Annotated in this window: 55 protein-coding genes, 1 tRNA gene and 1 pseudogene (2 of these 57 running past the window's edge); 28 read left to right on the plus strand and 29 right to left on the minus strand. The window is 63.4% G+C overall.

Annotation, left to right across the window (positions count from 1 at the left end; genetic code table 11):
• From thiL to ASD76_RS17880, 6 genes and pseudogenes are all read left to right on the plus strand, one after another.
• Positions 1-415: the 3' portion of a thiamine-phosphate kinase gene (gene thiL, locus ASD76_RS07600; RefSeq protein ID WP_055920682.1), read on the plus strand. 458 nt of this gene lie to the left of the window's left edge; the window shows 415 of its 873 coding nt (coding positions 459-873); the start codon falls outside the window, past its left edge; its stop codon occupies positions 413-415.
• A 113-nt stretch (positions 416-528) separates the two neighbouring features.
• Complete coding sequence (locus ASD76_RS07605) at positions 529-927, plus strand: hypothetical protein (RefSeq protein ID WP_055920683.1); 399 nt, start codon at positions 529-531, stop codon at positions 925-927.
• A gap of 145 nt (positions 928-1,072) precedes the next feature.
• Positions 1,073-1,516 (plus strand): hypothetical protein, encoded by a 444-nt coding sequence (locus ASD76_RS07610; protein ID WP_156457581.1) that lies wholly within the window; start codon positions 1,073-1,075, stop codon positions 1,514-1,516.
• A gap of 616 nt (positions 1,517-2,132) precedes the next feature.
• A complete protein-coding gene (locus ASD76_RS07615; protein WP_200943053.1) occupies positions 2,133-2,639 on the plus strand; it encodes a DoxX family protein in 507 nt (168 codons plus the stop codon).
• Complete coding sequence (locus tag ASD76_RS18185; RefSeq protein ID WP_156457582.1) at positions 2,636-2,791, plus strand: hypothetical protein; 156 nt, start codon at positions 2,636-2,638, stop codon at positions 2,789-2,791. Before ASD76_RS07615 ends, ASD76_RS18185 begins: the two co-directional genes overlap by 4 nt.
• A pseudogene (locus tag ASD76_RS17880) lies at positions 2,767-3,211 on the plus strand (DUF1080 domain-containing protein). Before ASD76_RS18185 ends, ASD76_RS17880 begins: the two are co-directional and overlap by 25 nt.
• Before the next feature lie 18 nt (positions 3,212-3,229).
• On the opposite strand, the gene ASD76_RS07625 reads toward ASD76_RS17880, so the two are convergent.
• Together ASD76_RS07625 and ASD76_RS07630 are read right to left on the minus strand one after the other, a co-directional pair.
• Entirely contained in the window at positions 3,230-3,424 is a 195-nt protein-coding gene (locus tag ASD76_RS07625) for a hypothetical protein (protein ID WP_235506559.1), read from the minus strand.
• 2 nt (positions 3,425-3,426) lie between these two features.
• Complete coding sequence (locus tag ASD76_RS07630; protein ID WP_235506561.1) at positions 3,427-4,410, minus strand: fatty acid desaturase; 984 nt, start codon at positions 4,408-4,410, stop codon at positions 3,427-3,429.
• A gap of 282 nt (positions 4,411-4,692) precedes the next feature.
• On the opposite strand from ASD76_RS07630, the gene ASD76_RS07635 reads away from it, so the two are divergent.
• The 4 genes from ASD76_RS07635 to ASD76_RS07650 all read left to right on the plus strand — a co-directional run bounded on the left by ASD76_RS07635 (position 4,693) and on the right by ASD76_RS07650 (position 9,963).
• Positions 4,693-6,813 (plus strand): sodium-translocating pyrophosphatase, encoded by a 2,121-nt coding sequence (locus ASD76_RS07635; RefSeq protein WP_055920698.1) that lies wholly within the window; start codon positions 4,693-4,695, stop codon positions 6,811-6,813.
• Between the two features lie 149 nt (positions 6,814-6,962).
• A complete protein-coding gene (locus tag ASD76_RS07640; protein ID WP_235506563.1) occupies positions 6,963-8,150 on the plus strand; it encodes a GNAT family N-acetyltransferase in 1,188 nt (395 codons plus the stop codon).
• On the plus strand, positions 8,147-9,031 hold the full coding sequence (locus ASD76_RS07645) for a cupin-like domain-containing protein (protein WP_055920701.1): 885 nt from the start codon (positions 8,147-8,149) through the stop codon (positions 9,029-9,031). Before ASD76_RS07640 ends, ASD76_RS07645 begins: the two co-directional genes overlap by 4 nt.
• A gap of 32 nt (positions 9,032-9,063) precedes the next feature.
• Positions 9,064-9,963: an acyl-CoA thioesterase gene (locus ASD76_RS07650; protein WP_055923062.1), complete on the plus strand. Its 900-nt coding sequence runs from the start codon at positions 9,064-9,066 to the stop codon at positions 9,961-9,963.
• Between the two features lies 1 nt (position 9,964).
• Here ASD76_RS07650 and ASD76_RS07655 read toward each other — a convergent pair whose 3' ends face one another.
• From ASD76_RS07655 to ASD76_RS18190, 5 genes are all read right to left on the minus strand, one after another.
• Positions 9,965-10,780, minus strand: a complete 816-nt coding sequence (locus ASD76_RS07655; protein WP_055920704.1) for a universal stress protein — start codon at positions 10,778-10,780, stop codon at positions 9,965-9,967.
• 113 nt (positions 10,781-10,893) lie between these two features.
• Positions 10,894-11,964: an AI-2E family transporter gene (locus tag ASD76_RS07660; protein ID WP_055920707.1), complete on the minus strand. Its 1,071-nt coding sequence runs from the start codon at positions 11,962-11,964 to the stop codon at positions 10,894-10,896.
• Positions 11,965-12,013: 49 nt separating this feature from the next.
• Positions 12,014-13,615: a DUF6351 family protein gene (locus tag ASD76_RS07665; protein WP_055920710.1), complete on the minus strand. Its 1,602-nt coding sequence runs from the start codon at positions 13,613-13,615 to the stop codon at positions 12,014-12,016.
• Positions 13,616-13,652: 37 nt separating this feature from the next.
• Positions 13,653-15,593 (minus strand): excinuclease ABC subunit UvrC, encoded by a 1,941-nt coding sequence (gene uvrC, locus ASD76_RS07670; protein WP_055920713.1) that lies wholly within the window; start codon positions 15,591-15,593, stop codon positions 13,653-13,655.
• Positions 15,594-15,692: 99 nt separating this feature from the next.
• Entirely contained in the window at positions 15,693-18,824 is a 3,132-nt protein-coding gene (locus tag ASD76_RS18190) for a hypothetical protein (RefSeq protein ID WP_055920716.1), read from the minus strand.
• Positions 18,825-19,049: 225 nt separating this feature from the next.
• On the opposite strand from ASD76_RS18190, the gene infA reads away from it, so the two are divergent.
• The 7 genes from infA (at position 19,050) to ASD76_RS07710 (ending at position 23,191) form a co-directional block, all read left to right on the plus strand.
• Complete coding sequence (gene infA, locus ASD76_RS07680) at positions 19,050-19,295, plus strand: translation initiation factor IF-1 (protein ID WP_055920719.1); 246 nt, start codon at positions 19,050-19,052, stop codon at positions 19,293-19,295.
• A 12-nt stretch (positions 19,296-19,307) separates the two neighbouring features.
• A complete protein-coding gene (locus ASD76_RS07685) occupies positions 19,308-19,886 on the plus strand; it encodes a Maf family protein (RefSeq protein ID WP_055920722.1) in 579 nt (192 codons plus the stop codon).
• Positions 19,879-20,853 (plus strand): ribonuclease, encoded by a 975-nt coding sequence (locus ASD76_RS07690; RefSeq protein WP_055920725.1) that lies wholly within the window; start codon positions 19,879-19,881, stop codon positions 20,851-20,853. Before ASD76_RS07685 ends, ASD76_RS07690 begins: the two co-directional genes overlap by 8 nt.
• The gene (locus tag ASD76_RS07695) at positions 20,850-21,014 is read left to right on the plus strand and encodes a DNA gyrase inhibitor YacG (RefSeq protein ID WP_055920728.1); all 165 of its coding nucleotides are present in this window, start codon (positions 20,850-20,852) and stop codon (positions 21,012-21,014) included. The genes ASD76_RS07690 and ASD76_RS07695 overlap by 4 nt, the downstream gene beginning before the upstream one ends.
• A gap of 85 nt (positions 21,015-21,099) precedes the next feature.
• Positions 21,100-21,175 (plus strand) — tRNA-Phe (locus ASD76_RS07700).
• A gap of 198 nt (positions 21,176-21,373) precedes the next feature.
• A complete protein-coding gene (locus ASD76_RS07705) occupies positions 21,374-22,354 on the plus strand; it encodes a transporter (RefSeq protein WP_235506566.1) in 981 nt (326 codons plus the stop codon).
• Between the two features lie 3 nt (positions 22,355-22,357).
• Positions 22,358-23,191: an acid phosphatase gene (locus tag ASD76_RS07710; RefSeq protein WP_055920734.1), complete on the plus strand. Its 834-nt coding sequence runs from the start codon at positions 22,358-22,360 to the stop codon at positions 23,189-23,191.
• Here the strand turns inward: ASD76_RS07710 and ASD76_RS07715 are convergent.
• From ASD76_RS07715 to ASD76_RS07730, 4 genes are read right to left on the minus strand one after another with little or no spacing between them, the layout of a single operon-like run.
• Positions 23,177-24,163 carry a formylglycine-generating enzyme family protein gene (locus ASD76_RS07715; RefSeq protein ID WP_055920737.1) on the minus strand — a complete coding sequence of 329 codons (987 nt, stop codon included), beginning with the start codon at positions 24,161-24,163 and terminating at the stop codon, positions 23,177-23,179. The two genes, ASD76_RS07710 and ASD76_RS07715, sit on opposite strands and share 15 nt — an antisense overlap.
• Before the next feature lie 12 nt (positions 24,164-24,175).
• On the minus strand, positions 24,176-24,985 hold the full coding sequence (locus ASD76_RS07720; RefSeq protein ID WP_055920740.1) for a hypothetical protein: 810 nt from the start codon (positions 24,983-24,985) through the stop codon (positions 24,176-24,178).
• Positions 24,986-24,987: 2 nt separating this feature from the next.
• On the minus strand, positions 24,988-25,344 hold the full coding sequence (locus ASD76_RS07725) for a DUF1622 domain-containing protein (RefSeq protein ID WP_055920743.1): 357 nt from the start codon (positions 25,342-25,344) through the stop codon (positions 24,988-24,990).
• Between the two features lie 12 nt (positions 25,345-25,356).
• Positions 25,357-26,229, minus strand: coding sequence for a bile acid:sodium symporter family protein (locus tag ASD76_RS07730; protein WP_055920746.1), 873 nt, complete (start codon positions 26,227-26,229; stop codon positions 25,357-25,359).
• Between the two features lie 325 nt (positions 26,230-26,554).
• Between ASD76_RS07730 and ASD76_RS07735 the strand changes: the two genes are divergently transcribed.
• The 4 genes from ASD76_RS07735 to ASD76_RS07750 all read left to right on the plus strand — a co-directional run bounded on the left by ASD76_RS07735 (position 26,555) and on the right by ASD76_RS07750 (position 29,857).
• The gene (locus ASD76_RS07735; protein ID WP_055920749.1) at positions 26,555-27,172 is read left to right on the plus strand and encodes a YidH family protein; all 618 of its coding nucleotides are present in this window, start codon (positions 26,555-26,557) and stop codon (positions 27,170-27,172) included.
• A 16-nt stretch (positions 27,173-27,188) separates the two neighbouring features.
• Entirely contained in the window at positions 27,189-27,611 is a 423-nt protein-coding gene (locus tag ASD76_RS07740) for a YidH family protein (RefSeq protein ID WP_055920752.1), read from the plus strand.
• Positions 27,612-27,734: 123 nt separating this feature from the next.
• Complete coding sequence (locus ASD76_RS07745; protein WP_055920755.1) at positions 27,735-28,565, plus strand: hypothetical protein; 831 nt, start codon at positions 27,735-27,737, stop codon at positions 28,563-28,565.
• Between the two features lie 206 nt (positions 28,566-28,771).
• Positions 28,772-29,857 carry a sensor histidine kinase gene (locus ASD76_RS07750; RefSeq protein WP_055920758.1) on the plus strand — a complete coding sequence of 362 codons (1,086 nt, stop codon included), beginning with the start codon at positions 28,772-28,774 and terminating at the stop codon, positions 29,855-29,857.
• 70 nt (positions 29,858-29,927) lie between these two features.
• Here the strand turns inward: ASD76_RS07750 and ASD76_RS07755 are convergent, their stop codons facing one another.
• From ASD76_RS07755 to ASD76_RS07765, 3 genes are all read right to left on the minus strand, one after another.
• The gene (locus tag ASD76_RS07755; protein WP_055920761.1) at positions 29,928-30,833 is read right to left on the minus strand and encodes a hypothetical protein; all 906 of its coding nucleotides are present in this window, start codon (positions 30,831-30,833) and stop codon (positions 29,928-29,930) included.
• Entirely contained in the window at positions 30,830-31,612 is a 783-nt protein-coding gene (locus ASD76_RS07760; RefSeq protein ID WP_162249647.1) for a DUF2092 domain-containing protein, read from the minus strand. The genes ASD76_RS07755 and ASD76_RS07760 overlap by 4 nt, the downstream gene beginning before the upstream one ends.
• Positions 31,613-31,789: 177 nt before the next feature.
• Positions 31,790-32,437: a response regulator gene (locus tag ASD76_RS07765; protein ID WP_055923064.1), complete on the minus strand. Its 648-nt coding sequence runs from the start codon at positions 32,435-32,437 to the stop codon at positions 31,790-31,792.
• A gap of 349 nt (positions 32,438-32,786) precedes the next feature.
• Here ASD76_RS07765 and wrbA point away from each other — a divergent pair, with 349 nt between their 5' ends.
• Positions 32,787-33,389 (plus strand): NAD(P)H:quinone oxidoreductase, encoded by a 603-nt coding sequence (wrbA, locus tag ASD76_RS07770; protein WP_055923066.1) that lies wholly within the window; start codon positions 32,787-32,789, stop codon positions 33,387-33,389.
• A gap of 143 nt (positions 33,390-33,532) precedes the next feature.
• Here the strand turns inward: wrbA and ASD76_RS07775 are convergent, their stop codons facing one another.
• The 4 genes from ASD76_RS07775 to ASD76_RS07785 all read right to left on the minus strand — a co-directional run bounded on the left by ASD76_RS07775 (position 33,533) and on the right by ASD76_RS07785 (position 39,986).
• Complete coding sequence (locus tag ASD76_RS07775) at positions 33,533-36,019, minus strand: TonB-dependent receptor (RefSeq protein WP_055920767.1); 2,487 nt, start codon at positions 36,017-36,019, stop codon at positions 33,533-33,535.
• 140 nt (positions 36,020-36,159) lie between these two features.
• Positions 36,160-36,330, minus strand: coding sequence for a YezD family protein (locus tag ASD76_RS17890; RefSeq protein WP_082553664.1), 171 nt, complete (start codon positions 36,328-36,330; stop codon positions 36,160-36,162).
• A gap of 122 nt (positions 36,331-36,452) precedes the next feature.
• Entirely contained in the window at positions 36,453-36,896 is a 444-nt protein-coding gene (locus ASD76_RS07780) for an RrF2 family transcriptional regulator (protein WP_055920769.1), read from the minus strand.
• A 72-nt stretch (positions 36,897-36,968) separates the two neighbouring features.
• The gene (locus tag ASD76_RS07785) at positions 36,969-39,986 is read right to left on the minus strand and encodes a TonB-dependent receptor domain-containing protein (protein WP_162249648.1); all 3,018 of its coding nucleotides are present in this window, start codon (positions 39,984-39,986) and stop codon (positions 36,969-36,971) included.
• A 266-nt stretch (positions 39,987-40,252) separates the two neighbouring features.
• On the opposite strand from ASD76_RS07785, the gene purC reads away from it, so the two are divergent.
• Entirely contained in the window at positions 40,253-41,056 is an 804-nt protein-coding gene (purC, locus tag ASD76_RS07790) for a phosphoribosylaminoimidazolesuccinocarboxamide synthase (protein WP_055920775.1), read from the plus strand.
• 99 nt (positions 41,057-41,155) lie between these two features.
• On the opposite strand, the gene ASD76_RS07795 is transcribed toward purC, so the two are convergent.
• Complete coding sequence (locus tag ASD76_RS07795; protein WP_055920778.1) at positions 41,156-41,443, minus strand: GIY-YIG nuclease family protein; 288 nt, start codon at positions 41,441-41,443, stop codon at positions 41,156-41,158.
• Positions 41,444-41,672: 229 nt separating this feature from the next.
• Between ASD76_RS07795 and ASD76_RS07800 the strand changes: the two genes are divergently transcribed.
• From ASD76_RS07800 to purQ, 4 genes are all read left to right on the plus strand, one after another.
• Complete coding sequence (locus ASD76_RS07800; RefSeq protein WP_055920781.1) at positions 41,673-44,501, plus strand: M16 family metallopeptidase; 2,829 nt, start codon at positions 41,673-41,675, stop codon at positions 44,499-44,501.
• 83 nt (positions 44,502-44,584) lie between these two features.
• Positions 44,585-45,301 (plus strand): hypothetical protein, encoded by a 717-nt coding sequence (locus tag ASD76_RS07805; protein WP_156457584.1) that lies wholly within the window; start codon positions 44,585-44,587, stop codon positions 45,299-45,301.
• 126 nt (positions 45,302-45,427) lie between these two features.
• On the plus strand, positions 45,428-45,670 hold the full coding sequence (purS, locus tag ASD76_RS07810) for a phosphoribosylformylglycinamidine synthase subunit PurS (RefSeq protein ID WP_055920787.1): 243 nt from the start codon (positions 45,428-45,430) through the stop codon (positions 45,668-45,670).
• On the plus strand, positions 45,667-46,344 hold the full coding sequence (gene purQ, locus ASD76_RS07815) for a phosphoribosylformylglycinamidine synthase subunit PurQ (RefSeq protein ID WP_055920790.1): 678 nt from the start codon (positions 45,667-45,669) through the stop codon (positions 46,342-46,344). Before purS ends, purQ begins: the two co-directional genes overlap by 4 nt.
• Here purQ and ASD76_RS07820 read toward each other — a convergent pair.
• The 5 genes from ASD76_RS07820 to glmU all read right to left on the minus strand — a co-directional run bounded on the left by ASD76_RS07820 (position 46,341) and on the right by glmU (position 52,610).
• A complete protein-coding gene (locus ASD76_RS07820) occupies positions 46,341-48,689 on the minus strand; it encodes a putative bifunctional diguanylate cyclase/phosphodiesterase (RefSeq protein ID WP_055920793.1) in 2,349 nt (782 codons plus the stop codon). The genes purQ and ASD76_RS07820 overlap by 4 nt on opposite strands.
• 71 nt (positions 48,690-48,760) lie before the next feature.
• Entirely contained in the window at positions 48,761-50,584 is a 1,824-nt protein-coding gene (gene glmS, locus ASD76_RS07825; protein ID WP_055920796.1) for a glutamine--fructose-6-phosphate transaminase (isomerizing), read from the minus strand.
• Positions 50,585-50,601: 17 nt separating this feature from the next.
• Positions 50,602-50,967, minus strand: coding sequence for a type II toxin-antitoxin system VapC family toxin (locus ASD76_RS07830; protein ID WP_055920798.1), 366 nt, complete (start codon positions 50,965-50,967; stop codon positions 50,602-50,604).
• A gap of 6 nt (positions 50,968-50,973) precedes the next feature.
• Positions 50,974-51,207, minus strand: coding sequence for a ribbon-helix-helix domain-containing protein (locus ASD76_RS07835; protein ID WP_055920801.1), 234 nt, complete (start codon positions 51,205-51,207; stop codon positions 50,974-50,976).
• Between the two features lie 38 nt (positions 51,208-51,245).
• Complete coding sequence (gene glmU / locus ASD76_RS07840) at positions 51,246-52,610, minus strand: bifunctional UDP-N-acetylglucosamine diphosphorylase/glucosamine-1-phosphate N-acetyltransferase GlmU (RefSeq protein WP_055920804.1); 1,365 nt, start codon at positions 52,608-52,610, stop codon at positions 51,246-51,248.
• Positions 52,611-52,669: 59 nt separating this feature from the next.
• Here glmU and ASD76_RS07845 point away from each other — a divergent pair, with 59 nt between their 5' ends.
• Positions 52,670-53,341, plus strand: a complete 672-nt coding sequence (locus ASD76_RS07845; protein WP_055920806.1) for an HAD-IA family hydrolase — start codon at positions 52,670-52,672, stop codon at positions 53,339-53,341.
• Positions 53,342-53,370: 29 nt separating this feature from the next.
• On the opposite strand, the gene ASD76_RS07850 is transcribed toward ASD76_RS07845, so the two are convergent.
• The 5 genes from ASD76_RS07850 to ASD76_RS07870 all read right to left on the minus strand — a co-directional run.
• A complete protein-coding gene (locus tag ASD76_RS07850; protein ID WP_055920809.1) occupies positions 53,371-54,042 on the minus strand; it encodes a hypothetical protein in 672 nt (223 codons plus the stop codon).
• 101 nt (positions 54,043-54,143) lie between these two features.
• Positions 54,144-54,503 carry a DUF2794 domain-containing protein gene (locus ASD76_RS07855; protein ID WP_200943054.1) on the minus strand — a complete coding sequence of 120 codons (360 nt, stop codon included), beginning with the start codon at positions 54,501-54,503 and terminating at the stop codon, positions 54,144-54,146.
• Positions 54,503-55,210: a serine O-acetyltransferase EpsC gene (epsC, locus tag ASD76_RS07860; protein WP_055920812.1), complete on the minus strand. Its 708-nt coding sequence runs from the start codon at positions 55,208-55,210 to the stop codon at positions 54,503-54,505. Before epsC ends, ASD76_RS07855 begins: the two co-directional genes overlap by 1 nt.
• A 28-nt stretch (positions 55,211-55,238) precedes the next feature.
• Positions 55,239-55,847 (minus strand): HdaA/DnaA family protein, encoded by a 609-nt coding sequence (locus ASD76_RS07865; protein ID WP_055920815.1) that lies wholly within the window; start codon positions 55,845-55,847, stop codon positions 55,239-55,241.
• A gap of 33 nt (positions 55,848-55,880) precedes the next feature.
• Positions 55,881-56,150, minus strand: the 3' end of a protein-coding gene (locus tag ASD76_RS07870) for a heavy-metal-associated domain-containing protein (protein ID WP_235506567.1). Its footprint extends 924 nt past the window's final position; the window shows 270 of its 1,194 coding nt (coding positions 925-1,194); its start codon lies off the right edge, out of view — the gene reads right to left on this strand; its stop codon occupies positions 55,881-55,883.

Here is a 56,150-nt window from a genome sequence, read left to right on the forward strand (position 1 = left end):
CGTCGGCGCCGCCATGCTCGGTTTCGAGGCGCTGCGGGATGCGACGGGAGAGGACAGCACCGCCTACCGCCGCCCCCTGGCCCGGCTCGCAGAGGGTGAAGCCCTCGCACCACTGGTAACGGCGATGATGGACGTATCCGACGGCCTACTGCTCGACGCCTGGCGCCTGGCCGAGGCGAGCCAGGTCTCGCTTGCCATCGACAGCCGAGCGGTTCCGATTGCCGCCCCCGAAGCCCGCCGTTTGGATGCGCTGCGCTGGGGCGACGATTACGAGCTGTTGTTCACGCTTCCTGACGGCGTCGAGCCGCCTGTGCCGGCGTCGCGTATCGGCGCCATCGAGCCACGAGGGTTCGTGCCGCTGTTCCTCGACGGAGAACCGATCGCCAACCGCGAGGGGCTGGGCTGGGAGCACTGAGCAGCCGAATTGACCGGAACGTCCGCATTGGACGGAAGGCGGACGTAGGGATGAGCTTGCCAATCGACTGACGGCGGAGCAGTTATCCAGGACAGTTCAGCCGGAGGTTCGGCATGAAAATAGCGCAGGCCATGGCCGCCCTTCTATTCACGAGCAGCCTCGCAGTTCACGCCCAGGCGCCAAATGCTCCGGTGCAGACCAATGAGATAGTCGTCCAGATACAGCGCTTGAGCGCGACAGGCCTGCGCGACACTACCTTGGTCATGGAACGTCGCGACTATCGGATCGAGATCGAAATGCGTGCGGACGGCACGTTCCGCAGCTCCTTGAACGGCCTATTCTCGGACCGAGGCAAGTGGCGCGTCGATGGCGAGCGGGTGTGCTTCGATGGAATTTACCGAGAGAGCTATTGCTCCTCAAACCTCGTTGGTAAGCGACCAGGCGATGCTTGGGACGGCGTATCGGGCCTGGATGGACTGCGATACAAAGTGCGTCTGGTTGCCGGGACTTAGTTCCGGGGCGGACGCATGGCGCTTCTGGGAGCGCAGTTGTTGAGGCTGTCGATCTGCTCGGGTCTTCCGAGCGCAGGCCTTGCGGGTTTGCCCCGATGATTTGAACTGAGGGGCGACCGTAGTGTCGGGTGCAAGGAGTTGCGCCATGCCCGATAGACACGCGCCTAAGACCTGCCCTAACGGGCCTAAGTTCGGCAAAGCTGCCGCTTTAGGCGCTGTCCTTGGCCTCACGATGTTGTTGGGCGGTTGCGGGGAAACCGAGCCTGACACCGTGAAGGCCGCGCTAGTCATCTCGGGTGGGCCGATCCTCACCATGGAAGGCGACACTCCCAGCTATGCCGAGGCCGTGCTCGTTCGCGATGGCAAGATTGCCTTCGTGGGCAGTGAGGCTGAGGCGAAGCGCCAAGCCGGCTCCGGAGCTGAGCTAAAGGATCTGGCCGGCAAGGTCATGCTGCCCGGCTTCATCGATCCGCACAGCCACTTCATGGATTCGTTGACGATGTCGGACCGGGTCAATGTTTCGGCCCCGCCGGTTGGTCCGGCCTCGACCCCGGATGAGATTGTCGCGGTGCTCAGGAACCCGCTTTGAGCCAGGGAAAATCAACCCGAACTTCCCAAAGTTGGCGTTGGAGACCTTAAGACCGTAGTGCTCGGTGTGCCATGCAATCGTTGTTAGAAAGTGCCAGGTTAAGTGGCGCGCCTCTACCGGTTGAAGCGTTACGCAATTGGCTTCGAACTCCACCCGACTTATTGGTTCGTCTCGCAGACGATCTGCCTCCTTATCGCGTATCGAGAAGAATAACGGCAGGTCGAACAAAAAAAGAGCGAAACGCCGTTGCGGCGAAAGTTCCTGCCAACGTGGGGCGTCTTTAAAGCGAAGGTACTTTTCGTGCAGCGGCAGGCGATTAATGATAATTGATGCACCGATGGCCAAAAAACTCATCAAACTCATTAGGGCCCACGCGCCGCCGCCGGAACCCAGGAGAATTGTTCGACCAAGCGCGAACAATCCGGTTGCGATTGCTAACATACGCAGGGTAGAAAAAATGATCTGATAAAGCGACATAGGAAGTGGCCTAGCAAACGCTCCGCCATCGGACGATCCCTGTCGAGCGACGACGAGACGCGACGCGGCGTCCGCAATGGCTCGTTTGCCGACAGTCCGCTTTCGCCCCGCCGCAGCTACTCGCTGATTAGGCATCTCGATGAATGTCGGTTACGCTCGGCACGGCTCGACCGGAAGGGCGGCCGGGGGAGATGACGAGATGGGGCGGACTGTGACCTCGGGAGGCCTGGCGGCCTTGCTCCTGCGGCTCCTGTTGGGGTCGCTGTTCATCTCCCACCTCTATTGGAAGCTGATCATTCTACCTAACGGCGTGGCCGGTTGGTGGAGCACGCTTAGCGCCAATGGCTATCCCGATTTCGTGATGGCCTACGTCCTTTCGGCGGAGGTCTTCGGCGCGCTGTTGCTTATACCGGGCGTACTCACCCGCTACGTCGCGCTTTACGCCATGCCGATGATGCTCGGGGCTGCGCACTTCTGGCTGGAGAGGAAGGGCTTCTATTTCACCCAGGCCGGCGCCGAGCTACCGCTTGTGTGGCTGGCGTTGCTTGGCCTGCAAGTCGTCGCAGGTGACGGCAGCCATGCCTTGGTCGCTTCACCGCCTCTGCGCCGCCTGCTCGGGCGCCACGAGGCGGGGCAGGCTGCATGACTGGGCGCCTCGCGCTCTCGGCCTTCGTAGCCGCCTTCGCTGCCGTGTCCGTGTCCGCCCAAGCGGGCTTCACGGCCTTGTTCGATGGCTCGACGCTGGACGGCTGGGCTCCGGTGGGCGGCGCTGAATGGTCTTGCAAGAAGACCTGGTGACCGCCGAGAGGGGAACGATCGGCTTCCTGGTTTCGGACAAAGCCTACCGCGACTTCGAGCTGCGCATCGAATTTTGGGTCAGCCCCGATGCCAATTCGGGCGTGTTCATCCGATGCGCGAGCCGCACCGAGATTTCGGCAGCGACCTGTTACGAGGTCAACATCTTCGATACTCGGGCCCGATCCGACCTACGGCACTGGCGCGATCGTAAACCTCGCCGCGGTCTCGCCGATGCCCAAGGCTGGGGGGCGCTGGAACACCATGGTGATCGTGGCACGAGGCGACACGTTCAGCGTCACCTTGAATGGCGTGAAGACGGTCGATGCCGTGCGGGGCAGCGCGCATGCTGAAGGCCCGTTCGCGCTGCAATATGGCGCCGGGAAGGTCAAATTCAGAACGGTCGAGATCCAGCCCCTGTAAGTGGGCAAAGTGTGGACGCTAGATCCACCGCCCTCGCAGCACCGCGTAAAGTCCCCACGGCGCGCCAATGAGCAGCCCGAAGAAGATCCTGCTTAGCCCGAACGGCGCCTCGACATCCCAGTAGGCCATCGACTGCGCAATCAGCGGAGCGATGAAGCCGATGCCGAAGATGAACGGCATCCAGCGGAACAGCTGCTTTACGGCGTTTTCCATCGTCATAGCTTGGTGATGTCCACACCGCGCTGATCGAGGATCGGCTTGAGCGCGAAATAGGCAGCGCGGGTGCGGTGATTGGGGATGTTGGGGTAGAGGTGGTGTACGATGTGCGTTTCCATGCACATCGACATCACGTGGCCGAGGCGGCTCTTGAACACGTGGGTGTTCTCGTAGCGCCCGGTCTTGCCGGCGCGCGGGTGGTGCGGCGCCCAGCTCAGGTAGAAGCGGATGTAGCTGAGGCCGATATGCCGCGGCAGCCACCAGACCAGCGCGGCCTCCATCGCATAGCCGCTCCAGGCCATGGTGAAGAGCACGGCCATGAACACCAGCTGGAGGACCATGGTCTCCTTGAGCGAGCGCGCGGCCTCAGGCGTGCCCATCTCGTTGAGGATGCGCTTATAGGCGTGGATCGAGCCGTCGACGCCGGGCTGCCGATTATACCAGGTCTTGTACCAGGCCATCAGCGCATTGGGCGCCTCGTCGGTATAGTCCGGGTCCTTGAGCGGGTCGTTGCAGTGGTAGTGATGTTCCAGGTGCATCAACCGCGCCATCGAGAACGGGAACACGATCGGGATCGTCGAGACTTGTCCGACCCACTCGTTGACCCAGCGGTTCTTGCTACCCTTCTGGGCGATGTTCGAATGCATCGCCTCGTGACTGGTGACGTAGCCACCGGTGGCCAGCACGCACGAGATCACGAAGGCGATCGGCAGCGGCACGATGTCGAACATGGTCAGCGGGAACAGACTGACCCACAGCGCGAACCCGCCCCAGGCGGCTACCGCGTACGGCCACATCGCCCCGCCCATGAACTCACGAGCAATCTCGATTTCCTGCTTGCGCAGGTCGCGCCGGGTATGGCGGTCGAGCCCGTCGGGGCCAGTCAGCGGAATCGCGGAACGGTCGGTGTCCGGTGCGAGTGCCTCTACACCCGTACCGTCGCGCGCAAGAAGATACTCGTCCCCGATCGGCCCGTCCGTCACCTGTCGCAACCCCATTGCCAGCGGCCGGACGCCGCCTCTGAAATCGCAGTTAACTTCGCATAAACCAAGCAAACCCGCAAGAAACAGGGAAATGGCGTCGCATTTCCGGACAGTTGGATTCTTTGGCAGTTCGGCCGATCACCCTGCCGAATTGGTCCACGGGATGCTGCTGTTTAGGGGTTGCGCGCCCTTCCGGGCCGCTTTAGCCATCAAGCTTCGCGCGGACCCGGCGCATGATCGGGCCGCGCTTCCTTTTTGGAAGAGGGGAGGGATGGTCTCGTCATGGACCTGACACTGATTGCCATTGGCTTAGGACTGCTCGCAGTCATCTACGGTTTCATCACCAGTCGCCAAGTGCTCGGATCTGATCCGGGCTCTGCCAAGATGCAGGAGATCGCCGCAGCGATCCAGGAAGGCGCACAAGCCTACCTCAAGCGCCAGTACACCACGATCGGTGTGGTCGGCGTCGTGGTTGCTGCTGTCGTACTCTACTTCCTCGGCCCGATCAGCGCCGCGGGCTTCGTGCTCGGTGCGATCTTGTCGGGCGCCGCTGGGTTCATCGGGATGAACATCTCGGTCCGCTCGAACGTGCGCACGGCCGCCGCGGCGCAGAAGGGACTGCAGGAAGGCCTCACCCTCGCGTTCCGCGCGGGTGCCATCACCGGCATGCTGGTGGCCGGCCTCGCCCTGCTCGCGATCGCAGTGTTCTACTGGTACCTGACCGGTCCGGGCGGCTACACAGTCGGCGGTGAGGATCGCACGGTAGTTGACGGCCTCGTCGCCCTCGCCTTCGGCGCCTCGCTGATCTCGATCTTCGCGCGTCTCGGCGGCGGCATCTTCACCAAGGCCGCCGACGTTGGCGCCGACCTCGTCGGCAAAGTCGAAGCCGGTATTCCGGAAGACGACCCACGCAACCCGGCGGTGATCGCCGACAACGTAGGCGACAACGTCGGCGACTGCGCCGGCATGGCCGCCGACTTGTTCGAGACTTATGTCGTCACCGTTGGTGCGACGATGGTGCTGACGGCGCTGCTCCTGACCGGAGCGGGCGACCTGCTGCGCAACCTGATGGCGCTCCCGCTGCTGATTGGCGGCGTGTGCATCGTCACCTCGATCATCGGCACGTATTTCGTCCGCCTCGGCAAGTCGAACAACGTCATGGGCGCGATGTACAAGGGCTTCCTGGTCTCGGCCGTGCTGTCGATCCCGGCCATCTGGTTCGCCACCTCCTATGCCCTGGGCGGCATGGAAGCGGTCATTCCAGGCACCGAGTTCAACGGCCGGGCGCTGTTCTACTGCGCTCTCGTCGGCTTGGTCATCACCGGCCTGATCATCTGGATCACCGAGTACTACACCGGCACCAATTTCCGCCCGGTCCGCTCGATCGCCAAGGCTTCGGAAACGGGCCACGGCACCAACGTGATCCAGGGCCTCGCGATCAGCCTCGAAGCGACTGCCCTGCCGACGCTCGTCATCGTCACCGGCATCATCGTCGCCTACCAGATCGCCGGCCTGATTGGCATCGCCTATGGCGCGACCGCGATGCTGGCGCTCGCCGGCATGGTCGTGGCGCTCGACGCCTATGGTCCCGTCACCGACAACGCCGGCGGCATTGCCGAAATGGCCGGCCTCGACGACGCGGTGCGTGAGAAGACCGATTTGCTCGACGCCGTTGGCAACACCACCAAGGCGGTCACCAAGGGTTACGCGATCGGTTCTGCCGGTCTCGCCGCGCTGGTGCTGTTCGCCTGTTACACTACCGACTTGCGCCACTTCTTCCCGGCCCTGTCGGACGGCGTACTGGCGAACGGTGAAGTGAGCTTCAGCCTGGAGAACCCCTACGTCATCGTCGGGCTCCTGCTGGGCGCGCTGCTGCCGTTCCTGTTCGGCTCGATGGGCATGACCGCCGTCGGCCGAGCGGCGGGTGACGTGGTCAAGGACGTGCGCGACCAGTTCGCCAACGATCCGGGCATCATGGCCGGCACTTCGAAGCCGAACTACGCGCGGACGGTGGATCTCGTGACCAAGGCAGCGATCAAGGAAATGATCATTCCGTCGCTGCTGCCGGTGCTTGCTCCGATCGTAGTCTACTTCGCAATCACGGCGATTGCGGGTGAGGCCAACGGTTTCGCTGCCCTTGGCGCCTTGCTCCTGGGCGTGATCGTAGGCGGCCTGTTCGTCGCGATCTCGATGACCGCCGGTGGCGGCGCCTGGGACAACGCCAAGAAGTACATCGAAGACGGCCATCACGGCGGCAAGGGCTCCGAAGCCCACAAGGCCGCGGTGACGGGCGACACGGTCGGCGATCCCTACAAGGACACCGCCGGACCGGCGGTGAACCCGATGATCAAGATCACAAACATCGTGGCGCTCCTGCTGCTTGCGGCGCTCGCAGCCGGCTGATCTTTCGGTCAATTGGTAAACGAAATACCCCACCAGGCCCGGCCTGGTGGGGTTTTCTTTACCCTCTCGCTTAGCCGTTCCTTTGGCCCGCAAGGGTAATCGGATCGAGACGGTAACCGGGCCGTCGGCGATGAAGGTTAACCTCGCGCGTGGGCAGCAATGCAGTCCTCTATCTCGAACCGACCCGGGAGGTTCGGCCGATTGAACCGGAGTCTTCCACTCCCGCGGCCCCGCGTCTGCGCATCGTGGAGCGCGACTGGCGAAGCTTCGAGTGCCCCGCCGAACTGGCAAGCTGGAACGCCCTTTCGCTGAGGGCGAGCGAACCCAACCCTTTCCTCGAAAGCTGGTGCCTTCTCCCGGCTCTCCGGGCGCTGGACAGCTGCGGCGACGTGGAATTGCTGTGCCTGGAAGCCGACGGTCAACTGGCAGGGCTGCTCCCTGTCCGTCGCGAAGCGAGCTACTACGGGCACCCGGTTCCCCACTGGCGCAACTGGCTTCATCCCAATGCCTTCCTCGGCACGCCGTTAATCGCACGCGGGCTGGAGAAGGCGTTCTGGCTCGAATTGCTCGCCTGGATGGACAAGAACGCCGGCGGCGCCCTGTTCCTTCATCTCGAGCGCCAAGCGGGGGAAGGCCCGGTTGGTGGAGCCCTGCTCCAAGTCCTCGAGCACATGTCCCGCCACGCCGCGACAGTCATGCAGGAAGAGCGGGCGATGCTCCGCTCGGAACTGGAGCCCGACGCCTATCTGGAGCGGGCCCTTTCAGGAAAGAAGCGCAAGGAATTGCGCCGCCAGCACCGCCGCCTTGGCGAAGAAGGCGATCTATCTTCCGAATGCCTGCGCGATACCGCGGGCCTCGATGATTGGATCGAGGCGTTCCTCCAGCTGGAACGCGCGGGCTGGAAAGGCGAGGCTGGATCAGCCCTCGCCTGCGATAATGCTACCGAGGCGTTTTTCCGCGACACTCTGATTGGCGCGGCGCGGCATGGGCGGCTTGAACGCCGCGCTCTTCTTCTCGACGGTCAGCCGCTCGCCATGCTTGCCAGCTTCATGTGTCCGCCTGCGGCGTTCGCCTTCAAGACGGCCTTTGACGAACGTTATGCGCGGTTCTCTCCGGGGGCGCTTCTGCAACTCGACAATATCGAGGTTCTCAAGCGTCCCGAGATCGAGTGGTCTGACAGTTGCGCCGCCATGAACCACCCGATGATCGACCAGTTCTGGCGAGAACGGCGTTCCATCGTGAGCCGCAATATCGCCATCGGTGGCGCCGCCCGCCAGTTGTTGTTCCGTCTGATCGCTGCCGTGGAGACCGCATCCGGCAGCAAGGGGTCCAAATGAACGAGTTGCATGATCTGTATCGGGCCGAAGCGAGGCGTTCGGCGGCCGTCTTCCCGCCGCTCTCGCGCGCCAATTTCTCGGCGTCCTATCCAGAGGGGCCGCACAAGCTGCGGCACAGCCTCGAAGGGCATCCGTTGCTCGAACTCGAAGCCCTGGCGCAACTTGGCGAAGCGCTGCCGGCGAGTTCGGTCGAGTACAATCGCGGGGACCTTTCAATCGGTGTCGAAGGCAAGCCGCAAGGCAATGGCCTGACCATCGGCCAGACGATCCGCGGGATCGAACAGACCAACAGCTGGGCGGTGCTCAAGAATATCGAGCAGCACCCCACTTACGCCGCGCTGCTCGCTGAATTGCTTGGCGAACTTGAGACGGAGATCCTCCGCAAGACCGGGCGAATGCTGAAGACACAAGGCTACGTCTTCGTGTCCAGCCCGAACGCCATCACCCCGTATCATTTCGATCCGGAGCACAACATCCTGCTGCAGTTGGTCGGAGAGAAATCGATGACCGTGTTTCGCGCGGGCGACGTGCTGTTCGCTCCAGACGCGGTACATGAGCAATATCACACCGGCGGTGCACGAGAGCTCTCCTGGAATGAGGAATTCGCCTGCCACGGCCTCACCTTCCGCCTTGCTCCAGGCGAAGCGCTGTACGTGCCGGTCATGGCCCCGCATTATGTTCGCAACGGGGGCGTCCCCTCGATCTCACTGTCGATCACCTGGCGTAGCGAATGGAGCTTCGCCGAAGCCGACGCCCGCGCTTTCAACGGGTTGTTGCGTAGCTGGGGGCTGAATCCCGACCCACCGGTACGGTGGCCCGGGCGCAACACGGGGAAAGCAATCGCGTGGCGCATTCTGCGCCGGACCCCCGGCATCCGTTGACTGACGCCACGCCGCCGCGCAAGCGTGGCGGCATGGCGACTGAAAAGATACACGTACCAACGCCCGAACAGTTGGTTGCCGATCTCGTACTGCTACTCAACCTGGAGCCTCGCGGCGCGGACACCTTCGTGGGCCGTAGGCAAGACGGTGGGACCGGGCGCGTGTTCGGCGGCCAGGCGATCGCCCAGGCGCTCGGCGCTGCCCGGCGAACCGTGCCCGAAGATCGTCACACCCATTCGCTTCACGCTTACTTCCTGCGCGGCGGCAGCGACGCCTTGCCGATCGAGTTCCGCGTCAAGCGAGACCTCGATGGGCGGAGCTTCTCCAATCGCCGTGTCGTAGCCAGCCAGCAAGGCGCGCCGATCCTCAACCTGGTCGCCTCGTTCCAGAAACCTCAGCAAGGCCTGACGCACCAGTATGCGGTGATGCCGCAGGTACCTCCGCCCGAAGAGCTCGAGCCCGACGCCGCGATCCGCCAACGGGCCGGAGCCGAAATGCCCGAAGGTCCTCTACGCGACCTCATGCTTCGCGCCCGGCCGATCGACATTCGCTCGGTGGAACCGCGCAACTGGCAATCTCCGGGCAAGCGTGAACCGCGTGCCCACGCTTGGTTCCGGACCATCGCTCCCCTTCCCGACGACCAGCCGATCCACCGCGCGGTACTGGCCTACGCCAGCGACTTCCAGTTGCTCTCCACCGCGATCCAGCCGCATGGGCTCAGCTTCCACAAAGGCGAGATCAAGGCGGCGAGCCTCGACCATGCGATCTGGTTCCACGATGCCTTCCGCGCCGACGAATGGCTGCTCTACGTTACCGAGAGCCCGTGGTCGGGCCTCGCCCGAGGATTTGGCCGAGGACAGATCTTTACCCGCGACGGTCGCCTGGTCGCCAGCGTCGCGCAAGAAGGGATGATCCGGCCCGTCGAAGGCTAGGTCAGTGGGCGAGTAGCAATGGTAGGCCGGGATCGGTCAACAACCGGCGAGTGACCCCGCCGAACAGCATCTGCCGCAGCCGCGAATGCCCATAAGCGCCCATAACGAGATAAGTGGCACCCCGCGCGCGGGCCGCTTCCTCCAAGGTGGCGGCAACACCTTCCGAGTTCTGCGTCAGTTCGACGATCTCGGCCTCTATTCCGTGACGGGCGAGATACTCCACGCCCCGCAGCGGTGGGATGTCATGCTCGGAGTCCGCCTTTTCCTCCGCGACGATTGCGAGCGAGACGCCACTCGCCCGCGCGAGAAACGGGACGGCCGCCTTGAGCGCACGCGAAGACTCTGCCGAATTGTTCCAGGCGACCAGCGCGGGCCCCCCTAGCGACAGGCCCGATTGTTCATTGGGTACTACCAGCAGCGGAGCGCGACCATGGATCGCTAGACCACCGACCAGTGGCGAGGGTCCGCGGCCTCCCAGTTCCGACGGCGCGGCGCTGACAACGACCAAGTCGGCGAGTGCCGCGTAATCGAGTAGGTAGCCCTCTTCTACACCAAACTCTTCCGCCCAGCTCCAGCGGACATCTTCCTTGGCCAAGCGGTCTTCGACCTTGGCGCGAAACTCCAGTGCGGCATCGCGTATCACCGGGATCATCTCGGAAATGACAGTGCCGTAGAGGTCGCCAGGAACGGCCACGTCGAATGACACGACCTGAAGGCAAGTCAGATGGGCGTCGAGCTGTCGCGCAACGTCGAGGGCGACCTGGAAGCGGCTTTCAAACCGATCGTCGCGGCAGGCATGAAGCAGGATCGAGCGCATAGAGTCTCCTTCGCTGTCCGAGACAATGGCAAGCCTGCGCCGCCCGTGCCTTGACGAGGGTCAAGTCCCCAACAGCGAAACAGCGGAAGGCGCGCTGGCGTTCCCGCCCGGATCTATTCGACCTTTGCGGCCTCCTGCTGGCGAAGCTCGGTGAAGGTCCGCCAGACCGAAACAAACAGGGCCGCGATGATCGGGCCGATGATGAAGCCCGAGATGCCGAACAGTTTGAGCCCAGCCAGCGTTGATATCAGGACCACGAAGTCGGGCAGCTTGGTATCTTTTCCGATCAGGATCGGGCGCAACAGATTGTCGACCATGCCGATGATGAAGAACCCGCAGAAGGCGAGCACCCCGCCCTCCCAGAACGATCCGGTCGCGATCAGATAGACCGACACAGGAACCCAGACGATTCCGGTTCCGACCGCTGGCACGAGCGAGAACACGCCCATGAGCAGGCCCCACAACAGCGCTCCTTCGATGCCGAGGGACCAAAAGATCATGCCGCCCAGGAGACCCTGGATCACGGCCACCACGATCGACCCCTTCATCGTGGCGCGAACCACGGTGACGAAGTCCCCCAGCAGCCTGTCGCGCAAATCGGGATCGAGCGGGATCGCGGACTTGATCGTGCTGCCGTACTCGTCGCCGTCGCGCAGCAGGAAGAAGGTCAGATAAAGCATGATGCCAAGCGCGGCGAGGAAGTTGAGCGCGCCCTGACCGAACAGCAGCGCCTGCCCGGCGATGCTCTGCGCGCCGGTGGAGAGAGCGCCCGCCAAGGTGTCGCGGAGCCGATTTGCATCGGTCCAGTTCGGCCCCAGCAGGTCGGACACCCACGCCGGCAATGCCGACCGTAGCTGGGAGAGGACGATAGCTATGTCGAAATGGCCTTCTTCGAGGCCGACGTAGATCTCGGTAGCCTCCTGCACCAGCGAGACCGCCAGCAGGAATGCAGGTATCACGACCAGCCCGATTACGGTCAGGAGCGTGAGCGTGGCGGCCAGGCTTCGACGGCCCGAGAAGGCCACCACAAGCCTGCTGTACATTGGCGTGAACAGGATCGCTGCCACAACGCCCCAGAGAATCGCCCCGAAGTATGGCAGGGTCAGCCAGCCGAACAGCACGGTGACTGCTACCACCAGAAGCAGGAACGTCCCGTTCTCCAGACGGTCACCGCGCAAATTCATCGTTCACCCCCCCTTTTCACCTCTGACGCCCCACAATTCTAAATGTTCATCAGGCCGTCGGCTGCGTGCAGACGTAACTGCTGGCCTTCTTGCTGTCGCCACCCTTGTAGCGTGGATAGGCCGGGTACTGACAGAGTGGCCGCTCTTCATCGGGTGCAGAGCTGCGGCGGGCAACAGGGTTGGAGGGCGCTTTGCCCTCTTCGACCCAGGCAACCACTTCGCTCAGCAGGTCGAAACGGTCGAACGCGTTGCCGCCGCCGCAGTGGGCCATGCCCGGGACCATATAGAAGCGGCTGGCATTGTCCCACGCCTCTGCCCCGTTCGCTTCGCGCGCACGCTGCCAATAGTCCCAGGTGTCGTTGGCGGAGAACCAGGGATCGCTAACGCCGTGGTAGAACAGGATCTTGCTGCCCTTGCCGAGGAAGGTGTTGAGATTGGTCCACACGTTGGTGTCGGTCAGCCGCTGCATCGCGTCGGAGCGAATGGTCCATGCCGCGGCGTCCAGGTCCATCGCGAGATCCCGATTGGCCGGCCCGAGGATGTCGGCCTTGCCGCTAACGATATAGCCCGAGATCGGGCCCGAGGTGTCGACCACACCAGTATCAAATGGCACCGGCACGTAGAGCGGATGGCCTGAGGCGTCCTTTGGTCCGGCAAAGGCCCGCTCGAGCGCACCGACTTGCGCGCCGCTAAGGCAACCGTCCTGTTTGGCGCGCGAGCATTGCAGCTTGGCCGGCTGGAAACGGCACTGCGCCACGTTCATGATCATGCCGTCCTCAAGCCCATCGAGCGCGTCGCACTGGGCGAGCATCCCTTTCAGGATAGTCTGGCGATCGGCGGGGCTGAAGGCCTGCTCAGGTAGCGGCTTGCCCTCTGCGTCTCGGGGAGCGGCCTGGTTGAACTGCACTTTGGCATAGGCCGCGCCGAGGTTCGAGAAGCCGGTCCGCATCGCCGGGGCGCCGACGACAATACCGTCGAACAGTTCGGGATAGCGCTGTGAGGCGAGCATGCTTTCGCGCCCACCTGTCGAACATCCAGCCATGTAACTGTGCGCGATCTCGCGTCCGTAGTGCTGCTGCACGATATCCTTGGCCACCAGGGTCACCGTGCGCACCGAAGCTTCGGCGAAATCGAGCGCCGCGCGCTGATCGACCGAGAAGCTGGCGTCGAATACTGCGCCCTTGTGCCCGCTGTCATGGCTGACCACGGCAAAGCCGCGCGAAAGTGCCGGAACGCCTCCTGCTGCGACATCACCGAGAGCACGACCCACGCTGCCGTTGAGGCCGCCGCCACCCTGAAGCAGAAAGCGGCCGTTCCAGGGCTCGGGCAACGCCAGCTCGAAGCCGATGCCGAACGCCTTGCCCTGCGCGCCGGTACGGCTGTTGATCACACCTTCGACCCGGCAATGGGCGGGCACGCCGGCGTCGGTGAACGAGTTGAAGCCGAACTGAACTCGCGTACCCGGCGCCACGGCGGGAACCGAAGTCGCGGAGGTGATCTCGACTCCTTTGCCGAAGTCGGCACCGACCAGGGCGGAACAAGCGCCTCCTTTATCCCCATCCGCCGACAGCGCGGGACTGGCAGCGACGGCCAGCAACGGAAGTGACAAGGTCAGCGCAAGGCGCGCGCGCCTGATGGTCGGTCGATTCATGTAGATTGCCCCTCCCTGTTGGTGCTTTTTCAGCCTGTTATCCGCTTGGGTGATAGAAGTCATACACCGCTTGCGCCACCGCTGCGCTCACGCCCGGAGCGCGTTGCAAATCTTCGAGCGCGGCCGCGCGCACTTTGCCCGCGGTACCAAAGTGCAGCAGCAGAGCACGCTTTCTCGAAGGACCAATCCCCGGAATCTCGTCAAGCGGCGAAGCGGTGATCGCGCGGCTGCGCTTCTGGCGGTGCGCACCGATGGCGAAGCGATGCGCCTCGTCGCGCAGGCGTTGCAGGTAGAACAGAACCGGCGAGTTGACCGGCAGCGTCTTCTCGCGCCCGTCGGGGAAATGGAACACCTCGCGCCCAGCATTGCGATCGGGTCCCTTGGACACGCCGATCAGCGGCACATCCTCGATGCCTAGCTCTTCCAGCGTATCGCGGACGCTCGACATCTGGCCCTTGCCGCCGTCGATCAAGACAAGCCCTGGCCACGATCCTCCGTCGCGGTCGGGATCTTCGTCGAGCGCCCGCCCGAACCGCCGCCCCATGACCTCGCGCATCATGCCGAAGTCGTCGTTGGTCTGGGCGCTCTTGATGTTGAACTTGCGGTACTGGTTTTTGAGGAACCCCTCCGGCCCCGCGACCACCATCGCCCCAACGGCGTTGGCGCCCTGGATGTGGCTGTTGTCGTAGATCTCGATCCTGCGCGGCTCCTCTGGCAGTTCGAGGAATTCGGTCATCTCGCGCAGGGTTCTCGCCTGCGTTCCGCTCTCGGCAAGACGGCGGTCGAGCGCTTCGGCGGCGTTGCGGCTGGCCTGCTCCATCAGGCGGCGGCGGTCTCCACGTTGCGGCACGCTAATTTCTACACGGTGCCCGGCTACCTCGCAGAGCGCGAGCTCGAGCAACTCGCCTTCGGCCAGCTTGCGGTCGACCAGGATCGTGCGCGGTGGGGGCACTTCTTCGTAGAACTGGGCCAGGACGCGAGCGAACACCTCCTCTTCCTCTACGCCCTGCGTATGGCTGGGAAAGAACGCACGATGGCCCCAGTTCTGGCCGCCACGGATGAAGAACGCCTGGATGGCGACTTGCCCGCCCTTTTCTGCCAGGGCGAAGACATCGGCGTTGCCGACACCCTCGGCATTGATCGCCTGGGTGCCCTGGATGAACGTCGCCGCGCGCAGCCGGTCGCGCATCGTCGCCGCGGTCTCGAAATCGAGCGCCTCCGCGGCAGCCGCCATCTGCGTCTCGATCTTCTTCTGCACCGCGCCCGAACGCCCGCCGAGAAAATCCTTCGCCTCGCGGATCAGCTCGTCATAGCCAGCCTTGTCGATGCGCCCGACGCATGGGGCCGAACAGCGTTTGATCTGGTAGAGCAGGCACGGCCGATCGCGCCGGGAGAAAAAGCTATCAGTGCAGCTGCGCAACAAGAACAGCTTCTGCAAGGCGTTGATGGTGGTGTTGACCGAGCCGGCGCTGGCGAAAGGGCCGTAGTAGTCGCCCTTCGCTTTCCTCGCCCCGCGGTGCTTCATGATGCGTGGAAAGTCGTGCTCCGCGCGCAGCAGGATGAAAGGAAAGCTCTTATCATCCCGCAGCAAAACATTGTACGCTGGGCGAAATCGCTTGATCAGCTGCGCTTCGAGAAGCAGCGCCTCGGCTTCCGAATTGGTGGTGATGATCTCCATCCCGCGCGTCTGGGCGACCATGCGCTGCAGGCGGAGCGGCAGGCCCGCGACTTGTGTGTAATTGGCCACGCGGTTCTTCAGCGCCCGCGCCTTGCCAACATAGAGCACGTCGCCGCGAACATCGATCATCCGGTAGACACCGGGCTTGGGCTTCAGCGTCCGCACGACCTCACGAATGGCCGCCACCCCCGCTTCGAGATCGGGCTGGGCCGCGCCGCGCACGGTGTAAGTCGCGCGCTCCTCGTGGAAACGCTCGGCGCCTTTAGGGTGAGGTGGAGATCCGGCGGGAGTACGAGCCATGGAGGTCAGATAATGCGCCGCCGCGCATCCGTCATCCAAGAGTTCCGGTTGGCGAAGCTAGCAGGCTGATCGTCCCGCACACTTCGCCAACCGGGGAGATCAGAACAGCTTGCGCAGTTCGATCTCGAACGAGCGACCGATCGGATCGATCAGATAAGGCTGATATCGCAGCGGCACGGTGCCGTTGCTGTCCGTTACGTGCTGGCGAGTGTCGAACACGTTGTTCACCCCGAAGGTGATCCGGGTATTCTTGAGCAGCGGGACTTGCTCGATCAGCGAGGTCCGCTGGTTGAGATCGGCGAACAGGCGCCAATTGACCGTGATGTAGTCGCCGAAGGACAAGTCGGTGCTGCCCGGCTGACCGGTACCGTCGATCTCCGAACTGCCGGTGTAGCGAGCGTTCACGTTGGTACCGAAGCCGGCATAGAACAGGCCACCATTGAACTGCGCCGAGTGCTTAGGGTTGCCGCCGCCGGAAAGCGCGTCGCCATCGAGCAGGTCGAGCAGCGGACCGCCGGGAGCGACCAGAACTTGGTTCTCGAGTTCGTGGGTATAGCTGAAGTTGACGAACCACCGGCCGCGGCCATCGGCACTGCCGCCCGGTCCGCCAAAGCCGCCACCACCCGGGCCACCGGGGCCGCGCGGACCACCGCCACCTGGGCCACCAGGACCACCCTGGGCTCCACCAGCACCACCCGGAGGGGGTCCGGCGAAGACGAAACCGCCCTGCCCCGGTCCACCCTGACCACCGGGACCACCTTGGCCGAAGTTGGCGCTGCAGAAACGCGTGCGCAGTTGCGCCACACGCTCGGGGTCGATCTTACCGTCAGGTCCCTTGAGCCGTTCGAGCATCTGCGGCGGAAGGGCCGCGAGTTGTTCCTCGGTGATCGCCGGAGGCGTTTCGCCGGGCTTGCCGCACATGCGCTCGCGCATTTCGGCAAAGCGTGCCGGATCGAACTGCTGGAAGTTGGCGTTGCAAATCCCGCCGCGAGCTTCGGCCCAGCGTTCGGCACTGATCGTGCCGTCGGGGTTCTTGAGGCGGTTGAGCAAGGGCTCCGGCAAGCCGGCCAGGTCTTCGGCGGTCGGTACTGCGTTCGCCATTTCGGGCGTGCAGAAGCGCGCACGGATTTGCTGGAACACTTGCGGATTGAACTGGCCCGGTCCTTGTCCCTGTGCACCCGGCGCGGCCTGCGGACCCGGCCCACCGGCTGGTCCCTGACCACCGTTGGCTGGCGCTCCGCCGCCCTGCGTTGCCTGGCGCATCATCGCGAACGGATTGTTCGCCTGCGCCCGCGCCGCGTCTTGCGGCCGTGCCTTGCCGAACGGACCGGTCATGTTGAGACCGACCTGGATACGCTGCGACTTTTGCTGGGTGAACGTCACCGGGCGCTGGTCGATTGAGACGAGCTGACCGTTGGCGTCGCGAACCACGCGATCGGGAAAAGCCGCCTCGATCGGCGGCGTAAGCAGCGGGAACGACGAGGAGACGTCTTCGGAATTGTTCCGGAAGTATTCGACCGTCAGCCGCGACTGCTGGATCGCTGAGGTGAACTCCGGCAGTTGCCAGTTCATGCTCACCCGCAGATCGCGCTGGGTCTGTGCCGGCAGATCGGGGTTGCCGCCAGTGGTCACAGTCGCGAGAACGGTTTCGCCGCGCGAAATATCGTAGACCGGGACGTTGAAGGTGGTGACTTCAGGTGCCCCAAGCTGGCCCAGCGACGGCGCCGCGTCGCGCCCGACATAGGTCACACCGAAGTTCAGCCTGCCAGTCAGGCCCCAGTTGAGCCCAGCGCTCCAGTCGGTCAGCGTGCCGAAGTCGGAAAGGTCGTCTACGCCGCCCGACAAGTTGATGGTGATATCGCCAAGCTCGGCGCCAAAATCGTCACGAGTACTGGTGATCGGAATGGCGACATTGACGCCGCCGTTGATATCGCCGCGGCTAAGCACCGTCTCGGGATCGACGTTGCGGGAGCTCTGGATCCGGGTCCAGTCGTAACCGGCGTCGAAAGTGACCGACACGTCGCCACCGGGCAGCGCAATCGGCCGCCCCATCGCCGTGAGCTTGCTGCTGGCACTGCTGGTTTGTGTGTCGGCCCGGTCGAAACCTGCCTCGGGCAAGTCGATGTCCGTATCGAGCGGCAGCGTGCCGGCCGCGACGTCAGCGACCAAGCCGGTGGTATCGGCGCGCCTTTGCGTCAGGCTGCGCGAGTTGACCCTGCTGCCGTCTGCCGTACCGGTGATCTGCCAGTCACCCAGCGTGCTGTTGACCGTTGCGCCAAGCGAATAGGTGTCGCTGCGTGAATCGACCGTCAGCGGATCGTCTTCATTGAACGTCCGAAGTTCGGTGTTTCCGATCGGATCGGTCAACAACACCGAGTCCAGGCCCTGGTAACGCAGAGTGTCGTCACGCTCGAAAGTGGCGTTGACGCTCAGCGAGGTCGGGCCGTCACCAAGGCGTGAGGTGAAGTTGCCGGTCGCTTCGATGTTGGTCGAAGGAGCGACCAGGCTGCGATATAGCGCGGGGTCCGGATCGGTCGGCAGGGTGGGTTCGCTACCGGGAGTCTGTTCGACATTGCGCTCGGCCTCGGTCAGTAGGCTGGAGTGCTCCCAGTCGAGATTGAAGTTGAGCCGGGACTGGCCGATCAGCCGGAGATAGGTGCCCTCGATCTCCTTGGTCGAATTGCCGCCTTCCCATGGCTGGCCGTACTGCAGTTCGACTTCGCGGCTCGAATAGTTCTTCTTGAGGATGAAGTTCACCACGCGCTGGTCGGGCGAGTAGCCGTAGCGCTGAGCAACCTCCTCGGGGAAGACTTCGACCTTTTCGATCGCCTCGGGTGGGTAGGAACGGAGTTCGCGGAAGCTGGAAATGCGCACCCCGTTGACGAGCATGACCGGGAAGCCGCCGCCACGGCCACTGCCGCTGGTGACCTGCGAGCTCAGCGCCTGGATCAGTTCCTGGATCGAGCTAGCGCCGTATGCGGCAATGTCTTCGGTATTGAGTTCGAGGATCGGCGGCTGGGCTGCATCGACCTGGCCCGCCAGGCGAGTGGCAATGACCAGGATCTCGTCATCGCTTGCAACTGGGTCTGCCGGGGACGCTGGAGGCTGCTGGGCGGCCGCGGCAGGCGCTTGGGCGGCGGCGCTATCGTCCTGCGCCGTGGCGAGATGCGGAACCGCCAGGCTGAGTGCAGTAGCAAGGGCAAGAAGACTGGTCGAAGACGAGATACGCAAAGGGGGGCTTCCTCAATATGTTCTAAATTCAGCGCCGACTTCGGCTCCTTGCTGCGCTGCGGAAAGGACGCAAGCCGCGAAGGGTAATAAAATGTCGCAGATGTATCTGGCCTGTCAGGATGCGCACTGCTGAAGCCGGCGCTTCCCTTTTTCCGCCTTGCCCGCTATGGCGCGCGCCCAAGGCGAAAGCCTGTCACATTCACTTGAAATGGAAACAGATACTGCATGGCAAAAGAAGAACTCCTCGAAATGCGCGGCAAGGTGGTGGAACTGCTGCCGAACGCGATGTTCCGGGTAGAGCTCGAAAACGGCCATGAAGTGCTCGGCCACACGGCCGGAAGGATGCGCAAGAACCGCATCCGCGTGCTGGTGGGTGACGAGGTGCTGTGCGAACTCACCCCGTATGACCTGACCAAGGCCCGCATTACCTACCGGTTCATGCCCGGCCGGGGCGGCCCGGGCCCGCAGTAAAGCGCGGCGGGCGTGTCCACGCCCCCATCTCTCGTCCTTGCTTCGGCAAGTCCGCGGCGGCGTGAGCTGTTGGCGCGGCTCGGCATCGAGCCGGCGCAAGTCGTGCCTGCAGACATCGACGAGACGCCGCTGCCTCGCGAGATTCCACGGAACTATGCGGTCAGAGTGGCGCGCGAGAAAGCCGTCGCCGCAGCCAGTTCGGATCACCACGTGCTCGCTGGCGACACGGTCGTCGCGCTCGGTCGAAGGATCTTGCCGAAAGCCGATGACGAAGCCACGGCTCGCCGCTGCCTCGAGCTTCTTTCCGGCAGGCGCCACCGCGTGCTGTCCGCCATCGCCCTGCGTTCGCCCGACGGCACCTTGCGAGAGCGGCTGAGCGAAACGGTCGTCCGTTTCAAGAACTTGTCCGCTGCCGAAATCGACGCCTACATCGAAGGGGGCGAGTGGCACGGCAAGGCCGGGGGCTATGCCATCCAGGGCAGCGCTGAAGGCCTGATCGCGTGGATCGGCGGTAGCCACTCGGGCGTCGTCGGCCTGCCGCTGTTCGAAACGCGAGCGCTGCTCAAATCCGCTGGGTTCGCTCTTGGCTGAGTGGCTCATCGAGGAAGGGATCGGCGAGCATCGTGCGATCCAGCTCGATGGAGACCACATCGTCGCGGCGCGGATCGATTGGCCCGGAGAGCTGGCAGCTGGCCTTGTGCAAGATGCGGTCCTGATCTCGCGCTCCGCAGGGAGCCGGCGGGGTACGGCGCGTTTTACGAATGGCGAGGAAGCGCTGGTCGACAAGCTGCCTTCCGCAGCCAGCGAAGGCAGCTCGATCCGACTGGAAGTGACGCGCCCGGCCATTGGCGAGCGTAGGCGCCGCAAGCTGGCGCACGCAAAGCCGACCGACGCCTCGTGCCGACCTGCCCCGACTCTCGCCGAACAATTGCGAAACGAGGGCCACCAAGCACGCGTTGTGCACGAATTTCCCGCTGGAGATGGATCGGAATTGTTGGCCGAAGCCTTCGAGGCTGAAGTCGCATTTCCAGGCGGCGCTCTGCAGTTCAGCCCTACGCCAGCGTTGCTCCTGATCGACGTCGATGGGACACTCGAACCCAAGGCGCTAGCGTTGGCCGCGGTCCAACCCTTGGCGGATGCGCTGCGTCGGTTCGACTTGGGCGGCTCGATCGGAATCGACTTCCCCACCTTGGCGGAAAAGGCAGACCGCCGTGCGGTGGACGACGCACTTGCCGGAGCGCTCGCGGGATGGCCGCACGAGCGCACCGCGATGAACGGCTTCGGATTCGTCCAGTTGGTAGCTCGGCAAGAACGGCTATCGCTGCTCCATAGGGCAACCTTTCAACGTGCTGGCCTCGCCGCACGCTCGCTCTTGCGCCGCGCGGAGCGTCTGCAGGGTGCGGGAGCCGTCCTACTCTCGGGTCACCCGGCGCTGGAAGCGCAGCTCAAACCCGAGTGGCTTGCCGAGCTCGCTCGCCGGACAGGGCGCGAGGTTCGTTGGGAAGCTAATCCCACTCTTGCCATCGCGGCCCCGCAAGCCCAACTCGTGCCGCGATGACCAACCGTCCCTGCCCGATCTGCCGCAAAGCGCGATCCGAAGAATTCGCGCCCTTCTGCTCTAGCCGCTGTCGCGACCGCGACCTCGCGCAATGGTTCAACGATGGCTACACCGTGCCCGGCCCGCCTGCTGATCCGGAAGACATTGCCAAGGGTGAATGAAGCCTCTTGCAAAGGTCGCGCCCCTTCGTCATAGGCGCGCACTCCAACCGCCGGACCGCTGATATGAAGCCGCGTCCGAGTGTATGCCCGGGTAGCTCAGTTGGTAGAGCATGCGACTGAAAATCGCAGTGTCGGCGGTTCGACTCCGTCCCCGGGCACCACATCCAACAAGTTGAAGCAGTGCGACTGAGCAGCCCGCCTGACAGGCCCGCGCGTTCTTTTGGCGCGCTTCGCGCTCAGGGTAAATCCGTCTCAAGACAAGGAATTAACCCGGTATGTGAGCCGGGAGGGCTCTCCTAACCCGGTCACGATCCGTTCGTGAACGATGAGGTAGCCCCATGCGCCAAGCCCTGAGCCAAATGGCAAGACGGTGCGCCGGGCCGGCTTTCGTAGCCACCGCCGTGGCCCTGTCGACCCCCGCCGCTGCCTCCGAAGGGGGGGCCAGCTTCTACCTGCTCGGATCGGGTGGTCCTGAGGCGGCGGTGCTGCCGCCGGTCGAGGGCGTGTTCCTGGACAACACGATGTACTTCTATAGCGGCGAAGCGAGCGTCGACCGCGAGTTCGTTATCGGCGGCAACGTAGTGGCCGGTATCAACGCCGACATCTTCGCCAACTTCACCACCCTGCTGTGGGTGCCCAGCACCGACGTTCTCGGCGGCACCCTGGCATTGGGGACGGCCCTGCCCATCGGCCGTCCTGCAGTAGACGCCTCCGTCGTCCTGACCGGCCCTCGCGGCAACCAGGTTTCCGTCAACCGCGAAGACTCGGCTTGGGTCATCGGCGACCCGGTGGCGACGGCCGCTCTCGCCTGGAACCTGGACAAGGAAACGCACCTCCAGTTCGGCACCATGGTGAACATCCCGATCGGCCAGTACCGCGAGGACCAGTTGGCCAATCTTTCGTTCCACCGCTGGATCGTCGACGCCTCGCTGGCGGCCACCTGGCATAACGAGGCGGGATGGGATCTCTCGACGAAGACCGGGATCACCTTCAACGGCACCAACAATTTCACCGACTACAACACTGGCACCGAACTCCACTGGGAAGCCTCGGTCGAGAAGACGCTGTCGAAGCAAGTCTCGCTCGGTCTCCAGGCCTACCACTACCAGCAGATCAGCGGCGACAGCGGAACCGGCGCCGTGCTCGGCCCCAACAAGGGCGAGGTTTCGGCGGTCGGCGTCACAGGAGCCTACAACTTCGTGCTCGGCAAGACGCCAGTAACCGCCCGGGTCCGCGTGTTCGAGGAATTCAACACCACCCGCCGGCTCGATGGTACGGCCGTGTTCTTCTCCTTGACCCTCCCCATTTCGATGAAGCTTCCGCCTGGAGCAGGAGGATAAGTCGTGAACGAGCGAACTCTACGTCTGGCCGTAGCCGCGGCCTGCGCCGCCTGCGTTGCCCTCGGCGCTTGGTCGGCTACCGAAGTGGTTGCGCAAGGCCCTCAGGACGCGAGCGCGGCGATCGCCCAGCTTCCTCCCGGCTACCTGCCCCGCGAAGCCCTGCCGGACAGCCTGGCGCTGCTTCCCCCGCCTCCGGCTGCCGACTCTGCCGCGATGGAGCGGGACGAACAAGCGCGCCAAGCTACGATCCCGGTCCGTAACACGCCCCGCTGGGCCCTCGCGGCTTCGGACGCCGACCTCAAGTTTCCTCACGCAGGCAGCTTGTTCTCCTGCGCCGCCGGTATCCCGATCAGCCCCGAAACTACCCCCAAGCTCTACGCACTGCTCGGTCGGATGCTGATCGATGTCGGCCTGTCGACCTACAAAGCCAAGACGCACTACAACCGGACCCGACCCTTCGTTACGCATAACGAAGGCACCTGCTATCCGCCCGATGAAGAGCTGCTGCGGCACGACGGCTCCTATCCCTCGGGCCACAGCGCCGCCGGATGGGGATGGGCCCTGGTGCTCGCCGAGTTGGTCCCCGACAGGGCAGATGCGATCCTCCAACGAGGCCGCGATTTCGGGCAGAGCCGGGTGATCTGCGACGCGCACTGGCAAAGCGATGTCGATGCGGGCCGAGTGATCGCCTCCGGCACCGTCGCGCGCCTCCACGCGGACCCCGGCTTCCAGGCGGACCTGGCGGCGGTACGTCAGGAGATCGCCGGTCTCTCCCCTGTCGCTCAGGCCAGCGCCCAATGCGAAGCGGAAAGCGCTGCCCTCTCAGCCCAGTCCTGAGGCTTCCTTCCCGCCCCGCCTGACGCAGCGGAAGCCGATGTGGCTGGTCGAGGTGTCGATCGGATGGGGATGCCGTGCAGGAGGCCGATAGCGGCGGCAGTAGTTGGGCGCGCAGAGGTGCGATCCTCCCTTCACGACCTTCCGCGCGATGCGGGCAGTGTCGCCGGGATCGTGGCTGGCCTCCTCTTCCCCGCCGCGGGGGTTGCTGGGGATGCAGCAAGGCTTGCTCGTCGGCGAAGAGTGACGGGCGATGTACCAGTCGTCGGTCCATTCCCAGGTGTTGCCGATCATGTCGGACAGGCCGAAGCCGTTCGGCGGGAAGCTGCCAACCGGCGAGGTTCGCGCGAAGCCATCCCGCTCGGCGTTCTCCCATGGGAAGGAGCCCTGCCAGACATTGGCGCGATGCTCGCCGTTCGGTTCGAGTTCGTCGCCCCACGCGAATTCCGCATCCTCGGTGCCACCCCAGGCAGCGTATTCCCACTCGGCCTCGGTCGGCAGGTCCTTCCCCGCCCACTTGGCGTAAGCCAGCGCGTCCGAGTGGCTCACGTGAACCACCGGGTGGTCCATGATGGCGTCGATGCTGCTGCCCAGCCCCTGAGGGTGGCGCCAGTCGGCGTCGAACATGAACGACCACCAGTTGTACCAGTTCGAAAGGTCCACCGGCCCCGGCGGTTGCACGAAGACCAGCGAGCCGGCCTTGCACATCTCCGGCAAGGCGCCGGGGTAATCCTTGGGATCGGGCGCGATCTCAGCGGTCGTCACATGGCCGGTCTCTTCGACGAACGCCGCGAATTGACGATTGGTGACAGGCAGCCTGTCGATCCAGAAGCCGTCTACTTTCGCCAGGTGGACCGGTGCTTCCTCAGGATAGTGGTTGTCCGATCCCATCTTGAATACGCCGCCGTCGAGCCAGACCATGTCCTCGGTCTCGGCCTCGGTGGCAGACGTTTTCCTGGGTTGATGAGCCGTCATGCTGGGCAAGTCCTATTTGAAAAGGAAAGTGGTGATGAGCCGCACGCCAAACTCGGGTCCGCCCTCAGGCTTCTCGACGTAATAGCGAAGGCCCGCGCCGACACTGATCGGCTGCTTGCCGATGTGCGTGAGCTGGGCGGCCGACAGGATTACGGGAACCGTCCACTGGTCCGCTTTCCAGTCGTAAGTCGCTTCTGACGCGAGGCTGATCGTCATCGCCGTCGCGGTCGTGTGGCTGATGAAAGGCTGGATGAAAGTCGAACTGACATCCGCACGGGTGTCGTCCCCAGCGATCGACCAGATGTGGTTTGCGAGCACGCCGATCGTGTTATGGCCGGCTTGTTTCAGCACGATTGCGGTGGGCCCTGCCCCCCACTTCTCGCCCCCCAGCGCGCTGTTGGTGCCGGTGGGATAAAGGACCGCTGGACCTACGCCCCAGATGATCCCGCCAGACTTGGGCGAAAAGAAGAAGCTCTGCAGCGTGTCGCCGAGGCCGAACTGGCTTGAGGCTGGCTCGACCACGTCCTGCTGGTGGATGATCGGCACGATCGTGCGGATGATCACATTCCAGTCCTCGCCCAGTCCGACGGGGACGACCGGCTGAATGTTCATCGTACTCCTGACGCCGTCGCTCACCCCCAGCCCGCCGTCGACGTTGAACTGGAACGGCAGGCTGATCATGCTGGAGATGGGATTGGCGAGGTCCTTCGCCAGTTGCTGCGCATCGTCAGCCGGTGCCGGCTCGTCCTGAGCAGCGCCAGGGACCGCGAACAGCAAGGCAAGGGCGGCGAACGGTAGGATGAATTGGCTGGTCGACGTCATGCTTAGGCTCGCTCTTCCTTCGCTTCCGGCTCGTGGCTGAATTCTTCGATGTCTCTGCTCAGGAACCACGCGAGCGCCGTCCGGATTGCGCCGATGGCGGCGAGTTGGCCGATGTCGTCCCAGGTCGGCTGGATCATGGTGCCGATCAGATCCGCCGCCAGAGCGAACTCCAGCGCCAGGACGATCCACCCTGCATAGTGCAGCCAGATCCGCCGGACGTCGGCCGCGAGCGCTTCGCGCTTGATGACGTGGGCGACCACGGACTTGAGCGCCCGCAAGGTGCCGATGACAATGACTACGAGCATGATGAACTCGAGGCCCGAGGCGACGATTTCAGCAGTTGGTTCGACCCAGTCCACGCGCTTCCTCCGCTAAGTCTGTGTATCGCCGGGCGCGCGAGCAGCGGCGGCTGCGTCTCTCGGTACGATCCATTTGGCGTAGAGCGTCGACAGGACGATGCTCACGAGCAGGAACAGGATGACGGCCAGCAAGGCCGCCTTGTCGAGCCCGTTCGACTGGACGATCATCGCGGCGATCCCGGGATGCCGGGTCACAGCAGCTTGCGACATCGCCAAACGATTGGCCGGTTCAGGGCCGCCAAGCGCATGACCGGCGACCATGCCCGCCAATATGGTGATCGCGATCGCCGCGAAGGTCCCATCGCCGAGCAGGGAAGCAATCTCGTCGCCCGACTTCACCAGGAGGAAGAGCACTACTGGCACGAGGACAACGAACGCGGCAATCGTTCCGATCTTGGCCAAACGAGGCGCAATGGCCGGCCAAAATGTTGCGAAGGCCATGCCAGCCAGCAACGGCAGCAACACCTTGGTGAAGACGAACTCCGCAAGTCTAAGGACAGGAAGCTGGACCTCCCGGTCGGTGAATTCGCCGACGGCCCAGACCGAGGCGGGAACGATCAGGATCGCGGTGACGATCAGCGTCGCATAGAGGCCGATCGCGAACTCGTGCCCGGCTCCCGCCTTGAGCATCTTGCCGGGGAGGAAGGGCGCCATCGGCGCGATGGCCATGGCGATGATCCCGGCCCGTGTCACCGGTGCGATTGGAAACAGGAAAACCATAGCGATCGCCACGACCGGCACGATCACATTGACCGCCAGCACGCCCGACAGAAATAGCCGCGGCTGCCGAACCACCAGCAAGAAATCATAGAACCGACCCTGCAGCCCCACGGTGAAGACGAGCAGCAGCAGGCTTGCCTGAACCAGTAGATTGATAGGAGACATACCGTATCCCATTCTCAGGTCGGACCGGCAGGCTGCTGAGGTAACCGCACCGCCCGAACATCTCGCCGTTCAAGGGCTAAGGCGGGGAAGATCGTTGCTGTATCGGGATTTACCCGAGGCGATGGATATTTCCGACCATGAGAGAAGCGGCGCAACTGGCCTTCTCCTCAACGCCTACCTCGGCAGGGAAGTTCGGGTTCAGAACTTAGGGTTTACCCCGGTTAGCAAGCGGCCTCAGCCGGCTAAAATCCGCGGACATGTCGGTGAGCGAGGCCGTTTGGACGGCACGACTAGGCCCCGATGAGACTGGCGGGAGTCCGAGCAAATGGCAGCAGAAGCACCGGCGCGGCCCGAGCGAATTAAGAATGAGCCCTTGCCCGCGATACCCACGACCGATGACACCAACGCCGACCAGGCGTCCGTCAAACTCTCGCACTATCGGACGGGTCTTTCCCATCACCGCACCGACCTCTCAGAGCATCGTACCGATCTGTCCGAATACCGGACCGACCTTTCGGACGAACGCACCGAAATGGCGATGCGCCGGACGGGCATGGCAATCCATCGGACGCGAATGGCCGCGGACCGTACGCTCATGGCGTTCATCCGGACGTCTCTCTCGCTGATCGGGTTCGGCTTCACCCTCAACGAAGTGTTCAAGAGGGCGATAGAGGCGGGCGCGATACATAACGCGCAGTCGGCCCGTAATTTCGGCCTCACGCTGATTGTCCTTGGCATCCTGTTGCTGGTGGGCGGTATCCTGCGCCACCTGCAATTTTCGCACGAACTCCGGGCACGGCGCCGCGAGTTGGTCGAAGATCATCTCATCCATGGCCAAAGCACTTATCCGATCTCGACTACGCTCCTGACCGCCATCGCCCTGTTGCTGGTGGGTGTGTTGGCGGTCGCGAGCATCGTCTTCGACATCAGTTTCCTCGGGTGATCAGGAACAGGCGACGATGACCGAGACCCCATTCCCCTTCGATGTCCAACCGAGCGTCAGCAATCACTTCGCCTGGTTGCGAACCCAACTGGGGCTGCAACGGACGCTGATGGCGGCCGTGCGCACGTCGGTATCGTTGATCGGCTTCGGGTTTACCGTCGCGCAGTTCTTTCAACGCCTGCGGGGACAGGTACCGGACGGATTTGAGGTCATGAACCCGGCGATGCCCCGTAACGTCGGCCTGGTGCTCATTGCGGCGGGCGTGATTTCGCTGATCCTGTTCACGATCCAATACCATTACACGGTCAAGACGCTCAGCAGCGGACCTTATGCGCCGCTCGTCGGGCCCGAGAAGATCAGAGTGCAGCCGCTGCTTGTCAGCTACGCGGTAATCATAATCGGAACGTTCGCCTTCGGATCGATCTTCATGCACTTCTAGATTCACCGCGCTGCAATCGCAGATTTGAGGGTGCGAAGCAGCCGGTCATGGGGACAAACCCCGATAGCAAACAATGCCACGGGCGGTCAGAATCTTCCCATATCGAACAGGGGAAACCAGATCATGCGGGCATCGAGGATCGGAATCTCGGCGGGAATGTTGGCGGGCTTCCTAATCGTCAATTCTGCCGCAAACGCACAAGCGCTGGACGACAAGTATTGGGCCCAGGTTGCGGCTTACTACACCAAGATCGACACCAAGGTTCGCATCTCCCCCGCTTCCAATCCAAACGGTGGGACGCAGATCGACCTCGAGGACGATCTCAATTTCGACGATGACGAGATCCTGCCCTCATTCTCCGCTGGCGCGCGCCTCGGGGGCGGCTTTCAGGCAGGCGTCGACTACTATGCCTTGAACCGGGATAGCACCGCGACCCTGGCACGAGACATCACCATCAACGATGTGACTTACCCGGTGAGCGCCAGCGTGACGGGCAGTTTCAAGACGAACATCTATCGCTTCACCATCGGTTGGGCCTTTGTTCGCAAGGATAATTTCGAGCTTGGTGCGGCAATCGGTGCCCACGTTACCGACATTTCGTTCGGCATCGAGGGTCAGGGCACCACTCCAGGTGGCACCACGGTCACGGCCCAACGACGGCAGCAAGACGTGCTTGCGCCGCTGCCGACGGTCGGCGTCTACACGACCTTCAACGTGGCCCCTAAGCTCACCTTGGGTGCACGCATCGACTACCTTTCGCTGTCGATCGACAAGTACGACGGCCGCCTGATCAATACCCAGGCGAGCCTCGCCTACCGCTTCACCCGGAATTTCGGCGTCGGCGTCATGTATCGCTATGTCGATTACCGACTCGATGTGGAGAAGAGCAATTACGTCGGCCGGTTCGCTTACAAATTCAGAGGCCCGGCGGTGTTCTTGGAAGCCGGCTTTTAGAAATCGCGATGAGTTATGGGCGAAGTGCCGGAGGCATCTCGTCCTTAACTCTCCTTCCGCCGCGGCCTGAAGCGACATCCTATCGCGTAATTCGCCAGCAAAATTGGTCAATTTTTGGTCAGGGTAAATCCTGATAGCAGCCATATTTAATATAGGTTTAACTCCCAGACACCCGGGGCATCTATGCCCGGTCGTCAGGGGAAAAGATGGGCAAGGAACTAGGTATTCCAGCTCAACTAGCGGGCCAGGCAGCGTCCGAACTCCATTATATTACCGAGAACCATATCGCGCTGCCGCTGGATGACTTGCTGGATGGCATCGACGAGTTTGCCGGCATCGTCGCCTACGATGGCACTCTGCTCTACCGAAACGCCGCCTGGCGTGAGCTAGCCGTTCAGCATGAGTTCTTCCGTGCCGAGAGCCTGCTGTCGAAGGGCATCGCCGGCGAAGGGGCGGAGGGGCTGCGACAAGCCCTGCTCGACATCATCGGCGGCAAATACGAAACGGTCCGGCTGAACTTTGGCTTGAAGGGCCGACCGGCCCGGCACTTTGCGCTGAAGTTGTACAAGCTCGTCCGTGGCGCGAAGAACTTCATCTACATCGCCGGCAACGATGCGTCGGAGATGGTCCAGCTAAAGCGCCGGCGCCAGCAGCTCGGTTCCGCGGTGCTTCACGCGCAGGAGCGCGAACGGAAGCGCATCGGGCGCGAACTGCACGATTCCACGCTGCAGCTGCTCGTCGGGCTACAGCTGAACTTAGCCCGGCTTAAGCTCGCCGGCGGCGACGACAACATCCACTCGGCGGAACTCCTGGGCGATTGCGACCAGATCCTTGAGCTCGCCTACAAGGAAATCCGCAGCATTTCATACCTGTACCATCCTCCTGCGATGGGCGACATGGGCCTAGAGGCGGCCTTGGAAGCGATGATTTCCGGATTTGCCAAGCGCACCGGGCTGACGATCAATCGCCAATGGCTCGACGCCCCGTTGTCGGCCCCTTTTGCCGAGATCAGCCTCTATCGTTTCGCCCAGGAAGCGCTGACCAACATCTTCCGCCATGCGGAGGCGACCACGGTGAGCGTGCGCCTCGCCAGATCGCGCAATTGCCTGCACCTGGTGATCGAGGACGATGGGATCGGCTTCATACCCTCGTTCCGTGACAAGACAGTGCTCGGCGTAGGCGTGACAGGTATGACCGAACGGCTGCGCGAAATCGGCGGGCGGGTTTCAGTGCTATGCCGCGAACGCGGAACGGTTCTGATCGCAAGCGTCCCTGACGCCCAGCTCGGTTGACCCTCCGAAACGAGAAGAGGCCGGCGGGACTAGGTCCCAACCGACCTTTCCTTTGCCCGAGCTACCAGAGCTACGGTTGCGGTTGCGCTGGCCCAGGTGCTTGCTGACCGTTGGATGGGTCTTCGACCGTGACGTAGACCACGGTGTCGCCCTCGTAGATCGGCTGATACCACGAGCCACCGCACGAATAGTAGGTAGCGCCGCCCCAATACCAGGGCGGGCAGCCGGTGGGCACGCTGTACCAGTAGGAATGCATCGCCGCGGACGTCCACGCGGCTGTCGCACCGATGACCATGCCGGCCGCGATCGGGTGATCGACCCAGTCGCCCCAGCCATCGCCCCAATCGTCATCCCAATCGCCGTCGCGGAGCGTCTCCTGGCGGTTGCCCTGCCGGTCGGTGCGGTTTTCCTGCCGCGTTTCCGTCCGATCCGTGCGGCCTTCCTGGCGGTTTTCCTGCCGGTCGGTACGGCCGTCCTGCCGATCACTCTGCGAGGCCTGGCGATCGCCCTGGCGATCACCGCGATTGGCCTGACGATCTCCTTGGGCGGCTTGGCGGTTACCTTGACGGTCACCCGCTGCCGCTTGGCGGTTGCCAGCGCGGTCGCCCCCGCCGAGGCCGCCGGCATTCTGGCGCTGACCGGCTCCACCGGAGCCAAGGCCGCCGCCTGCCGAGGCGCGGTTCCCTGCGCCTGGCCGCGTGCCGATCGACTGACCCGCTGATCTGCCGCTACCGCCACGGCTGGCGCCACCGGCGCGGCTTGCGCCGCCGCTTCGGCTGCTCATGCCGCCACCGCCTCGGCTCATGCCTCCGCCGCCGCCGCGGCTCATGCCGCCACCACCGCCGCGGCTCATGCTCATCGAGCCGCCGCCACGGGCGCCACCGCCGCCACGTCCTCGCGCATCGGCGTCAATGGCAGAGGCGGAGATGAAGACGAACGCGGCCGCGATCGCCGCTAATCTGGATAGCCTTTTCATTGGCCTGCTCCCGCTGCGCTGGCGATCTGGATGGCAATCGCGCCAGGTCCCGGCACATAAGTGAAGTCTGCGTCATTCAACGTGGGATTCACTTCCCAGTTCAGGCGCGCGGTGAACGACGGCAGAGTGGGATCGGTCCGGTCGGTGATCACGATCTTGCGCGGAAGCGGGCGATCGCCCTGCTCGATCCAAAGCTCCCAGTCGAAATCGTTTGATCGGAACGCCCAGTGGTCGGTGCGGGCCCCGTCGATCGTGGCGGTGCCGACGTTGAAAGCCGAGGTCAGCGCGACAATGTCCGATTGATCCTCGTCCGCCCAGCGGAACAGATCCTCCAGCGGCAACTCGATGCCAGTCCTCTCGTGAAGCTCCTTCAGGAACTCGCGATTGGTCGCTGGAGCCGGGATAGTGGCGTAATAGCCCATCGCTGGGGCGAAGATGGTGAATTGCTTCCCATCGTAGAGGTACTGCCGCTGCTTCATGTCGGAATTGTAGCTGATCGCGATGCCCGGCTTCTTCACCTGATAGACCGTTACCGAGTCCATCTGGACCTTCTGGTTATCGGCGGTGACGACATCGATCGCCGCGGTAGAGGTGAGTTTGAAGGTGCCCATTGAGGTTAAGAACGTACTCATCCGCTTCAGAGCTTCGACGGCCTGCGGATCCACGGGATCCTCCGACGCTGCGGTCGATGCTGCCGGTGCGGCAGACTGCCCTTGCGCTTGGGCCGCTGGCGTTACCGCCAGCGCCAGTACGCCACCCAAAACCAGTAGGGATCGCATAGTCGCCTCCACTGCATTGTGGGGGCGACCATCGAATTCGGCGAGTGAGACTACCATTGGGGTTTTCCCGCAAACGGCACAGGGATTCACCTGCCAATCCAGTCATCTGGTGACCGTCACGACTTTGGCGCTGCTGTTAATGCGGTGCGGGAACGGTCGCCGCCAAAGCGGCTCCCCTTACGGTTCCACCAGGTTGTTGCGCACCGCGTAGCGGACGAGCTCTGCCGTCGTCCGCAGCTTCAGCTTTTGCATGGCGACCGAACGATGCGTTTCGACGGTCTTGATGCTGATATTGAGCAGTTCCGCGACCTGCTTGTTGATCTTCCCTTCGGCGATCAACTGGACGACCTCACGCTCCCGATGGCTGAGCGTGCTGAACGAGCCCTGGGGCTTGCTGCGCAGATACTGCTCGAGCAAGGTCTCCGAGATCGCCGCCGAGAAATACGGACGATGGATCGAGAGTGCATCGATCGCGGCAAACAGGTGCTTCTCGGTGTCCGACTTGAGCACAAAGCCCCGCGCCCCGGCCAGCAGCACGTCGAGGATCATGTCCTCCCTGTCGTGCATCGTGTAGATGAGGATCTCGATCTTCGGGAACTCCTTGCGCAGTTCCAAGGTCAGGTCCCGCCCGTTCAATTCCGGCAGCGTGTAATCGAGTATCGCGATATCGGGTTTGGTCTCCCGCGCGGCGGCCAAGGCCTCTCGTCCGGTCGCGGCCTCGGCCACGATCCTGAGGTTGCCCCGCGTTTCAAGCAGCATACGGACGCCACGACGGATGATGTCGTGGTCATCGGCGATCAGTATTCTGCGGATCGAAGTGGTCAACGCCCCTTCCACTCCTCTCTGGCCCTGTTACCGAGCGCTTGCCTTGATGGACCAAATCAGTCGCTCGCGGCAGGCCTGATTCCTATTTCGCCCCCTGATAATCGGGTGCTCGGCAGAGATTGCCATCAGGATTTACCCTAGGAATCCGCACGTTCGATGACTGGACCCATCTGCGTACCCCGAATTCCCTCGTGCGACCCATCGAAAATAGTCAGTCTACAGCCAAGACTATGCACGCAATTCTCGTCGGTTAGCCAAGTTCTTCCACCATAGCGGGGATCGAATGTGCCGCGTTGCGATTGCCGATGCAGACGCTATCCCGTTCGGCTCAGTTGCAAAGGAACCTCCGATGGCCCGCATCCTCGTGCTCTACTACTCTTCCTATGGACACATCGCCCAGATGGCCGACGCGGTAGCCGAAGGCGTTCGCGGCGCCGGGCATGATTGCGACGTGCTCCGCGTCGCCGAAACCGCCCCGGCGGAGGTGGCTGCAGCAGCTGGCTTCCGCGTGGATGAGAGCCACGACCTCATCGCTGGCGTCGACGAGCTCGAGAAATACGACGGCATCGTGGTCGGCGCGCCAACGCGCTTTGGGCGCATGCCGAGCCAGATGGCGTCGTTCTGGGACCAGGCCGGCGGCCTGTGGTACCGCGGCGCGCTGATCGGCAAAGTCGGTGCGGCCTTCAGCTCCACCGCCGCCCAGCACGGTGGGCAGGAGACGACGCTGTTCTCGATCCTGACCAACTTGCTGCACATGGGCTGTACGATAGTCGGGCTCGACTACGGGTTTACCGAGCAGAACGGCGTGGACGTGGTCCGCGGCGGCTCGCCTTATGGGGCGACGACGATCGCTAACAACGATGGCTCTCGCTTGCCTAGCGAGATCGATCTGAACGGTGCCCGCTACCTCGGCCGCCGAGTGGCGCTTACCGCGGCCAAGCTCACCGCCTAAAAAAGAACCTCCCCTCCGGTAGGACCGGACGGGGAGGCAAAGAACTGAGGGGGGCCTTACCGAGAGACCCCCTCGGGTCAGACGGCAGGGCCGTCATAGGGCCTCCCCGCTCCCTTTCGCACGAGAGCGGGGAGAATTTCACATCAGAAGTCGAAGCGGATCGTCCCGCCCCAAGTTCTCGGATCGCCAGGGTTGCCGGCGATCAGGCCAGTGTTGCTGGGCCCGAACACCAGCTGTTCGAAGTACTGCGCATCGAAGGCGTTGCGCACCCAGGCATAGATGTTGAGGCCGTTTTCGGCGCGGAAGCCGAAGCGGAAGTTGGTCAGGTTGTAACCGTCGACCCAGGTGTAGATCGAAGGCGACGGATTCGACGAGAACTCGGAGCGGTAGCTGCCGTCCACGCCGAAGTAGAGATCGCCGTCCTCGCCAAGCAGGTTAAGTGGCGCTGCCGTTTCGAAGCCGTAAGAGAACGCCCACTTCGACACGCCCGGCAGAGACTGACCCGAAATGTCGCAGTTCGCCGGGCTCAACGATCCCGGAACGCCCGCCGGACCAGGCACCTGAGCGCCGGTGACGACAGTGCCGCCAGCGAGTTCAGGCGGACACGGGGCGTCGACGAACTTCACGTACTTCGCGTCGGTATAGGCACCGTTGAGGTACCCGGTGACCCCCTCGATCGGACGGACCGAGAAGTCGACTTCCACACCCTTGGTGCGGACCCGCTCGGCGTTGGCGAGGTAGCCACGCAGCACGCCGAACTGGCCGTTGCTGACGTTCGCCTGGAAGTCGTCGATCGTGGTGTGGTAGGCCGCGACGTTCAGCGTTGCCTTGTTATCCCAGAACTGGGTCTTGGCGCCGATCTCGAAGTGCTGGACCGATTCCGGACGGATGGTGCCGGCTTCGAGGATCGGGTTGCCATTCGCGTCCGACGGCACGCCGTTCTGGTTGATGCCGCCGGTTTTGAAGGTCTTGGCGTAAGTGCCGTAGACCATCACGTCGTTCATCACCGCGTAGCTGAGCGTCAGGTCGTAGCTGAAGTTCCAGTCGTCGAAGCTCGGCTCGATCAGCTGCGGAGCATAGATGTTCCGCTGCGCGATCTGGTCAGCGGTGCCGCCGCTCGCCGGGATGAGGTTACCTTGGCGGTCGGTCACAACACGCTCGTAGTGGCCTTCCTTCTTGTCGTAGTTGATGCGAGCGCCCGGCTGGATCCTGAGGCCCGGGGTCACTTCCCATTCGACCTGACCGAACACGGCCGCGCTGGTGGCCTTGAGCCATTGCGTGTTGTTGGCAGTCAGCCCGTTGAGGATGTCACGCGTGATCTGTCCCGCGTTGGTGAGGTTCCACCGGCTCGCAGCAGCACCTTGCTGTTCCAGGCCCTGCGTGTCGATCCGCTGCTTGAAAGCGAACGCACCGATGACCGCGTTGATGGTGTCGGCCGAGTAGTTGTAGCGGAATTCCTGGCTGTACTGATCCTGCTGCGAAGGGTTCTGCGAAAGGCTGACGACAGGCAGACCGGTGTAATCGCGGTCGTTCTCCGGCTTCCAGTCCCAGAAACGCCAAGCGGTGATCGAGGTGAACGAGCTGCTGTCGCTGATATCCCAGATGGCCCGCAGCGAAGCGCCGCCGGTCTTGTTCCCGGCGTTGAGCGTGCTGTCGAGATCGGTCAGGCGGTCGAACGGATTGGTGCTGACGGGTGCATAGTTCTGCGCCGCGGCGAGTGCTGGGAACTGGCGCAGCAGGGCGCGCTGCGTCGGGCCGTAGCCGACATACACAGTACCGCAGCACTCAGGATTCTGGGCGCTGTAATCGCCGGAGACGGTAATATCGATATCGTCGTTGGGCCGGAAAAGGACCTGCCCGCGGACGCCGAGGTTGTCCTGCTCGTTGATCCAGTTCCCGTCGGTGACGTTGAAGATCGTTCCCTTGCGGCTGGTGCCGGACACGGCAACGCGAGCGGCGACGTTATCCGACAACGGTCCGGAAACGGCGGCCTTGAGCTGCTTGAAGTTGTAGCTGCCAAGCGAGACTTCAGTGCTGCCTTCGAAGTCGAAGGTCGGCTGGTTGGTGCGAATGTTGATCGCACCGGCGGTGGTGTTCTTGCCGTAAAGCGTGCCCTGCGGGCCGCGCAGGACTTCGACTTGCGCCACGTCGAGGAAGTCGAACACGGCAGAAGCGGGGCGCGAGTAGTAAACGTCGTCGACATAGATGCCGACGCCCTGTTCGAACCCGTCGTTGGTCAGGCCGAACGGCACACCGATACCGCGGATGTTGACCGCGGTGTTACGCGGGTTGGACGAATAGACCTGCAAGCTCGGCGCGAGCTGCTGGATCTTCTGAATGCTGAAAGCGCCGGTCTCGTTGATCGTGCGACCATCGAGCGTGGCGATTGCGATCGGCACGTCCTGCGAGGCTTCCTCGCGGCGGCGGGCCGTGATGATGATCACGTTCTCGGGCACGCTGCTGGGTGTGACCGCTGCCGGAGCGTCAGCCGAGACCGTGACGTTGCCGGTGTTGGCCTGTGCGACCTGCACGCCAGCGACGTTGGATTCACCCCCCTGTTGGGCGAAAGCGGGAGCCGAAACGAGAGCGCCAGCGGCGATCCCGGTCAGCAGGACGAACTTCTGTTTCATAGCGGTTCCCTCAAGATGATTGGAATCCAGCATCAATGGAGAGAACGCTGTCGATCTCGCCCACGCAGGCTGGAGAACGCATCCGGGGGTCCGGTCTGCTGAGTTTTAGTTATTGAGTTGTCAGGTTTTTATGCGAGTGCTCAGCTGAAGCGGCGGCGCTCAGTAACATCGACCTGCATCAGCTTGCCGTCATGTACGGTCAGCTGAATGACGCCGTAGCGAAGGCGGTCAAGAGCCTCCACGACCACGCGCAGGTGTTCAGGAAGGTCGGCAGAATCGTCGGTCCTGGGACGTTCGATAGTGGCGGCCATGTAGCGTCTCCGATCAATAGCGGCGCAGTGCCGCGGTGGACGCCCTGATATTCTCAACTAATTAAGTTGACAATACGGCATGCGATGATCGGTGCGAAATTTCCTGCTCACATGCGAAAAGTTCAGCTTTCTTCCTCACCTTCCAAGGCGGGAACGGGATCGATTCTGTCCGAAAGGCGGATCGAATCGAGCAGCTCGGCTGTGCGATCGCGGACCTGGAGCATGAGCGCACGCGTGCGGCAGTCGCCCTCTTCAAGGCAGTTGCGGCACTTCTCGTGGGCAAAGCGACTCGCACAGGGCACCAGCGCCAACGACCCGCGCATGACGCGGATGAGGTCCCCGTAAGTGATGTCGATCGGCGCGATCGCGAGCCAGTACCCGCCATCCTTGCCACGCTGGGAGTCGACGATCCCGTAGCGGCTCAGCTCGGAGAGGATGACGGTAAGGAAATTCGCCGGGATCTTCTGGGCCGCAGCGATCTCCGCCAATTGCACTGGCCCCTGGCCGTAGTGATCGGCCAGGTGCTGCATGGCGCGGATGGCATAGCGGGTCTTCTGCGAGAGCATTGCCGTTCAATGCCTCCGCCAGCGGCGCGCGGCAAGCGCGTCGCTGGCGTTCCTCCCCGGCAATGGATCGGCTTAGAAGTTCTGGCTCAGACCGAACTTGGCCGAGAACCCGAGCGGACTGGCCGTGAACGGGTCGAAGTTCTGGTCCAGACGGGCGAACGGCGGGTCGACATCGAAGATGTTGAGCAGCGCCAGCGAGACCCTCGTCCCATCGAGCACCTGCCAACGCCACACCGCGTCAAAGGTGGTGTAGTTGCCGATGACCTTGCCCGTCGTCACCGCTGCGCCCGCGAGTGCAGCGTTGTTCGGCCCGAACACGTCTGCGCCGCGCTGGTCGGTGTAGCTGTCGACGTAGTTCATCTGCAGCCGCAGCGAATAATCGCCCAGCGCGCCCTGGATCCAGGCCTGCCCCTTGAGGCGCGGCAACGGATAGGCCGTGGTCTGGTAGTTGAGCTTCCCGGCAGCATTGAACGCGGGTTGCACCACGATCCCTTCGACCATGACTTGATCGATGTCGTAATCGATCACGTAGCTGCCCGAGACACCAGCCTGCGCGTCGATCCCGCCGATTTCGGCTGTATAGTCCGCCTGGAAGTCGAGGCCGCTGGTCGAAACGTCGGCCGAGTTGAAGGCGTAAGTGGTGAGTCGCTGGACGTTGGCCGAGGAACACACTCCGCCCGAGAAGGTGAAGCGCGCCTGCAGCGCGGCGTAGTCGGGATTGCCGCAATTGGCCGAACCGGTTGCGCCGAACATCGCCGAGACCATGCCGCTCACCGGCTCGCTCTCGATCGGACCCTGGAAGTCGTAGCGCCAATAATCGAGGCTGGCCCGGAAGCCCCCGTTTTCGACAATCGCACCGGCATTGTAGGTGGTGGCGGTTTCCGGCTTCAGGTCCTGGTTGCCGAGCACGTCGACCGCGCGGAACGCACCGCCGATGAAAGTCAGGATTACCAGGTCCGAATTGACCGTCTGCGGCGGCGGCCCACGGAATGTCGTGCCAATGCCGCCCCGCAGCGTCAGCCAGTCGGTCACTACGATCCGCAAGCGGGCCTGGGGATCGAAGGTCGAGCCGACCGTAGCGCCGTAGTTCTCGTAACGCGCCGACAGCTGCGCCAGGATCCCCGTAGTGATGGGAACCTGAAGCTCGCCGAACAGAGCTACGACGTCGCTGTCGACGTCGACATTGCGGTTAGACCCGAGGAACCCGATCGGGCCCACTTCCTGCGTACAGGTCGCGTTGGGATCGAGCACCGACCCCGGACACGGCATGACGTCGAGGTTGTTGGTGTCGCCGTACCAGCGCGAATAGCCGTCACGACGGTACTGGCCGCCGAGCGCAAAGGCGACCTCGCCCCCACCGAGCTCGATCCCGGTCTTGCCGGAAAGCACTGCATCGGCAACGAATTGCTGCGTGTTCGCCTTGCGTTGGATGACGGTGAAGAAGTCGTCGATCGTGGTGGCGTCGTTGATCAGGCCCGCCCCTGGAGTGAGGTCCAGCCCTAGGGGATTGCTCGTCCCCGCATAGTTGGGATTGGCCGCTCCGGTGATCTTGTTGTCGGCGATCCCACTGGAGAACGGATTGAAGAAGTTACAACCGTTCGTCCCTGCAACCGCTGCGAGTTGCGCCGGGGTCATCCCGGCCCTCGATTGCGGCGTAGCGTAAGCGCAATTCTCTCCGCCAAAGCCCGCCAGCGAGTTCTGCAGCAGGTCGACGAAGCTGTCGCCGCCTTCGAAGTAGCGGTCGTATTCCGAATAGGTCAGGCCCACGTCGAAATCGAGCGAGGAGGTGACCTCGACAGAAAGGTCGCCGGTGAACTGGTAGAAGTCCGAGCTACGCGGCAGCACCGCGGCCTGTCGCTCGTTGTCGAACAGCGGATTGCCGCCGGTCAGCACCGGACGGAAGCGCACCGGATAGGCCAGCGCTGAGGCCTGAGGCACACCGTTCGTGTCGACCGTGCAGCCAGCCGCGGCCCCGTACCGGGCGCAGTAATCCGTCAGCGCGGGTGCGTAAGACGGGATCACGAAGAGCCCTCCTCCACCGAAGGCTGCGTTGCTCGAGGGCGAGATCGTCGGAAGGTAGCTCGGAGAGGTGGTCAGAACCGTCTCGGTCCGTCCGTAAAGCCCGGTCAGTCGCAGCGTCGCTGAGCTGCTGAGATCGAGCTCAACATCGCCGAACAGCTGGAACCGGTCTTCCGGTTCAACCAGATTGGTGAACCCCAGGTACTGTGTCTGACACAAGTCCGCGCTGGAGCCGGGCAAGGAACGGAAGCCGCCCACGGCTTCGCAACCCTCGTCGGACTCGAACGCCACCCCGCCATTGCTGCCGTTGTAGTCGAAGTTGCCCGGCGAACCGCCGCCCGACCATCCGCCTTGCGGGTTTTCCTCAAAGGGCCGGAGCGCGAAATCCCGGTCGAGCGTGGTCAGCTCGCTACGGTGCTGATAGCCGCCGGAAAGGAGCACTCGCGCAGGTCCGACTTGGCCGCCCCAGGACAGGGCGGCGTTCCAATCGCCGTCCGAACCACCAACGTATCGGTAGTCGCCTTCGGCCAGGAAGCCGTCCTGATTTGTCCGCGTGATGAAGTTCACCACGCCGGCGATCGCATCCGAACCGTAGGTCGCCGCCGCGCCGTCCTTGAGGATCTCGATCCGGCCGAGTGCCCCTGAGGGAATGAGATTGACGTCGACCAGTGGCAGGTTGCCCGAACCGCTCGCCACCAGGCGCTTGCCGTTGAGCAGCACCAGCGTCCGCTGCGGACCCAGCCCGCGCAGGTTCACCGAGGCCGTGCCTTCGTTGAACTGGCTGCGGATATCGAACTGGCTCGCGTCGCCGATCACGCCGGCCGAGGCTGGCAGGCGCTTGGTCAGGTCCAGCATCGAAGGCGAGCCTTGCGCTGAAAGCTCTTCGCCTCCTATCACGTCGACCGGTGCCGGCGCGTCTTCGCGCGATCCTGAAATCAATGTGCCGGTGACGATAATCTCACGACCGGCTTCGGACGCCCCATCTTGGGCTATAGCCGGAATCGCTGAAAGGGTGGCCGTAGCCACCGCCAGCAAAGACACGGTTCTCTTGATCCCGTTCTTGCGCAACACGACCCTCACTTTGTTTTTGGTTTATTATTCGCCGCGCCCGTTAGTGTTCGCACAAGGCCGCGTCAATTGCGAGCAATTTGCAGAAGTGTAAGTAAATCAAGAACTAGGATTGTGCGAACAACACCTGTGAGCCGTGGCGAATTTGCGAAAGCCCTCCCAGCGCAATTGCACCCCCGGTCGAATTGGCGTAGAGGCCCGCTTTGCCCCGGCAGCGCAGTCGATTTCCGACTCGTCCACGCCGGGGTTTGCTATTCTGAAGGTTTGCCATGTCCCGCCGTCGCCAGCTTTACGAAGGCAAGGCCAAGATCCTTTACGAAGGACCTGAGCCTGGCACGATCATCCAGTACTTCAAGGATGACGCTACTGCGTTCAATGCCCAGAAAAAGGGCACGATCAACGGCAAGGGCGTGATCAACAACCGGATTTCGGAGCACGTCTTCCTGCGTCTTGCCCACATCGGCATCCCGACGCACTTCATCCGCCGCCTCAACATGCGCGAGCAGCTGGTGCGCCAGGTGGAGATCATTCCGCTCGAAGTGGTCGTGCGCAACGTCGCGGCCGGCAGCATCTCCAAGCGCCTCGGTATCGAGGAAGGGGAACCGCTGCCCCACACCTTGATCGAATACTACCTGAAATCGGACGAACTGCAGGATCCGATGGTCGCCGAAGAGCACATTGCGTGCTTCGGTTGGGCGACCAACGAAGAGATGCAGGACATCTCGGCGATGGCGATCCGCGTGAACGACTTCATGAGCGGCATGTTCGCCGCGATCGACATCCGCCTGATCGACTTCAAGCTCGAATTCGGCCGCATCTGGGACGGCGACTACAGCCGCGTGATCCTGGCTGACGAGATCAGCCCGGATAACTGCCGCCTGTGGGACATGACCAGCGGCGAAAAGCTCGACAAGGACCGCTTCCGGCGTGACCTTGGCGGTGAGGAAGAGGCTTACCAGGAAGTCGCTCGCCGGCTCGGGATCCTCAACGATGCCGACACCGGACCGGGCGAAGTGTTCGACCTCAGCGCCCACCGTTCGAAGCTGCGCACCGGGCCCAAGCCGAAGAAGTAAGCGCGTATTGCGCGGGTGGTTCGACATGCTCACCACGAACGGCTTAGGGTTTCCCCTCCGCCGTTCGTCCTGAGCCTGTCGAAGGACGCTAGGGCGCCGTCAGCGTTGCTGACGATTCCTCGCCAATACCGAGACTCTCTGCCAATCACCCTCAATAAGCGCTCGCTTCTTCGCTCGACTCCACCCTTTGATCTGGCGTTCAACCGACAATGCTTCGTAGCGGGTCGGGAAATCCTGGCTCCACATCAGGCGCACTGGTCGCCGTGTCGCGGTATATCCACCGAAACGACCGTATTGATGGTCCGCTATCCGGTTTTCCAGATGTTCCGTGTGCCCGGTGTAGAATGAGCCGTCCGAGCACAACAGGATGTAAGCGTAAAAGGCCATTGTCGGGAGCCTAGCGCTTTGACGTCCTTCGACAAGCTCAGGACGAACGGAAGTGGATGTTTTTCCTTGATAAATAGATGAGATTTCATTGAAAGACCTGAGCTTGGTTCGCGTGGTTCGCCAAGCTCACCATGATCAGTGCTAGGGTCGCCCTTCCCGTTCGTCCTGAGCTTGTCGAAGGACCAATCGCCATTGCCGGTTCAGGAATCATCCGCCATTCACGCGCCCGATGATCCGACGCTCCCTATTCGCAGCCTTCCTCTTAGCGACCTCCGTCCCTGCCCTGGCCCAACCGGCGCCGGTAGCGCCCGAGCACGAGTGGCCTTTCGAGAAGAGCGACCTCCCCGCTGACCCGGCCTACCGCTTCGGCCGGCTCGACAACGGGATGCGCTACATCATCCGCTCCAACGGCACGCCCGCGGGCCAAGCGATGGTGCAGTTCTGGATCAACTCCGGGTCGGTTGCCGAGACCGAACAAGAACGCGGCTACGCGCATTTCATCGAACACATGAGCTTCAACGGCTCGACCCGCATCCCCGAGGGCGAGATGGTCAAGCTGCTCGAGCGCGAAGGTCTCGCTTTCGGGCCCGACACCAACGCCTCAACCAGCTTCGATACCACGCTCTACATGCTCAACCTGCCGCGCAACGATCCGGCCTTGCTCGACACGGCATTGATGCTCATGCGGGAGACGGCGAGCGAACTGACCTTCAACCCCGAGGCGGTCGAACGCGAAAAAGGCGTCGTGCTGTCAGAGCGCCGCGTTCGCGACACATACGACTATCGCGACACGATCGACGGGCTTGAGTTCTTCTATCCCGGTGCCCGGTTCGTCGACCGCATGCCGATCGGGACATTCGAAACCCTGCAGGCCGCCACGCCGGAGAAGCTGCGCGAACTCTACCAGCGCATCTATCGTCCGGAAAATACCGCCATAATCGTGGTCGGCGACTTCGATGCCGACAAGGTCGAAGCTGAAATCCGCGAACACTTTGCGAGCTGGCAGCCGGCATCGATCATTCCCGAGACCGACCCGGGCCCGATTCCCTTCGATCTTGCTGGGCAGACCGACATCTACCTCGACCCCGCGTTGTCGGAGCAGATCACGATCTCGCGCCACGGCCCGGCGCCCGACCGGACCGATACCCGCGCTTTCCGTGAGAAAAACGTCCGCCGTCAGCTCGGCTACGGCATCATCAACCGCCGCCTTCAACGTCTGGCACGCGCGGAGAACCCGCCGTTCCGCAGCGCGGGCGTCGGCACGGCCGAGATGTTCGACGCCGGACGCACGAGCAACCTGGTCATCTACGCCGGCGAGGGCGAATGGCGCGGGGCGCTGGCGGCTGCCCAGGCCGAATACCGCCGGGCGCTCGAGTTTGGCTTCACCGAGGCCGAGGTGGCGGAGCAGATCGCCAACTTGCGCACTTCGCTGGAAAACAACGTCGCGGGCGCCTCGACGCGCTCCAACGCGAACTTCATCACCGGCGCGATCACGCTGCTGGAGGATAACCAGATCCCGACGACGCCGGACAGCGCGCTGGAGCGGTTCCTGGGGCATCTGCCGGAAATCACGCCGGACAGCGTGCTCGCGGCGCTCAAGGAAGAATTCGTCCCGCTCGACAACCCCCTGATCCGCTTCGAAGGGCGCACCGCACCCGAAGGTGGCGCCGAGGCGCTGCGGGCAGCGTGGAACGAAGGGATGGCCGTCCAGCTCGCGGCTGAGGACTCCGTCGGGCTCGAGGCCTGGGGCTATACCGACTTCGGCACGCCCGGCACGGTGGTTTCCGACACCGCTGAGCCGCTGCTCGGTATCCGAACGCTAGTCTTTTCGAACGGCCTACGCCTGAACCTCAAGAAGACCGAGCTCCAGCGCGACCGCATCTCCGTCCAGCTCAATGTCGACGGTGGTCAGATGCTCAACACCCGCGAGGATCCGATCGCGACGGCCATGAGCAGCTCGCTACCGATCGGCGGGCTCGGCAAGCATTCGACCGACGAATTGCAGTCGATCCTGGCCGGGCGCAGCGTCAGCTTCAATCTCGGGACGACCGACGACACCTTCGTCCTCAATGCCGGCACCACCCCGCGCGACCTCGAGGTGCAGTTGCAGGTGCTGGCCGCCGCGATCTCCGATCCCGGTTATCGGCCCCAGGGCGAATCCCAGTACCGCCGCAACATCAAGGCCTTCTTCGCCAGCCGCAACGCCACGCCCGAAAGCGCGCTGGCCAACGCGCTTGGCGAAATTGTGTCCGACGGGGATCCCCGCTTCACGCTCCAGCCGCAGGATGCCTATTTGGGGCTGTCCTTCGCCAGGCTCCGCGACGAGATCGCCGACCGGCTCAACCATGGCGCTCTCGAACTCGCGGTCGTGGGCGACTTCGATGAAGGCCAGACGATCGACATGGTCTCCCGCACGCTGGGCGCCCTGCCCCAGCGTGAGGCTGACTTCCGTGCCTATACCGACAACCGGACCCGCATGTTCACCACGGACCGCGCGCCCCGCGTGGTGCGGCATGAAGGTGCCGCGGACCAGGCGATCGTGCGCATGAGTTGGCCAACGCGCGACGACAGCGATTTCGCAGAAGTGCTCAAGCTCGACCTGCTCGACCGAGTCATGCGCATCGAACTGACCGACAAGCTGCGCGAAGAACTGGGCAAGACCTACAGCCCCGGCGTCAGCGCCAGCGAGTCCGACACTTACACCGGCTACGGCACCTTCAACATCGCCGCATCGGTCGACGTGAAAGAGGTCGACGCGACAAGGGCCGCCATTCTCGAAACCGTACGCTCGCTGATCGACCAGCCCGTCGACGACGACGCGCTGTTGCGCGCTCGCCAGCCGCTGCTGGAGGCCTACGACAACGCTCTCAAGACCAATGCCGGATGGATGAACCTGGCATACCGCGCACAGTCGAAAGCAGAGCGGATCGAACGCTTCACGACCGGCAAGGACCGCCTCGCCGCGCTGACCCCGGCCGATGTTCAGGAAATGGCAGCGAAGTACCTCCAGCCGGACAAGCGGTTGGAGATCATCGTGCTGCCGAAAGAGGGCAGCTAGACCTCTAGCCGGAATCGCCCCAGCACAATAAGGGGCACCAAGTTGAGAAGGGCCGCCGCGCGGCCGAGAGGGAACGCAGAGCAATGAATCGTCTTGGGTTTGCCGCCGTGGCGCTCGCCGCCACCGCCACTTTCGCCTCGCCCGCCGCTGCGCAGGGCGCTTGCAGCCGTGAACTGCTGCAGGGCATCGCCGACAACTGGATCTCCGGCGTCAAGAAGGGCTCTCCGTTCGAAATGAACCTCGGCGAATGGGTGGACTATCGCGAGAACCTCGAGATCGGCTTCCTGTCGGCGTTCTTCGACAACCAGGCGCGCACGGTCGACTTTAGCCGTGCGTTGCTCGACACCACGTCCTGCAAGACATTTGTCGAGGCCGTGCTGCTCAATCCCGAACGGCCGATGGTGTTGACGACGCAGCTCACCAACGGGTTCTTCGGCGTGGGTCCGATCGACAACCTGGTCACCGACAAGGGCGACTGGAAGTTCGACGCCAAGACCACGCTCGACAGCGTCAAGGCGGAGCAGTGGACCGAGATCCCGGCCGACAAGCGCATGAGCCGCCAGGACCTGACCGCGGCGGCCAACGCCTGGCTCGATGCTCGCGCTGCCAACGGTGCGACGACTGCCGATCGCCTCTACGTGATCGACGAAGTGCTCGGCGGCGTGAACGTACTCGCGCGGCTCGGCACGGACCGGCTACCGGCCAGCTTCACCTTCCGTATCGAAGACGGCCAGGTGAAGGCGACGCACGTTGCCGTGAACTGCGGCGAGAAGGCCAACTGCTCGGCTCCCGGTCTCTGATCTAAGAAATCCTCCTCATGAGCTTCGCTCACAGGGAGGATTTTCACCTTCATTACCCTTGCCGCGAAGGGCCTCAATTGCCATAGGCGCGAGCGACTCCCGTCTATTCGAGAAGGCCCCCGCCCGATGAAGGTTCGCATCCATGTCAGCCTCAAGCCCGGCGTGCTCGACCCGCAGGGCCGCGCCGTGCACCACTCCCTTGAAGGCCTTGGTTTCAAGGGCATCGAGGATGTGCGGGTTGGCCGCCTGATCGAACTCGACGTGGCCGATGGCACGAGCGACGCTGACCTCGACCAGATGTGCCGTCAGCTTCTCGCCAACATGGTCATCGAGAATTACCGCATCGAAAAGCCGGAGACAGTGGCGTGAGCTTCCGGTCGGCAGTCGTCACCTTCCCGGGTTCGAACTGCGACCGGGACCTGGCAGTGGCGCTGGAGAAAGTTTCCGGCACCCCGGCCCTGCGCGTGTGGCACGGTGACGCCGAACTGCCGGAAAAGCTCGACTTCATCGCGCTACCCGGCGGGTTCTCCTACGGCGACTACTTGCGTTCCGGCGCGATGGCCGCCCGCAGCCCAATCATGCAAGCGGTGATCGAAGCCGCGGGACGCGGTGTGCCGGTCCTGGGTATCTGCAACGGCTTCCAGGTCCTGACGGAATCGGGCCTGCTGCCGGGTGCGCTGATGCGCAACGCCAACCAGCACTTCATCTGCCGCACGGTCCAGCTTTCGGTCGAGAACAGCCAGACGCTGTTCACCGCAGGCTACCAGACCGGGCAGGTTATTCACGTTCCGGTCGCGCACCATGACGGCAACTATTTCGCCGACGACGACACGCTCGATCGGCTTGAAGGCGAAGGCCGCGTGGCTTTCCGCTACGCCGAGACGGTCAACGGATCGCGTCGCGACATCGCCGGCATCCTCAACGAGGCGGGCAATGTGCTGGGCATGATGCCGCACCCGGAACGAGCAATTGAGCGGGAGCACGGCAGCACCGACGGCCGCGCCATGTTTGAGAGCGCGATACGGGGTCTGGTAGACGCCTAAGCCGCCGCTACACGGCCCTTTCGGCCGATCAGCTTAAACGCCTCATCGGCCTCCATTGGGCGGCCGAAGTAGTAGCCCTGGATCTTGGTGCAGCCGAGGTTCGTGATCAGCGCTACTTCCTCAGCCGTTTCTGCGCCCTCGGCAGTCGTCGTCATTCCCAGGCTGTCGGCCATCGCCACGACGGCGCGGATGATGGCCAGGCTTTCCACGCTGCCCTGCGCCGCCCCCTGCACGAAGGTGCGGTCGACCTTGATTGTCGAGAAGCGCAAGGCCCTGATGTAGCCGAGTGACGAATAGCCGGTGCCGAAGTCGTCGAGCGCCACCGAGCAGCCCAGCGCCATGATTTCCTCGAGCGTCTGCCGCGCAGTCCGCGCGTCGCGCAGGAAGATGCTCTCGGTCACTTCCACCTCGAGCCGGTAGGGCGGCAATCCGCTGTCCACCAAGGCGCGGATGACGTTCGCCGAGAAGCCCGGCTCGAGCAATTGTTCGCCCGAGACGTTGACCCCGACCTTGATGTCGCCCGGCCAGCGAACCGCCTCGCGGCATGCTTCGTACAGCACCCACTCGCCGATCGGTACGATCAGGCGCGTATCTTCGGCCAGGGGGATGAACTTGCCGGGGCTGACGAACCCATGCTCCTTGCTCTGCCACCGGAGCAGCGCCTCGAAGCTCACCAAGGTCCCGTTCTTCGCGTCGACGACGGGCTGATAGTGGAGCTTCAGTTCCTGCTTGCCGATCGCGTTACGCAAAGCGAGCTCCAGCTTGCGGCGCTCTTCAGCGTTGGCGTGCAGCGACGGTTCGTAGCGGAAGTGAAGCCCGCCGCCCTCGTCCTTCGCGCGGTAAAGCGCGAGATCCGCGTTGCGCATCAGCATCTCGACGGTGTTGCCGTCCTTGGGGCAAACGGCCGAGCCGACGCTCGCCCCGATGTAGAGCTTGTGATTGTCCACGTCGTAAGGCTGCGAGAGGGCTTCGATCACGGCTTCGGCGACCCTAGCGACGGCCCCCTCGGTCGAAGCGTCGCTTATAACGATGGCGAACTCGTCGCCACCCAGACGCCCGCACTGTTCGTTCTCGCCAATGACGGACTTCAATCGCTGGGAAACCTGCGCGAGCAGCCGGTCACCCACCTGGTGTCCCAGTGAGTCGTTCACCGACTTGAAGCGATCGAGGTCGATCATCAGGAAAGCGCAGCGGCTCCGCCACTGGTCGGCAAAGCGCATCGCTTCGCCAAGCGCCTCGGTCAGCATGAGCCTGTTGGGCAGGCCCGTTAGCGTATCGTAGCGCGCCAGGTAGGCGATCTTCTCGTCAGACTCGCGCTGTTCGGTGACGTCGGACCCGACGCCACGGTATCCGATAAAGCTGCCGTTCTCATCGAGCATCGGCGTACCCGACAGTTCCCACCAGCGTCGGCCGGTAGCGACCGTCACCTGGACCAGCAGGTTCGAAAAACTCTCCCGGCGCTTGAGCCTTTCCGCCAGGTCGTAAAGGCTGGGATGGAACTGGCCACTGTCCCAGCTATCGCCCGCGATCAACTGGATGAACGGCAGGCCTTCGGCAGCTGCCGGGTCCTTGCCGAGCGCAAACGCGAAGCGCGGGCTGGTGGACCTGACACGACGGTTGGGATCGACCTGCCATAGCCAGTCGGCCTCGTTCTCCTGGAATTCGCGCAGCAGGAGTGAAACCACCTCGTCCTTCTCTGCGACCCCAGCCTCGGCGATCTTGGCCGACAGATAGGTTCGAGCGGAATCGATAGTTCCGGAGATCGCCAGCGTGATGAACGCCAGGATCACCGCGGCAAATCCATAGTCGCGTGATATGACGAAAGACGCACTCGCGGTGCCACCGGTGATAGCAATGAACACCACCGTACCCATCGGCGCGGACGACAGGATTGAAGCCGAACTGGCAATCAGCATCGCCACCAAGGTCCAAAGCGCGAAGTGTTCCGCCTGCCCGCCGTATGGAGGCAACAGGATCATGGCGGCAGCCCAAACCAAGGCGTTGCCCGCCACGCCCAGCGCCTGGCGCCTGAATTCGTGCCTGGTCATCGTGCGCCGGTCGATGTCGGCCAGGCTGCGGTCGATCCTGATGGTATTCCAAGTCGCCGCGACCGCAGCCACAAGCCACAACCCGAGAAGCCAGACCGGCACCTTGCCGACAAACACGCTCACGGTGACTGAGGCGGCCAGGGCGTGGGCTATGGTGCGGATCAGCACGGTCTTGTGCAACTGGCCGTACTGCAGAGCACGCACCCGCGCCCAATCGCCATCGGCTGGACCCTTCAGGCCCAGTAGCTCCAACGCTGATAGCCGCAGGGTCGGCAACTCGGATGGATTCGCGCTCACTCATCGCGCGTAAGCCATCAATGGTTAGAAGCGGGTAAAGCCCCGGGCAGAGGAATGCCGGATTTGCGAATTTATTCGACGGTCACCGACTTGGCGAGATTGCGCGGTTGGTCGACGTCGGTCCCTTTGACGCAAGCTGTGTGGTAGGCAATCAGTTGCACCGGAACCGCATAGACCAGCGGCGCGATCAGCGGGTGGACTTGCGGCATCTCGATGGTCGCCATGCAGCCCTCCCCGGCTTCTTCGAGGCCTGCCTTATCGGAGATCAACACGATCTTGCCGCCGCGTGCCCTCACCTCCTGCATGTTCGAGACGGTCTTTTCGAACAAGGGACCCGAAGGAGCCAGGACAATCACCGGCACCGCTTCGTCGATCAACGCGATCGGACCGTGCTTCATTTCACCCGCAGCATAACCTTCGGCGTGGATGTAGCTGATTTCCTTGAGTTTTAACGCACCTTCCAGTGCCAACGGAAAGTCAGGTCCGCGGCCTAGGTAGAGAACATCGCGGGCCGGCGCGATCAGGTGCGCCATGGCGGCAATCTCGTCGTCATGCGCGAGCGCAGCGTTGAGCGAGGCCGGAGCTTCGAGCAGGTGCCGAACGACTTCCGCCTCTGCCTCTCGGTCGAGCCGGCCCTTCTTGACCGCGAAATGCGCCGCGAGAGCCGCAAGCACCGCCAACTGGCAGGTGAAAGCCTTGGTCGAAGCGACGCCGATTTCCGGGCCGGCATGGGTCGGCAGCAGCAAGTCCGCCTCGCGCGCCATCGAGCTGGTCGGCACGTTGACCACTACTGCGATTGTCTGCCCTTCGGCCTTGCAGTGCCTCAGCGCCGCCAGCGTATCGGCCGTTTCACCGCTTTGGGAAATGAACAGCGCCAGCCCGCCGGGCTGAAGGACCGGCTCGCGATATCGGAACTCGCTGGCGAAATCGAGGTCGACGGGAACGCGCGCGAACTGTTCGAACCAGTACTTGGCGACCATCCCGGCGTAGTAGCTGGTACCGCACGCCACGATGGTAACCCGATCGATCGCCGAGATGTCGAAGTCGATCTGCGGCAGGGCGACCTGCATTTCGACCGGCCGAAGGTAGCTGCGCAGAGTTTGCGCCACGACCGTCGGCTGTTCGAAGATCTCTTTCTGCATGAAGTGGCGATAGTTGCCCTTCTCGATCGCCGCTGCCGATGCACCTGACGTGGTAACTTCGCGCTCTACTGGATTGTTATCCTTGTCAAAGATTTCGGCGCCTTCGCGAGTGATTACAACCCAGTCGCCTTCGTCCAGGTACGAAATCTGCTGCGTCAGGGGCGCAAGCGCGAGCGCATCGGAACCGAGGTAGGTCTCGCCTTCACCGTAACCGACCACCAGCGGAGAGCCGAGCCGTGCGCCGATGAGCAAGTCCGGATGGGCCCGAAACGCGATCGCAAGGGCAAAGGCGCCCCGCAATTGCGGCAGGACTGCTTTCACCGCATCCTGTGGCGACAGGCCTGCCTCGATCTGTTCCGATACGAGGTGGGCCACAATCTCGGTATCGGTTTCGCTTTCGAGCGTGCGGCCCCGCGCAAGCAGCCCTTCGCGCAATGGCTTGAAGTTCTCGATGATGCCGTTGTGGACCAGAGCGACCTGATCGGTGGCGTGCGGGTGCGCATTGCTTGCCGTCGGCGCGCCGTGGGTCGCCCAACGCGTATGGGCGATGCCAATATCGCCCGGAGCCGGATGGCGTTCAATCTCGGCAACCAGGTTGAGCAGCTTCCCCGGCGCCCGTCGGCGGATCAGGTTCCCGCCGTCGATCGTGCAGATACCGGCGCTGTCATAGCCGCGGTATTCCATCCGCCTGAGACCGTCGACCAGCCGCTCTGCGACCGGTTCCTTGCCGACGATACCGATGATTCCGCACATGAGGAGGCTGCCTTGCGTTAGAGGATGTAAGGTACGCGGACGCCCGGCATCTGCGCCGGAAAGTCCTTTGTGTTGCGAGTGACCAAGATGGCTCCGTTAACCTGCGCGGTCGCGAGCACATAGGCATCCAAGAGCTTGATCCGCATGCGAAAACGTATGTCGGCGGCGGCCAGAGATATCCGGCCGTCGACTTCGACTATCTCGAAAGGTGCAATGAGCTGCTGGACTCGATCACGCGTTTCCAACGGCTCGCCAGCCAGAACCTCAGTCCAAACGACGCGACTGATCCGATGCCGAGCATAGCGAGACAATTCGATGCTGGCCTGGGGACGATCCTTCAGCCAGTCGATCAGAATATTGGTATCAAAGAAGGGATCCGACACAGATTTTCAGTCGAAATCGCGGTCTTCGCGCATCGCGCGCTGATACTCGACCGCATCCCCAATGTCGTCGCGATCTCTCCAGTAGCCAGCGCCGCGAGCGATCCAGGCATTTCCTGTATTGCGGACAAGGTAGAGCTTGATCGCCTCGCGAATGGCCGCTGCGCGCGAGCGCTTGTCCTTCGCCGCCAACGCATCGAGTTTCTCGATGTCTTCCTCAGGGATGTCCACCAAAGTTCGCATGATATACTGATATCATATCATGATATCATGTCAAGGGCTCAGCCCTTTTTCTCGGCCTTTTTCCGCTTCATGGCGTCGTGGAAACGATCGGCCCAGCCGGGCTTTACCAGCTGATCTGCCCGGACCATCCGCAGCTCTCCGTCGGCAACGTCACGGCTGACCGCGCTACCGGCGGCGACGATGGCGTCCGCTCCGATTTTGACCGGTGCTATCAAGGCGCTGTTCGAACCGATGAACGCGCGCGGACCGATCTCGGTGCGATGTTTGAAGTAGCCGTCGTAGTTGCAGGTGATGGTCCCCGCGCCGATGTTGGCCCCTGCCCCGACCGTGGCATCGCCGAGGTAGGTCAGGTGATTGGCCTTGGCGCCCTGTCCCAGGACGGCGTTCTTCACTTCGACGAAGTTGCCGACCTTGCTGCCCTCCTCGAGCACAGCTCCTGGGCGCAGCCGCGCAAAGGGGCCAACCGAGGTCCGCGATGCAAGCCTGGTGCCTTCCAGATGGCAGAAGGCATGGATCGTGACTTCGTCCGCCACTTCCACGCCGGGTCCGAAGACCACGTTCGGCTCGACCATCACGTCGCGGCCGAGGCGGGTGTCCCAGCTGAAGAATACCGTCTCGGGCGCTACCAGCGTCGCGCCTTCGGCCATCGCCTGTGCCCGCCGCGACCGTTGCCAGCGCGCTTCGGCCTCCGCCAGCTCGGAGCGGGAGTTGATGCCGGCAACCTCGTCAGGCTCGTCAGTCGTGATCACCGCGCAGTTGCGGCCCTCGGCGATGGCGATGTTGACCACGTCGGGCAGGTAGTATTCGCCCTGGGCGTTGTCGTTGCCGACCTTGCCCAGCAGCTCGAACAGCACCTCCGCCTTCGCTGCCAGCAAGCCCGAGTTGCAGAGCATGCAGGTGCGCTCGCGCTCGTCTGCGTCCTTGAACTCGACCATGCGGGCGATCTGGCCGTCCTCGGCGATCACGCGGCCGTATTGCAGCGCGTCTTCGGGCAGGAACCCCAGGACCACTGCTTCGGGCGCATCGGCGGCATGGAGCCGCTCGATCATCGCCTTCATGGTCTCGGCCCGGATGAACGGCACGTCGCCGTACATGACCAGCACGTCACCCTCGAAGCCAGCAAGCGCGCTCTCCGCCTGCTGCACCGCATGCCCGGTGCCGAGCTGCGGCTGCTGCACGGCGATGTCGGCCCGGCCGCCGAGGTGCGCCTCGAGCTGTTCGCGCCCCTCGCCGACCACCACCACAGTCTTGGTCGGGGCCAGCGCCTCCAGCGAGGCCAGCAGGTGGTCGATCATCGACCGTCCGGCAATCTCGTGCAGCACCTTGTGCCGCGTGCTTTTCATCCGCGTGCCCTTGCCGGCGGCGAGGACGATGGCTGCGATCGGTCGTTCGGAAGCTCCCATGGAGGCGCAATGCCACCAATCGGTTGCCGTTTCCATACGGCTCCGGCAAGGGCCCGTGGATGGCTGACTTCCCCTTCGAAATTGTCGGGTTCGACCTCGACGGCACGCTTGTCGATTCCAACCGCGACCTCGGGCCGGCGGTGAACCATGCGCTGACCACCGTCGGCCGTCCGCTGATCTCGCAGGATGCCACCCGCAACCTGATCGGCGGCGGTGCTCGCCGGATGCTCGAGCGAGCGTTCGAGCTGACCGGCGGCGAGTTGCCGGAAGACGAGTTCGAAGGCGCCTACGGCGAACTGCTGATCCACTACGAGGCGCACATCGCCGACCACACCGTGCCCTACCCCGGCTGCCTCGACGCCCTCGACGCCCTGGCGCAGCGGGGCTGCAAGCTGGCGGTGATTACCAACAAGATCGAAGTCTACTCGCGCAAGCTGCTCGATGCCCTGGGCATGACCGACCGGTTCCAGGTGATCCTCGGCGGCGACACGCTCGGCCCTGGCCGAGCCAAGCCGGCGCCCGACATGATCGACACCGCCATCCTGATGTGCGGCGGCGGCCGCTTCGCGATGGTCGGCGACAGCACCTTCGACGTGAAAGCCGCCCGCAACGCCAATGTGCCCGTGGTGGCGCTCAGTTTCGGCTACAACGACTTGCCGGCGGCGGACCTCGGCGCGGATGCGGTGATCGACCGCTACGAGGACCTGGTGGGCGTCCTCGAGAGGCTCTGACCGGTCAAAGTGTCAGTCCAAAGGTAATCCTACATTCCCAGCACGACTACTGTGACGAGGGCGTTGATCAGCGAGGCCGCAAGCCAAGTTCTGAAAACCGCCCAAATCGCTGCGGCCCGACCGATCTTCATCCGGCTGCGCAACCAGGTGACCTCTATCGAGATGTACCAGATGACCGCACCGAAGAAGATGAGTATCCCCGCCGCCTGCGATTCCAGGTTGGGCGATCGGGTGAGGATCGAGCTGATTCCGATCGCGAAAGCGGCCGGAGCGGCAATGTAGCATTGGGCAAAGAACGGGGGGCGCAATGTCTCTCGATTCAGGGGCAGGCCTTCGCGCCGGATGCGGCTCACCGCGAACATCAGAGGGTAGACGGCGAAAAGCATCGACCGCAGCACCAGCAAGTTCCATTCGGACGCCGCGACTTGTCTGCCAAAGGAGGTCCCGCCCGTCGGCAGGGTCTGGTGCGATGAGACTTCGATCATGTGCGAGAGCAGGATCGTGATCATCAGAAACAGCGGCGGGCTCAACAGGTCGGCGAATTGCCGGTCTGGCTGATCCTGAAGCTCGCGGTTGGCGTAGTGGAGCATCTCGATCGGATGGCGCACCGCTCGCCACATGGTCCTGGGGTAGAACACCAGCCAAGTCATGACCTCGTAGAGGAATTCCTCCAGCGAGCGGACGATGCGCATGAGGTCCATGGCTCAGGCGCTCCCGCCCGTGGTGGGGCGAGAGTTTCTGTTTAGTGGCGACGGGAATACGGCGCTTTTCGCCAGTGTTCCAGGCACCGGCATGTCCAATCCTACCCGCTCACGACCTTCAGAAGTCTCCGCTCCAACGGCGCCAGAACGCCAGCCAGCTCGTGCCCGCGCTTGAGCACCTGGCCCTGTTCACCGAACAGCGCCCAGATGCCCTGCCGCTGCCTTAGCTCGGGGCGCTTCTCCAGCCGCATCTGCGGAACGTCCGCCGTGCGCCGAAAGGCCGAGAAGCTGGCGAATTCGCGCGTGAAGTTCATCGCGTAGTCGCGCCATTCGCCGGCGGCGACCATGCGGCCGTAGAGATCGAGAATTCGCTGCAGCTCAGCGCGTTCGAAGCCGACTTGCTGGAGGACGCGCGACGACGGGAAGGGTACGATGTTGCCGTCGAGCGACCCCGCCCGCATCAGCTGGCGGCGCCCGTCTTGCGGGAACGGGCCGGCACTTGCCGTTCCTCCCGCAAGGCTGCAACTTCGGCGCGCAGCTCTGCCAGTTCGCGCTCGAGCGCTTCGACACGTTCGACACCGCTGCTGGTCTGCTCGCAAGGTTCGTCACACGGCGTGCCGTAAGGAATGAACTCGCGCAGCCAGGTTTCGGCCGGGACCAGTGTGGAGCGGGCCTTGAGGCCGATCATGGTCGCGCCTTCAGGCACGTCGTCCGTCACCACCGCATTGGCGCCGACTCGGGCGCGTTCGCCGACAATGATCGGGCCGATGATCTGCGCGCCGGAGCCGATGATGACGTTGTCCTTCAGCGTCGGGTGGCGCTTGCCGCCAACGCCATTGGTGGGATTGGTACCGCCAAGCGTGACGCACTGGTAAATCGTGACGTTGTCCCCGATCTCGGCCGTCTCCCCGATCACGGTGAAGCCGTGGTCGATGAATAGGTTGCGCCCGATCTTGGCGCCCGGATGGATGTCGATCGCGGTCAGCCAGCGCGAGAAATGGTTCACGAACCGGGCGAGGAAATAGAGCTCCCCGTCGAACAGCCAGTGCGCAAGCCGGTGGAATCCGACCGCCCACACGCCCGGGTACAGGAGAATTTCCCAGCGAGACCGCGGAGCCGGGTCACGGGCCCGGACCGAGTCCAAGTATGCGATCAGTTGATCGAACATTGCTGACGATTCTCCCTCAAATCCGCCACTAAAGCAAGCGAGGCTCTTCCGCCCCGTGCACTGCCTCCAGCGCCGCCCGCCAGATAGATTGGGTAGCGGGCACCTTTCGTTCAAGGCTGAGCCGGTCGATCACGGCCACCAGCTTCTCCAGATCGGAGAAGGATCGACCCGCTCTCGGCACAAGATAAGCGGCCGCATCGGCCCCAAGCGGCAACCCACGCTGTTCGGCCAGGATGTGGAGCAATTCCTCAGCCATCTCGTCGTCCGGCAGACCGATTTCGAGCTGCAGGGCGGCGCCGAGACGCGAGCGCAAGTCGGGCAAGGTGATGTCCCAAGGCGGCTCTCCGCCGATGATCAGCAGCGCGCGTCCTTCTTCCTGCGCACGGTTCCAGCGATGGAAAATCTGCGCTTCGTCGAGCGAGCGGGCATCGTCGATCGCTTCCCCGCGGCCGCTTTCGGCAAACCAGCGGGCGAGCAGCGACTTGCCTGAGCGGGACGGGCCCGTGAGTACCGCGGTGCGGAACGGCCAGCTTTCAGGCCGAGCCAAGGCCTCCGCCACGTGGGCGTTGGCGGCGCCGACTACGATCCGCGAAGGTCCAGCGGATTCCGGCGCGAGCGGAAGGGCAATCTGGCTCATAAGTGCCCTAGTTCTGCGCCAGTCTCGCGCGCGTTAGCGCGTGATGGCGAGCGCGTTGCTGCCCTGGGTAACCTGCCAGCCGCGAGCGCGCAACGCATCGGCCAGCGCGGCGAGGTCGCCGGCGAAGCTGACTCGCGTTACCGAGGTGCCGCCGATGGCGACGCTGCTGGTCGACACGCCACGCACGCCGGGCGTTCCGCGCAGCGAGGCAATCGCCGCATCGACCGAGGGCGCGTCCGGCGTGGTGACCTGCACGGTGATGCTGACCACCGGCGCCTCGCCAGGGGTAGCCGTCGCTGCCGG

Source organism: Altererythrobacter sp. Root672, from assembly GCF_001427865.1.
In the GTDB taxonomy this organism is placed as follows: Bacteria; Pseudomonadota; Alphaproteobacteria; order Sphingomonadales; family Sphingomonadaceae; genus Croceibacterium_A.

Excerpts from the sequence above, each read along its gene's own strand:
- infA (WP_055920719.1), top strand. The coding sequence starts at position 19,050 with ATGGCAAAAGAAGAACTCCTCGAAATGCGCGGCAAGGTGGTGGAACTG.
- glmU (WP_055920804.1), bottom strand. The coding sequence starts at position 52,610 with ATGGGAGCTTCCGAACGACCGATCGCAGCCATCGTCCTCGCCGCCGGC.
- ASD76_RS07605 (WP_055920683.1), top strand. The coding sequence starts at position 529 with ATGAAAATAGCGCAGGCCATGGCCGCCCTTCTATTCACGAGCAGCCTC.
- ASD76_RS07610 (WP_156457581.1), top strand. The coding sequence starts at position 1,073 with ATGCCCGATAGACACGCGCCTAAGACCTGCCCTAACGGGCCTAAGTTC.
- ASD76_RS07835 (WP_055920801.1), bottom strand. The coding sequence starts at position 51,207 with ATGCGAACTTTGGTGGACATCCCTGAGGAAGACATCGAGAAACTCGAT.
- ASD76_RS18185 (WP_156457582.1), top strand. The coding sequence starts at position 2,636 with ATGACTGGGCGCCTCGCGCTCTCGGCCTTCGTAGCCGCCTTCGCTGCC.
- ASD76_RS07735 (WP_055920749.1), top strand. The coding sequence starts at position 26,555 with ATGGCAGCAGAAGCACCGGCGCGGCCCGAGCGAATTAAGAATGAGCCC.
- ASD76_RS07625 (WP_235506559.1), bottom strand. The coding sequence starts at position 3,424 with ATGGAAAACGCCGTAAAGCAGCTGTTCCGCTGGATGCCGTTCATCTTC.
- ASD76_RS07800 (WP_055920781.1), top strand. The coding sequence starts at position 41,673 with ATGATCCGACGCTCCCTATTCGCAGCCTTCCTCTTAGCGACCTCCGTC.
- glmS (WP_055920796.1), bottom strand. The coding sequence starts at position 50,584 with ATGTGCGGAATCATCGGTATCGTCGGCAAGGAACCGGTCGCAGAGCGG.
- purC (WP_055920775.1), top strand. The coding sequence starts at position 40,253 with ATGTCCCGCCGTCGCCAGCTTTACGAAGGCAAGGCCAAGATCCTTTAC.
- ASD76_RS07865 (WP_055920815.1), bottom strand. The coding sequence starts at position 55,847 with ATGAGCCAGATTGCCCTTCCGCTCGCGCCGGAATCCGCTGGACCTTCG.
- ASD76_RS07750 (WP_055920758.1), top strand. The coding sequence starts at position 28,772 with ATGGGCAAGGAACTAGGTATTCCAGCTCAACTAGCGGGCCAGGCAGCG.
- ASD76_RS07850 (WP_055920809.1), bottom strand. The coding sequence starts at position 54,042 with ATGGACCTCATGCGCATCGTCCGCTCGCTGGAGGAATTCCTCTACGAG.
- uvrC (WP_055920713.1), bottom strand. The coding sequence starts at position 15,593 with ATGGCTCGTACTCCCGCCGGATCTCCACCTCACCCTAAAGGCGCCGAG.
- ASD76_RS07760 (WP_162249647.1), bottom strand. The coding sequence starts at position 31,612 with ATGCGATCCCTACTGGTTTTGGGTGGCGTACTGGCGCTGGCGGTAACG.
- ASD76_RS07615 (WP_200943053.1), top strand. The coding sequence starts at position 2,133 with ATGAATGTCGGTTACGCTCGGCACGGCTCGACCGGAAGGGCGGCCGGG.
- ASD76_RS07715 (WP_055920737.1), bottom strand. The coding sequence starts at position 24,163 with ATGACGGCTCATCAACCCAGGAAAACGTCTGCCACCGAGGCCGAGACC.
- ASD76_RS07805 (WP_156457584.1), top strand. The coding sequence starts at position 44,585 with ATGAATCGTCTTGGGTTTGCCGCCGTGGCGCTCGCCGCCACCGCCACT.
- ASD76_RS07705 (WP_235506566.1), top strand. The coding sequence starts at position 21,374 with ATGGCAAGACGGTGCGCCGGGCCGGCTTTCGTAGCCACCGCCGTGGCC.
- ASD76_RS07695 (WP_055920728.1), top strand. The coding sequence starts at position 20,850 with ATGACCAACCGTCCCTGCCCGATCTGCCGCAAAGCGCGATCCGAAGAA.
- ASD76_RS07660 (WP_055920707.1), bottom strand. The coding sequence starts at position 11,964 with ATGAATTTGCGCGGTGACCGTCTGGAGAACGGGACGTTCCTGCTTCTG.
- ASD76_RS07730 (WP_055920746.1), bottom strand. The coding sequence starts at position 26,229 with ATGTCTCCTATCAATCTACTGGTTCAGGCAAGCCTGCTGCTGCTCGTC.
- ASD76_RS07635 (WP_055920698.1), top strand. The coding sequence starts at position 4,693 with ATGGACCTGACACTGATTGCCATTGGCTTAGGACTGCTCGCAGTCATC.
- ASD76_RS07845 (WP_055920806.1), top strand. The coding sequence starts at position 52,670 with ATGGCTGACTTCCCCTTCGAAATTGTCGGGTTCGACCTCGACGGCACG.
- ASD76_RS07645 (WP_055920701.1), top strand. The coding sequence starts at position 8,147 with ATGAACGAGTTGCATGATCTGTATCGGGCCGAAGCGAGGCGTTCGGCG.
- ASD76_RS07855 (WP_200943054.1), bottom strand. The coding sequence starts at position 54,503 with ATGCGGGCGGGGTCGCTCGACGGCAACATCGTACCCTTCCCGTCGTCG.
- purS (WP_055920787.1), top strand. The coding sequence starts at position 45,428 with ATGAAGGTTCGCATCCATGTCAGCCTCAAGCCCGGCGTGCTCGACCCG.
- wrbA (WP_055923066.1), top strand. The coding sequence starts at position 32,787 with ATGGCCCGCATCCTCGTGCTCTACTACTCTTCCTATGGACACATCGCC.
- ASD76_RS07655 (WP_055920704.1), bottom strand. The coding sequence starts at position 10,780 with ATGCGCTCGATCCTGCTTCATGCCTGCCGCGACGATCGGTTTGAAAGC.
- ASD76_RS17890 (WP_082553664.1), bottom strand. The coding sequence starts at position 36,330 with ATGGCCGCCACTATCGAACGTCCCAGGACCGACGATTCTGCCGACCTT.
- ASD76_RS07740 (WP_055920752.1), top strand. The coding sequence starts at position 27,189 with ATGACCGAGACCCCATTCCCCTTCGATGTCCAACCGAGCGTCAGCAAT.
- ASD76_RS07775 (WP_055920767.1), bottom strand. The coding sequence starts at position 36,019 with ATGAAACAGAAGTTCGTCCTGCTGACCGGGATCGCCGCTGGCGCTCTC.
- ASD76_RS07665 (WP_055920710.1), bottom strand. The coding sequence starts at position 13,615 with ATGAATCGACCGACCATCAGGCGCGCGCGCCTTGCGCTGACCTTGTCA.
- epsC (WP_055920812.1), bottom strand. The coding sequence starts at position 55,210 with ATGTTCGATCAACTGATCGCATACTTGGACTCGGTCCGGGCCCGTGAC.
- ASD76_RS07720 (WP_055920740.1), bottom strand. The coding sequence starts at position 24,985 with ATGACGTCGACCAGCCAATTCATCCTACCGTTCGCCGCCCTTGCCTTG.
- ASD76_RS07755 (WP_055920761.1), bottom strand. The coding sequence starts at position 30,833 with ATGAAAAGGCTATCCAGATTAGCGGCGATCGCGGCCGCGTTCGTCTTC.
- ASD76_RS07780 (WP_055920769.1), bottom strand. The coding sequence starts at position 36,896 with ATGCTCTCGCAGAAGACCCGCTATGCCATCCGCGCCATGCAGCACCTG.
- ASD76_RS07745 (WP_055920755.1), top strand. The coding sequence starts at position 27,735 with ATGCGGGCATCGAGGATCGGAATCTCGGCGGGAATGTTGGCGGGCTTC.
- ASD76_RS07650 (WP_055923062.1), top strand. The coding sequence starts at position 9,064 with ATGGCGACTGAAAAGATACACGTACCAACGCCCGAACAGTTGGTTGCC.
- ASD76_RS07795 (WP_055920778.1), bottom strand. The coding sequence starts at position 41,443 with ATGGCCTTTTACGCTTACATCCTGTTGTGCTCGGACGGCTCATTCTAC.